62 protein-coding genes and 1 other annotated feature (1 of these 63 only partly in view) are annotated in these 57,180 nt (G+C 50.0%); of the genes, 4 read left to right on the top strand and 58 right to left on the bottom strand.

From position 1 onward, the window contains the following. From rplF to J2T14_RS29875, 44 genes are all read right to left on the bottom strand, one after another. Positions 1–407, bottom strand: the 5' portion of a protein-coding gene (gene rplF / locus J2T14_RS30090; protein WP_307208499.1) for a 50S ribosomal protein L6. The gene continues 136 nt to the left of window position 1, outside the view; the window shows 407 of its 543 coding nt (coding positions 1–407); its start codon is at positions 405–407; the stop codon falls past the left edge of the window. Between the two features lie 31 nt (positions 408–438). After that, a complete protein-coding gene (gene rpsH, locus J2T14_RS30085; protein WP_307208498.1) occupies positions 439–837 on the bottom strand; it encodes a 30S ribosomal protein S8 in 399 nt (132 codons plus the stop codon). A 30-nt stretch (positions 838–867) separates the two neighbouring features. Continuing rightward, the gene (locus tag J2T14_RS30080) at positions 868–1,053 is read right to left on the bottom strand and encodes a type Z 30S ribosomal protein S14 (protein WP_219874746.1); all 186 of its coding nucleotides are present in this window, start codon (positions 1,051–1,053) and stop codon (positions 868–870) included. Between the two features lie 26 nt (positions 1,054–1,079). After that, positions 1,080–1,622 (bottom strand): 50S ribosomal protein L5, encoded by a 543-nt coding sequence (gene rplE / locus J2T14_RS30075; RefSeq protein WP_307208496.1) that lies wholly within the window; start codon positions 1,620–1,622, stop codon positions 1,080–1,082. Between the two features lie 30 nt (positions 1,623–1,652). Further along, the gene (rplX, locus tag J2T14_RS30070) at positions 1,653–2,006 is read right to left on the bottom strand and encodes a 50S ribosomal protein L24 (protein ID WP_307208495.1); all 354 of its coding nucleotides are present in this window, start codon (positions 2,004–2,006) and stop codon (positions 1,653–1,655) included. A gap of 48 nt (positions 2,007–2,054) precedes the next feature. After that, complete coding sequence (gene rplN, locus J2T14_RS30065) at positions 2,055–2,423, bottom strand: 50S ribosomal protein L14 (protein WP_053373907.1); 369 nt, start codon at positions 2,421–2,423, stop codon at positions 2,055–2,057. A 47-nt stretch (positions 2,424–2,470) separates the two neighbouring features. Beyond that, positions 2,471–2,734 carry a 30S ribosomal protein S17 gene (gene rpsQ, locus J2T14_RS30060; RefSeq protein WP_307208494.1) on the bottom strand — a complete coding sequence of 88 codons (264 nt, stop codon included), beginning with the start codon at positions 2,732–2,734 and terminating at the stop codon, positions 2,471–2,473. Positions 2,735–2,786: 52 nt separating this feature from the next. Beyond that, positions 2,787–2,987: a 50S ribosomal protein L29 gene (gene rpmC / locus J2T14_RS30055; RefSeq protein ID WP_307208493.1), complete on the bottom strand. Its 201-nt coding sequence runs from the start codon at positions 2,985–2,987 to the stop codon at positions 2,787–2,789. Next, positions 2,977–3,411: a 50S ribosomal protein L16 gene (rplP, locus tag J2T14_RS30050; protein ID WP_307208491.1), complete on the bottom strand. Its 435-nt coding sequence runs from the start codon at positions 3,409–3,411 to the stop codon at positions 2,977–2,979. The genes rpmC and rplP overlap by 11 nt, the downstream gene beginning before the upstream one ends. Positions 3,412–3,413: 2 nt before the next feature. Continuing rightward, the gene (gene rpsC / locus J2T14_RS30045; protein WP_307208490.1) at positions 3,414–4,079 is read right to left on the bottom strand and encodes a 30S ribosomal protein S3; all 666 of its coding nucleotides are present in this window, start codon (positions 4,077–4,079) and stop codon (positions 3,414–3,416) included. 13 nt (positions 4,080–4,092) lie between these two features. After that, positions 4,093–4,428 carry a 50S ribosomal protein L22 gene (rplV, locus tag J2T14_RS30040; RefSeq protein ID WP_307208489.1) on the bottom strand — a complete coding sequence of 112 codons (336 nt, stop codon included), beginning with the start codon at positions 4,426–4,428 and terminating at the stop codon, positions 4,093–4,095. Between the two features lie 42 nt (positions 4,429–4,470). After that, on the bottom strand, positions 4,471–4,752 hold the full coding sequence (gene rpsS, locus J2T14_RS30035) for a 30S ribosomal protein S19 (RefSeq protein ID WP_056635975.1): 282 nt from the start codon (positions 4,750–4,752) through the stop codon (positions 4,471–4,473). Between the two features lie 55 nt (positions 4,753–4,807). Further along, entirely contained in the window at positions 4,808–5,638 is an 831-nt protein-coding gene (rplB, locus tag J2T14_RS30030; RefSeq protein WP_307208488.1) for a 50S ribosomal protein L2, read from the bottom strand. A 17-nt stretch (positions 5,639–5,655) separates the two neighbouring features. After that, complete coding sequence (rplW, locus tag J2T14_RS30025) at positions 5,656–5,949, bottom strand: 50S ribosomal protein L23 (protein WP_307208487.1); 294 nt, start codon at positions 5,947–5,949, stop codon at positions 5,656–5,658. Further along, positions 5,949–6,572, bottom strand: coding sequence for a 50S ribosomal protein L4 (gene rplD, locus J2T14_RS30020; protein ID WP_307208486.1), 624 nt, complete (start codon positions 6,570–6,572; stop codon positions 5,949–5,951). Before rplD ends, rplW begins: the two co-directional genes overlap by 1 nt. Before the next feature lie 28 nt (positions 6,573–6,600). Further along, positions 6,601–7,224 carry a 50S ribosomal protein L3 gene (rplC, locus tag J2T14_RS30015; RefSeq protein ID WP_307208484.1) on the bottom strand — a complete coding sequence of 208 codons (624 nt, stop codon included), beginning with the start codon at positions 7,222–7,224 and terminating at the stop codon, positions 6,601–6,603. Positions 7,225–7,265: 41 nt separating this feature from the next. After that, positions 7,266–7,574, bottom strand: coding sequence for a 30S ribosomal protein S10 (gene rpsJ, locus J2T14_RS30010; RefSeq protein ID WP_017692074.1), 309 nt, complete (start codon positions 7,572–7,574; stop codon positions 7,266–7,268). A gap of 937 nt (positions 7,575–8,511) precedes the next feature. Then, positions 8,512–9,306 carry an ABC transporter ATP-binding protein gene (locus J2T14_RS30005; RefSeq protein WP_307208483.1) on the bottom strand — a complete coding sequence of 265 codons (795 nt, stop codon included), beginning with the start codon at positions 9,304–9,306 and terminating at the stop codon, positions 8,512–8,514. Next, a complete protein-coding gene (locus tag J2T14_RS30000; RefSeq protein ID WP_307476836.1) occupies positions 9,306–10,223 on the bottom strand; it encodes an ABC transporter permease in 918 nt (305 codons plus the stop codon). Before J2T14_RS30000 ends, J2T14_RS30005 begins: the two co-directional genes overlap by 1 nt. Before the next feature lie 96 nt (positions 10,224–10,319). Continuing rightward, positions 10,320–11,369, bottom strand: a complete 1,050-nt coding sequence (locus J2T14_RS29995; protein ID WP_307476834.1) for an ABC transporter substrate-binding protein — start codon at positions 11,367–11,369, stop codon at positions 10,320–10,322. Positions 11,370–11,668: 299 nt separating this feature from the next. Continuing rightward, on the bottom strand, positions 11,669–12,859 hold the full coding sequence (tuf, locus tag J2T14_RS29990) for an elongation factor Tu (RefSeq protein WP_307208480.1): 1,191 nt from the start codon (positions 12,857–12,859) through the stop codon (positions 11,669–11,671). A gap of 114 nt (positions 12,860–12,973) precedes the next feature. Further along, positions 12,974–15,052 (bottom strand): elongation factor G, encoded by a 2,079-nt coding sequence (fusA, locus tag J2T14_RS29985; protein WP_307208478.1) that lies wholly within the window; start codon positions 15,050–15,052, stop codon positions 12,974–12,976. Between the two features lie 29 nt (positions 15,053–15,081). Beyond that, entirely contained in the window at positions 15,082–15,552 is a 471-nt protein-coding gene (gene rpsG / locus J2T14_RS29980; protein WP_307208477.1) for a 30S ribosomal protein S7, read from the bottom strand. Between the two features lie 65 nt (positions 15,553–15,617). After that, a complete protein-coding gene (gene rpsL, locus J2T14_RS29975) occupies positions 15,618–16,040 on the bottom strand; it encodes a 30S ribosomal protein S12 (RefSeq protein WP_307208476.1) in 423 nt (140 codons plus the stop codon). Between the two features lie 419 nt (positions 16,041–16,459). Beyond that, complete coding sequence (gene rpoC, locus J2T14_RS29970; protein ID WP_307476832.1) at positions 16,460–20,086, bottom strand: DNA-directed RNA polymerase subunit beta'; 3,627 nt, start codon at positions 20,084–20,086, stop codon at positions 16,460–16,462. Between the two features lie 96 nt (positions 20,087–20,182). Continuing rightward, positions 20,183–23,749 carry a DNA-directed RNA polymerase subunit beta gene (gene rpoB / locus J2T14_RS29965; protein WP_307208474.1) on the bottom strand — a complete coding sequence of 1,189 codons (3,567 nt, stop codon included), beginning with the start codon at positions 23,747–23,749 and terminating at the stop codon, positions 20,183–20,185. A 369-nt stretch (positions 23,750–24,118) separates the two neighbouring features. Next, positions 24,119–24,724: a class I SAM-dependent methyltransferase gene (locus tag J2T14_RS29960; protein ID WP_307476830.1), complete on the bottom strand. Its 606-nt coding sequence runs from the start codon at positions 24,722–24,724 to the stop codon at positions 24,119–24,121. A gap of 140 nt (positions 24,725–24,864) precedes the next feature. Then, positions 24,865–25,224: a 50S ribosomal protein L7/L12 gene (rplL, locus tag J2T14_RS29955; protein ID WP_137186567.1), complete on the bottom strand. Its 360-nt coding sequence runs from the start codon at positions 25,222–25,224 to the stop codon at positions 24,865–24,867. Between the two features lie 102 nt (positions 25,225–25,326). Next, a complete protein-coding gene (gene rplJ / locus J2T14_RS29950) occupies positions 25,327–25,830 on the bottom strand; it encodes a 50S ribosomal protein L10 (protein ID WP_307208471.1) in 504 nt (167 codons plus the stop codon). A gap of 55 nt (positions 25,831–25,885) precedes the next feature. Beyond that, positions 25,886–26,049: a sequence feature (ribosomal protein L10 leader region), on the bottom strand. 11 nt (positions 26,050–26,060) lie between these two features. After that, positions 26,061–26,753: a 50S ribosomal protein L1 gene (rplA, locus tag J2T14_RS29945; RefSeq protein ID WP_307208470.1), complete on the bottom strand. Its 693-nt coding sequence runs from the start codon at positions 26,751–26,753 to the stop codon at positions 26,061–26,063. A gap of 128 nt (positions 26,754–26,881) precedes the next feature. After that, positions 26,882–27,307, bottom strand: coding sequence for a 50S ribosomal protein L11 (gene rplK / locus J2T14_RS29940; protein ID WP_307208469.1), 426 nt, complete (start codon positions 27,305–27,307; stop codon positions 26,882–26,884). A gap of 89 nt (positions 27,308–27,396) precedes the next feature. Continuing rightward, positions 27,397–27,930: a transcription termination/antitermination protein NusG gene (gene nusG, locus J2T14_RS29935; protein WP_307208468.1), complete on the bottom strand. Its 534-nt coding sequence runs from the start codon at positions 27,928–27,930 to the stop codon at positions 27,397–27,399. 24 nt (positions 27,931–27,954) lie between these two features. After that, complete coding sequence (gene secE / locus J2T14_RS29930) at positions 27,955–28,164, bottom strand: preprotein translocase subunit SecE (protein WP_307208467.1); 210 nt, start codon at positions 28,162–28,164, stop codon at positions 27,955–27,957. An 18-nt stretch (positions 28,165–28,182) separates the two neighbouring features. Next, positions 28,183–28,332: a 50S ribosomal protein L33 gene (gene rpmG / locus J2T14_RS29925; RefSeq protein WP_015847242.1), complete on the bottom strand. Its 150-nt coding sequence runs from the start codon at positions 28,330–28,332 to the stop codon at positions 28,183–28,185. Between the two features lie 341 nt (positions 28,333–28,673). Beyond that, positions 28,674–29,324, bottom strand: a complete 651-nt coding sequence (gene sigH / locus J2T14_RS29920; RefSeq protein WP_307208465.1) for an RNA polymerase sporulation sigma factor SigH — start codon at positions 29,322–29,324, stop codon at positions 28,674–28,676. 199 nt (positions 29,325–29,523) lie between these two features. Continuing rightward, positions 29,524–30,045, bottom strand: a complete 522-nt coding sequence (locus J2T14_RS29915; RefSeq protein ID WP_307208464.1) for an NYN domain-containing protein — start codon at positions 30,043–30,045, stop codon at positions 29,524–29,526. Positions 30,046–30,048: 3 nt separating this feature from the next. Then, positions 30,049–30,807 (bottom strand): 23S rRNA (guanosine(2251)-2'-O)-methyltransferase RlmB, encoded by a 759-nt coding sequence (rlmB, locus tag J2T14_RS29910; RefSeq protein WP_307208463.1) that lies wholly within the window; start codon positions 30,805–30,807, stop codon positions 30,049–30,051. 19 nt (positions 30,808–30,826) lie between these two features. Further along, entirely contained in the window at positions 30,827–31,246 is a 420-nt protein-coding gene (locus tag J2T14_RS29905) for a Mini-ribonuclease 3 (RefSeq protein ID WP_307476827.1), read from the bottom strand. Next, positions 31,243–32,652, bottom strand: a complete 1,410-nt coding sequence (gene cysS, locus J2T14_RS29900; protein WP_307476824.1) for a cysteine--tRNA ligase — start codon at positions 32,650–32,652, stop codon at positions 31,243–31,245. The genes J2T14_RS29905 and cysS overlap by 4 nt, the downstream gene beginning before the upstream one ends. Then, a complete protein-coding gene (cysE, locus tag J2T14_RS29895; protein ID WP_307476822.1) occupies positions 32,633–33,313 on the bottom strand; it encodes a serine O-acetyltransferase in 681 nt (226 codons plus the stop codon). Before cysE ends, cysS begins: the two co-directional genes overlap by 20 nt. Positions 33,314–34,073: 760 nt before the next feature. Then, on the bottom strand, positions 34,074–35,540 hold the full coding sequence (gene gltX / locus J2T14_RS29890; RefSeq protein ID WP_307476820.1) for a glutamate--tRNA ligase: 1,467 nt from the start codon (positions 35,538–35,540) through the stop codon (positions 34,074–34,076). Between the two features lie 32 nt (positions 35,541–35,572). Continuing rightward, positions 35,573–36,052, bottom strand: coding sequence for a 2-C-methyl-D-erythritol 2,4-cyclodiphosphate synthase (gene ispF / locus J2T14_RS29885; RefSeq protein WP_307208457.1), 480 nt, complete (start codon positions 36,050–36,052; stop codon positions 35,573–35,575). Further along, positions 36,049–36,768, bottom strand: coding sequence for a 2-C-methyl-D-erythritol 4-phosphate cytidylyltransferase (ispD, locus tag J2T14_RS29880; protein ID WP_307476818.1), 720 nt, complete (start codon positions 36,766–36,768; stop codon positions 36,049–36,051). The genes ispF and ispD overlap by 4 nt, the downstream gene beginning before the upstream one ends. Positions 36,769–36,812: 44 nt before the next feature. Beyond that, a complete protein-coding gene (locus J2T14_RS29875; RefSeq protein WP_307476816.1) occupies positions 36,813–37,910 on the bottom strand; it encodes a PIN/TRAM domain-containing protein in 1,098 nt (365 codons plus the stop codon). A 362-nt stretch (positions 37,911–38,272) separates the two neighbouring features. Here J2T14_RS29875 and J2T14_RS29870 point away from each other — a divergent pair, with 362 nt between their 5' ends. Continuing rightward, positions 38,273–38,668, top strand: a complete 396-nt coding sequence (locus J2T14_RS29870; protein ID WP_307208453.1) for a DUF1573 domain-containing protein — start codon at positions 38,273–38,275, stop codon at positions 38,666–38,668. A 65-nt stretch (positions 38,669–38,733) separates the two neighbouring features. Here J2T14_RS29870 and pssA read toward each other — a convergent pair whose 3' ends face one another. The 4 genes from pssA to J2T14_RS29850 all read right to left on the bottom strand — a co-directional run bounded on the left by pssA (position 38,734) and on the right by J2T14_RS29850 (position 42,902). After that, a complete protein-coding gene (gene pssA / locus J2T14_RS29865; protein WP_307208452.1) occupies positions 38,734–39,480 on the bottom strand; it encodes a CDP-diacylglycerol--serine O-phosphatidyltransferase in 747 nt (248 codons plus the stop codon). 88 nt (positions 39,481–39,568) lie between these two features. Next, the gene (gene disA / locus J2T14_RS29860; RefSeq protein ID WP_307208451.1) at positions 39,569–40,645 is read right to left on the bottom strand and encodes a DNA integrity scanning diadenylate cyclase DisA; all 1,077 of its coding nucleotides are present in this window, start codon (positions 40,643–40,645) and stop codon (positions 39,569–39,571) included. 10 nt (positions 40,646–40,655) lie between these two features. Continuing rightward, positions 40,656–42,023, bottom strand: a complete 1,368-nt coding sequence (radA, locus tag J2T14_RS29855; RefSeq protein WP_307476814.1) for a DNA repair protein RadA — start codon at positions 42,021–42,023, stop codon at positions 40,656–40,658. Positions 42,024–42,551: 528 nt separating this feature from the next. Further along, positions 42,552–42,902 (bottom strand): antibiotic biosynthesis monooxygenase, encoded by a 351-nt coding sequence (locus J2T14_RS29850; protein WP_307476812.1) that lies wholly within the window; start codon positions 42,900–42,902, stop codon positions 42,552–42,554. 251 nt (positions 42,903–43,153) lie between these two features. Between J2T14_RS29850 and J2T14_RS29845 the strand changes: the two genes are divergently transcribed. Together J2T14_RS29845 and J2T14_RS29840 are read left to right on the top strand one after the other, a co-directional pair. Then, positions 43,154–43,675: a sigma-70 family RNA polymerase sigma factor gene (locus J2T14_RS29845; protein ID WP_307476810.1), complete on the top strand. Its 522-nt coding sequence runs from the start codon at positions 43,154–43,156 to the stop codon at positions 43,673–43,675. Next, complete coding sequence (locus tag J2T14_RS29840; protein ID WP_307476808.1) at positions 43,668–45,026, top strand: DUF4179 domain-containing protein; 1,359 nt, start codon at positions 43,668–43,670, stop codon at positions 45,024–45,026. The genes J2T14_RS29845 and J2T14_RS29840 overlap by 8 nt, the downstream gene beginning before the upstream one ends. Positions 45,027–45,249: 223 nt before the next feature. Here the strand turns inward: J2T14_RS29840 and clpC are convergent, their stop codons facing one another. The 10 genes from clpC to J2T14_RS29790 all read right to left on the bottom strand — a co-directional run bounded on the left by clpC (position 45,250) and on the right by J2T14_RS29790 (position 55,588). Then, positions 45,250–47,709 carry an ATP-dependent protease ATP-binding subunit ClpC gene (clpC, locus tag J2T14_RS29835; protein ID WP_307476806.1) on the bottom strand — a complete coding sequence of 820 codons (2,460 nt, stop codon included), beginning with the start codon at positions 47,707–47,709 and terminating at the stop codon, positions 45,250–45,252. Beyond that, positions 47,706–48,791, bottom strand: coding sequence for a protein arginine kinase (locus J2T14_RS29830; protein ID WP_307208445.1), 1,086 nt, complete (start codon positions 48,789–48,791; stop codon positions 47,706–47,708). The genes clpC and J2T14_RS29830 overlap by 4 nt, the downstream gene beginning before the upstream one ends. Positions 48,792–48,826: 35 nt before the next feature. Then, complete coding sequence (locus tag J2T14_RS29825; protein WP_307476804.1) at positions 48,827–49,348, bottom strand: UvrB/UvrC motif-containing protein; 522 nt, start codon at positions 49,346–49,348, stop codon at positions 48,827–48,829. A gap of 25 nt (positions 49,349–49,373) precedes the next feature. After that, positions 49,374–49,835, bottom strand: a complete 462-nt coding sequence (locus tag J2T14_RS29820; protein WP_307208443.1) for a CtsR family transcriptional regulator — start codon at positions 49,833–49,835, stop codon at positions 49,374–49,376. A 387-nt stretch (positions 49,836–50,222) separates the two neighbouring features. Beyond that, positions 50,223–51,101 (bottom strand): metallophosphoesterase family protein, encoded by an 879-nt coding sequence (locus tag J2T14_RS29815; RefSeq protein WP_307476802.1) that lies wholly within the window; start codon positions 51,099–51,101, stop codon positions 50,223–50,225. A 58-nt stretch (positions 51,102–51,159) separates the two neighbouring features. Next, entirely contained in the window at positions 51,160–51,501 is a 342-nt protein-coding gene (locus J2T14_RS29810) for a DMT family transporter (RefSeq protein WP_307476851.1), read from the bottom strand. Positions 51,502–51,515: 14 nt separating this feature from the next. Continuing rightward, positions 51,516–52,280, bottom strand: coding sequence for an HAD family hydrolase (locus J2T14_RS29805; RefSeq protein ID WP_307476800.1), 765 nt, complete (start codon positions 52,278–52,280; stop codon positions 51,516–51,518). Between the two features lie 143 nt (positions 52,281–52,423). After that, complete coding sequence (locus J2T14_RS29800) at positions 52,424–53,785, bottom strand: ABC transporter substrate-binding protein (RefSeq protein ID WP_307476798.1); 1,362 nt, start codon at positions 53,783–53,785, stop codon at positions 52,424–52,426. A gap of 43 nt (positions 53,786–53,828) precedes the next feature. Next, complete coding sequence (locus tag J2T14_RS29795) at positions 53,829–54,638, bottom strand: carbohydrate ABC transporter permease (protein WP_373458237.1); 810 nt, start codon at positions 54,636–54,638, stop codon at positions 53,829–53,831. A 71-nt stretch (positions 54,639–54,709) separates the two neighbouring features. Next, positions 54,710–55,588 carry a carbohydrate ABC transporter permease gene (locus J2T14_RS29790; protein ID WP_307208438.1) on the bottom strand — a complete coding sequence of 293 codons (879 nt, stop codon included), beginning with the start codon at positions 55,586–55,588 and terminating at the stop codon, positions 54,710–54,712. Positions 55,589–55,820: 232 nt separating this feature from the next. Here J2T14_RS29790 and J2T14_RS29785 point away from each other — a divergent pair, with 232 nt between their 5' ends. Further along, positions 55,821–56,414: a GbsR/MarR family transcriptional regulator gene (locus tag J2T14_RS29785; RefSeq protein ID WP_307208437.1), complete on the top strand. Its 594-nt coding sequence runs from the start codon at positions 55,821–55,823 to the stop codon at positions 56,412–56,414. The last annotated feature ends 766 nt before the right edge of the window (positions 56,415–57,180 follow it).

Here is a 57,180-nt window from a genome sequence, read left to right as displayed (position 1 = left end):
ATACCGCGAACCGTGATTTTCGTGTTCGCAGGAACGTCAAACTCAATACCAGCCTCGGGAACAATCTCCACCGGGTGGGAGTAACCAACGTTAAGAACGATCTTATCGCCAGCTTTATTCGCACGGTAACCTACTCCTACCAGCTCAAGATTTCTCGAGAAGCCTTCAGTAACGCCGCTCACCATGTTAGCGATGATGCTGCGAGTCGTTCCGTGCAAAGAACGATGCAATTTATTGTCGGAAGGACGTTCGATAAGGATTTCTGTTTCCGATACGTTCACTTTCATATCTTTGTGAACTTCGCGGGAAAGCGAGCCTTTCGGTCCTTTTACAGTAATAACTGTGTTGTCCAAGTTAACAGTAACGCCGTTAGGCACTTGGATCGGTTTACGACCAATACGGGACATTGTTACACCTCCTGTCTTTGTGACTTGTTACTTACCAAACGTAGCAGACTACTTCGCCGCCGGATTTAACCTGACGAGCTTCTTTATCCGTCATAACCCCTTTGGACGTGGAAATGATAGCAATTCCAAGGCCGCCCAAAACGCGTGGGATTTCAGTTGATTGTGTGTAAACGCGAAGGCCAGGTTTCGAAATACGTTTCAGGCCTGTAATAACGCGCTCTTGGTTAGGGCCGTATTTCAGGAAAATACGGATCATACCTTGTTTGTTGTCTTCGATATATTCAGCATCGCGGATAAAACCCTCACGCTTCAAAATTTCAGCAATTTGCTTCTTCATTTTCGAAGCGGGCATTTCCACGGTCTCATGACGAACGACATTCGCGTTACGAATACGCGTCAACATATCTGCAACCGGATCAGACATAACCATTGTGTTAACCTCCTTCCCGAACTAGGCATTTTACCAGCTTGCTTTTTTAACGCCAGGAATCTGGCCCTTATGTGCTAACTCACGGAAACAAATCCGGCAAATTTTAAACTTTTGCAAAACAGAATGCGGACGGCCGCAACGCTCACAGCGCGTATATGCACGCACTTGAAATTTCGGTGTGCGTTGTTGCTTCACTTTCATCGAAGTTTTTGCCACTGGGTATTACACCTCCTAAAAGTGGATTACTTCGTGAACGGCATGCCCAATTGGGTCAGCAATTCACGAGATTCTTCGTCCGTTTTTGCCGTCGTGACGATGACGATGTCCATACCGCGCACTTTATCGACTTTATCGTATTCAATCTCCGGGAAAATCAATTGCTCTTTCAAACCGAGCGTGTAGTTTCCGCGACCATCAAATGCCTTGTTCGAAACACCTCGGAAGTCACGTACGCGTGGAAGCGAGATGTTGAACAGCTTGTCAAGGAAATGGTACATGCGCTCGCCGCGCAATGTCACTTTAACCCCGATTGGCATGTTCTCACGAAGTTTGAAGCCGGCGATCGACTTCTTCGCGCGAGTCACGACTGGTTTTTGACCGGAAATGATACGTAGTTCTTCAACAGCTACATCGAGGATTTTTGAATTGGAAACCGCTTCGCCTACCCCCATGTTGATAACAACCTTCTCAATTTTCGGCACTTGCATTACAGACGTATAGTTAAACTTCTGCATAAGAGCAGGTGTGATGTCATTGAGAAAACGATCTTTCATTCTTGCTGCCATTTTCATGGACCTCCTTTCCTACTGTAACGATTAGTCGATTACTTCTCCGGAACGTTTAGCGATTCGTACTTTTTTACCGTTGTCGAGCACTTTGTATCCGATACGTGTTACTTTACCGCTTTTCGGATCGATATGCATGACGTTCGATACGTGTACTGGCGCTTCTTGTTCAATGATACCGCCCTGCGGGTTTGCTTGCGATGGACGAGTATGCTTCTTCACCATGTTAACGCCCTCTACGAGCACGCGATTTTCACGCGGGTACGCAGCGATTACACGGCCTTTCTTACCTTTGTCTTTACCGGTAATGACGATGACCGTATCGTCTTTTTTAACGTGCAATTTATTGTTATGGGATTCAAGTATTTTTTTCAGCCTTGGCATGAGTTACACCTCCTGCACGCTTGTGCTTTCAAGCTTATATAGGGTTGATTAGATTACTTCTGGTGCCAGCGATACGATTTTCATGAAATCTTTATCGCGAAGCTCACGAGCAACAGGTCCAAAGATACGTGTGCCACGCGGGCTCTTATCTTCTTTAACGATTACCGCTGCATTCTCATCGAATGCGATGTAGGAACCGTCTTTACGACGAACCGAACGCTTTGTGCGAACGATAACGGCTTTTACAACGTCACCCTTTTTGACAACGCCGCCTGGTGTTGCTTGTTTGACGGAGCAAACGATCAAGTCGCCAATGTGCCCAACGCGGCGTCCTGTACCGCCCAGTACACGGATACACATCAATTCTTTAGCGCCGGAGTTGTCAGCAACTGCTAAGCGCGAAAATGGTTGAATCATTTCAACGTCCTCCTTTCGGAAAAATGCTCAGGTACTGCTATCGCTCGTTAAATAACAACCGCTACTTCAACAACGTCTACAAGTCTGAAGCGCTTGTCTTTGGAAAGTGGACGAGTCTCCATGATTTTCACGATATCGCCAATTTTCGCTTGGTTGTTTTCATCGTGCGCTTTAAACTTTTTCGTAACTTTAATGCGTTTATGGTACAAATTGTGTTTTTTGTAAGTCTCAATAGCAACAACAATTGTTTTATCCATTTTGTCGCTTACGACTTTGCCAATTAGCACTTTGCGGGCATTGCGTTCGCTCATGTTCTTCCTCCTTCCTACAGCCGTGATGATTCATAACTGCAAGAAAATATTTTTAGCTGCTGATGCCGAGTTCTCTTTCACGCAAGATCGTTTTAGCGCGAGCAATTCCTTTTCGCACGTCACGAATGCGTGTCGGGTTATCCAGTTGGCCAGTAGCCAATTGGAAACGAAGGTTGAAAAGCTCTTCTTTAAAACCAGTGATCTGTTGTTCAAGCTCGGCAGAGGTTAGGTTGCGAAATTCATTAGCTTTCATTTGCTTCACCACCCACTTCTTCGCGTTTCACGAACTTCGTTTTGATCGGCAGTTTGTGAGCAGCAAGGCGCATTGCTTCACGAGCAATCTCTTCGGATACACCAGCAAGTTCAAACATGATCTTACCTGGTTTAACGACTGCAACCCACTTCTCAACGTTACCTTTACCGCTACCCATACGAACCTCGAGAGGCTTTTGAGTTATCGGCTTATCCGGGAAAATTTTGATCCAAACTTTACCGCCACGTTTGATATAACGAGTCATCGCGATACGAGCTGCCTCGATCTGACGGTTCGTGATCCATGTAGGCTCAAGTGCTTGAAGACCATATTCGCCGAATGCTACTGTTGTGCCGCCTTTAGCGCGACCCTTCATATGACCGCGTTGTTGTTTGCGGTGTTTGACACGTTTAGGTACCAACATGATTAGTTGCCTCCTTCCACTGGAGCTGCTTTCTTCTTGGTCGGAAGGACTTCGCCGCGATAGATCCATACTTTTACGCCGATACGGCCGTAAGTCGTATGTGCTTCTGCTGTACCGTAATCAATATCTGCGCGCAGTGTATGAAGAGGTACTGTACCTTCGCTGTAGCCTTCCGAACGTGCGATTTCCGCGCCGCCGAGACGTCCGCTAACTGCGGTTTTGATCCCTTTAGCACCCGAACGCATGGAGCGTTGAATTGCTTGCTTCAATGCGCGACGGAAAGAAACACGACGCTCAAGTTGTTGTGCGATGCTTTCTGCTACAAGAATAGCGTCAAGATCCGCGTGTTTGATTTCAGAGATGTTGATGTGAACCTTTTTGCCTTTAGTGATCTTGCCAAGCTCCGTACGCAGGTTTTCCACTTCGGAACCGCCCTTACCGATAACCATACCCGGTTTTGCAGTTTGGATCGTTACGTTTACGCGATTAGCTGCACGTTCGATCTCAATATGGGAAACAGCTGCATCTTTCAGCTTGTTTTTCAAATATTCACGAATTTTAACGTCTTCCATTAGAAGATCGCCAAAATCTTTGCCTGCGAACCATTTCGACTCCCAATCACGGATAACTCCGACACGGAAGCCAACTGGATTTACCTTTTGACCCACACGTAATCCCTCCTTATTTTTCAGATACCACTAAGGTGATGTGGCTGGTTCTTTTATTGATCCGGCTTGCACGTCCCATAGCACGAGGACGGAAACGTTTCATCGTTGGTCCTTGGTTAACGAAAGCTTGCGATATAACCAATTTGTTTACGTCTAGCTGGTAGTTGTGCTCAGCATTCGCTATAGCAGAGTTCAGCAACTTCTCCAGAATCGGGGAAGCCGATCTCGGCGTGTGACGCAAAATTGCAATCGCTTCGCCAACTTGCTTACCACGGATCAAATCTGCAACGAGCATCGCTTTGCGCGGAGCAATACGAACGAATTTAACGTGCGCTTTAGCTTCTTGCATGTAGGAACCTCCTCTCGTTCATTAAAGGTGATAAAGGGCAAATTAACGTCTGCCCGTTTTTTTGTCTTCGCCGGCATGGCCTTTGTACGTACGAGTTGGTGCAAATTCACCAAGCTTGTGTCCAACCATATCTTCCGTTACATAAACCGGCACATGCTTACGACCATCATAAACTGCAAACGTGTGACCAATGAATTGCGGGAAAATGGTCGAGCGGCGGGACCAGGTTTTGATAACGACTTTTTTCTCGGTTTCGTTCAAGACCTCGACTTTTTTAAGCAGGTACCCGTCAATAAACGGACCTTTCTTTAAACTGCGACCCATTTGTGTTCCTCCCTTCACATAACGTTCGTGTTAAGCGATTTGTATCAAGCGGTTATTACTTCGTGCGACGACGAATAATATATTGGCTCGATGCTTTTTTCTTCTTGCGAGTTTTGTAACCAAGCGTCGGTTTGCCCCATGGAGACATTGGGGATTTACGTCCGATTGGAGCACGGCCTTCACCACCACCGTGTGGGTGATCGTTAGGGTTCATAACTACGCCGCGGACTTCAGGACGTTTGCCCAACCAACGGGAACGGCCGGCTTTACCGATTTTCACGAGTTCGTGATCTTCGTTGCCAACGGAACCAACTGTTGCACGGCAAGTATTCAGAATGCGACGAACTTCGCCGGAGCTAAGACGAATCGATACGTAGTTTTCTTCTTTACCAAGAAGTTGAGCTTCCGTACCAGCAGCACGAACGAGTTGTCCGCCTTTACCTGGTTTCAATTCGATGTTGTGGATAATTGTACCGACTGGGATATTCACAAGCGGCAAAGCATTGCCGATCTTGATATCAGCCGTAGGACCGGACATAACTTGATCGCCGACTTTCAATCCCTTAGGGGCGATGATGTAAGCTTTCGCACCATCCACGTAGTGGATCAAAGCGATATTGGAAGTACGGTTCGGATCGTATTCGATCGTCGCTACGTTACCAACGATACCGTCCTTAGTACGTTTGAAATCGATGATACGGTATTTACGTTTGTGTCCGCCGCCATGGTGACGAACCGTAATTTTACCTTGGTTATTACGACCAGCTTTTTTGAAAAGCGGTGCAAGCAACGATTTCTCCGGTGTGCTTGTCGTAATTTCTTCGAAAGTCGAGACGGACATACCACGACGAGCTGGCGATGTCGGTTTGTACTTTTTAATTGGCACTTGTATTCCCTCCTTTTCTAAACAGACGTTTCAAAGAACTCAAGTTCTTTGCTGTCAGCGCTCAGTTGAACGATCGCTTTTTTCCAATCAGGTCTGTATCCGCTATGTTTACCATAACGTTTTGGTTTACCCGCTACACGCATAGTGTTAACGCCGGTTACTTTTACTTTGAAGATTTGTTCAATAGCTTGTTTGATTTCGGTTTTGTTCGCACGAAGATCGACTTCAAACACATAACGTTTTGTAGCCATGTAATCGCTCGTACGTTCCGTAATAACCGGGCGCTTGATAATATCGCGTGGATTTTTCATTACGCAAGCACCTCCTGTACTTTCTCTACTGCTTCTTTAGTGATGATCAGCTTATCATACACTAGTACGTCACGAACATTGATGCCGTCAGCTACAACGAATTTTACGCCCGGAATGTTGCGAGCGGACAATGCTACGTTATCCTCATAGTTAGCCGTTACAACAAGCGCTTTACGGTCTACCTTAAGGTTGTTCAAGATATTAGCGAATTCCTTCGTCTTAGGAGCCGCGAATGTCAGTTGATCAAGAACGATAATTTCGTTCGCGATAACTTTCGAAGACAATGCGGATTTGATCGCAAGACGACGAACTTTCTTAGGAAGCTTGAATCCGTAAGTGCGTGGAGTCGGTCCGAATACAGTACCGCCGCCAACCCACTGCGGGGAGCGAATGCTACCTTGACGAGCACGGCCAGTACCTTTTTGTTTCCAAGGTTTACGACCGCCGCCGCGTACTTCGGAGCGTCCTTTAGTTTTGTGTGTACCAAGGCGTTCAGCAGCTTGTTGCAGGACAACGGCGCTGTGCATAACCGGTACGTTTGGCGTAACACCAAATACGTTTTCAGCAAGCTCAAGCTCGCCAACGGATGCGCCACTCACGTTCAATACTTTAACTGTAGGCATTTCTTGTTCCTCCTTTCTTCAAGAGCAATTATTTCTTAACGGTTTGTTTTACTTTAACGAATCCGTTTTTAGGGCCCGGTATGGAACCTTTTACAAGAAGAACGTTACGTTCTGCATCTACACGGATAATTTCAAGCTTTTGGATTGTGATCGTTTCGTTACCCATGTGACCTGGAAGGCGTTTGCCTTTCGGTACGCGGTTAGCTTGGATCGAACCCATCGAACCTGGACCACGGTGGTAACGCGAACCGTGTGCCATCGGTCCAGTGCTTTGTCCCCAACGTTTGATAACGCCGGCAAAGCCTTTACCTTTCGAAATACCTGTTACGTCAACGAATTCGCCCTCTGCGAACAAGTCTGCCTTAACTTCCTGGCCAACTTCGTAATCACCAAGGATAATGCCGCGAATCTCACGAACGTAGCGCTTAGGAGTCGCGCCAGCTTTCTTAGCGTGGCCGATCTCTGGCTTATTCGTTCTGCTTTCTTTCTTATCGGAGAAACCGAATTGAACGGCTTCATAGCCATCGTTCTCTTGGTCTTTCTTCTGAAGAACGACGCAAGGTCCAGCTTCGATTACCGTTACTGGAATGACGTTTCCTTCAGGAGTAAACACTTGAGTCATTCCAAGTTTTTTCCCTAAGATACCTTTCATGTTGACACCTCATTTCCTTTCTATGATCGCATATACTGATATTACAGTTTGATTTCGATATCTACACCGGATGGTAAATCCAGGCGCATCAACGCATCAACCGTTTGCGGCGTTGGGTTAACAATATCGATCAAACGCTTATGAGTGCGTTGTTCGAATTGCTCCCTCGAATCCTTGTACTTGTGTACCGCACGGAGAATGGTGATGATTTGCTTTTCCGTTGGTAACGGAATCGGCCCGGATACGCCTGCACCGGAACGTTTTGCAGTTTCCACGATTTTCTCTGCGGATTGATCAAGAATTCTGTGATCGTATGCTTTCAAACGAATACGAATCTTTTGCTTTGCCATATAAGTCCCTCCTTCTATCGCCCAATTTATTATCGGACATACTCCGCGAGAAAAACCCTTCACGCGCTCCATGGCAAAGGAGCGGGGTGTGTCGGCAACCTCTCGCATCAACGCAACGTCAGACCAACAGTCAATATTATACCGAATCTAATAGGCAATTGCAACAAAATAAATACTGCTCGCACTATGGGAATGATTATGAGGAAAATAATCGCTACGCAACGCTGCACTCGGCCTTCGTCAACCATTGAAACTGTGATGCTATAATTAGAGTTTAAGGATGCATCACAGTATCGAAAACGGAACGTAAACTCTCCGGCTCGAGCCCAGCTTTGCTACGTTCCAATTCCCTCTAACACTTCCAACTCAGCTCGCTCTAGGAAGAAGTGCATGCTCGTTCGAAGATAATTGAACGAGCATACGTAGCAAGTGTCGTTCTTTGTATCCGATATGAGATGTCCTCACTCATTATTGACCCGAAACACATTATATAACGACACTAGCAGCAATTCATTAGTAAAAATAAGGAGGGAAGATTTAATTGCCGATCAATGCTGCTACTACTTTGCTGCTAGTGAATGTTGAGTTGCCTGCTACTGGTCGCTGCGAGCGGTAATGTCATTTCGGGAAATTAATTCAATGGTTTTAGTTTTTTGAGCTATTTACGGTAAATTAGTTTGATGAAATGCCACTATCGAGCACAATGGAGCCCATTAGTCAAAATTAGTTCGACGAAATCGAACTATCGTTTCAGTCGCAACAAAAAACACGTGCGACTCAATATCGCACGCGTTTCTTCTATTATATATAAGGTTTGATGAGGACGGTGCTTTTGAAATCCGTATTGTATCCGCGTTGTAATCTAACCCTAACAATACGGTTACAACACAGACGCAAACCCCCGCTTTCCACGCAGTGCGGCTCCCTCATTAATACCCTACCCCAGCACGATGCGATCGTCAGCCAGTTTCTTGCCGCTGATCTGCTCGAACTCGCCGAGCAACTGCTCCACGGTGAGGTTATGCTTACGATCCTCATTGACGTTCAGAATAATGCGGCCCTTATCCATCATAATAAGACGGTTGCCTAGGCGGATCGCCTGCTCCATGTTATGGGTAACCATAAGCGTCGTGAGCTTCATCTCGCGAACGATGCTTTCCGTCAGCGTCGTGATTAACTCAGCTCGAGCCGGATCCAGCGCTGCCGTATGCTCGTCCAGCAATAGGATCTGCGGACGGGTGAACGTCGCCATAAGTAAGCTTAGCGCTTGACGCTCGCCGCCTGACAACAAGCCTACCTTTGCGCTTAGACGATTCTCAAGCCCAATGCCAAGACGCGACAATTCTTCTTTGAAAATTTTCTTCCTAGCTTTATTCACGCCGAAGGAGAAGCCACGCGACTTGCCGCGGGTATAGGCCATCGCCATATTCTCCTCGATCGTCATGCGCGGTGCCGTGCCGGCCATCGGATCCTGGAAGACACGTCCGATCCAACGGCTCCGCTGATGCTCGGATATTGGGGAGATGACGCGACCGTCGATCTTCACATCGCCGGCATCCGGTCTCATCACGCCGGAGATAATGTTCATAAGCGTCGACTTGCCGGCACCGTTACTTCCGATAACGGTAACAAAATCTCCTGGCTTCATTACGAGATTGGCGCCTACGAGCGCTGTCTTCTCATCTACCGTGCCTGGATTGAAAAGCTTGGATACGTTAGCAATCTCAAGCATTAACGCTCACCTCCTGCTTCTGGGGCGTTGCCGACCTTCGCCAGCATCTCTGCCGTACGCTTGCGAGCGACGCTCTTCATCTTCACCGCGCGCCTTGCCGAAGGTACAACGAGAGCGAAAATAATGATAACCGCCGTAATAAGCTTCATATCTGACGCTTCAAGCCACTCGACGCGCAACGCGAGCGCAAAAATAATCCGATAAATTATCGCTCCTAGAATAACAGCGAGCGTTGCGCGGAATATCGACCTCGATCCGAAAATCGCCTCGCCAATGATAACGGAAGCTAGTCCGATTACGATCATCCCGATACCCATGCTGTTGTCCGCAAACTTTTGCTGCTGTGCGATAAGCGCTCCAGAAGTAGCCACTAACGCATTAGACAGTGCAATACCGAAAATCGTTGTAATGTCAGTATTCGCGCCGAAGCTGCGAATCATCCGCGAGTTATCCCCAGTTGCACGCAAGCTTAACCCCATATCGGTTTTGAAGAATAGGTCCAGCAATACTTTAACTGCAATAGCCAGTATTACAGCAAGCACTAGCACCGAAGCCCCGTCAAAGACATTGTCCATATTGCGCAACGAAACGTTTGGCTTGCCAAGAATACGCAAGTTAATCGAATATAAGGCAATCATCATAATGATTCCGGACAACAGGCCATTGATCTTGCCTTTCGTATGAAGCAATCCGGTGCAAGTGCCCGCAATCGCTCCGCCAATAAAGGCACAAATAACTGCAATCCACGGAGGCGTACCGTTTACGGACATCACTGCGCCAATCGCGGCTCCCGTTGTGAAGCTGCCGTCTACCGTTAAATCCGGAAAGTCGAGAATTCGAAACGTAATATAGACGCCAAGCGCCATCAACGCATATAACAGGCCGCTCTCTATAGCACCCTGTAACGATGTGAGCATCGTTATGCAACTCCTTTATCGCAACAAGGGGATGAACAGAATTACCGCTCACCCCGCATGTTTTCATTTTCTTATTCTATTCCGATCTAGCAAGACTTACTCGATGATGTTGTTCTCAGGGTCTTTCACATAGCTTTTCATTTTATCCGTAACCGTAATGTCTTGCTCTGCAGCAGCCTTAAGGTTCATGATGAAATCAAGCTTTTGCGGAACCGTGACATCCATCTCGCCTGGTTTTTTACCGTTTTTCAAAATCTCAACTGCCATTTGTCCAACTTCATAACCGTGATCAAAGTATTTGAATCCAACAGCTAGGAAAGCTCCTTTTTCTACCGAATCACGGTCAGCGGAGAAGAACGGAATGTCGTTTTGGTTAGCCACTTCAATAATGGAATCCACGCCGCTGACAACGTTGTTGTCGAGCGTAATGTAGATGGCATCTACACGACCTACCAAAGACTCGGCTGCTTGTTGAACGTCGGAAATGTTGACAATCGGCGCTTTGACAAGCTCGATGCCATGCGTTTTAAGCGCTTCTTCCGCATATTTCGCCATAACAACCGCATTTGGCTCGCCCTCGTTAATGACTAGGCCTATTTTCTTCACTTCTGGAAGTTCGGCAGCAATGAAGTCCATCGTTTGCTTAACCGCATCAGGATTCGTATCGGACGCGCCTGTGATGTTGCCGCCTGGAGCTTCTAGCTGTTTAACGATCCCCGCATCGATCGGATCCGTTACGGCTGCGAACAACACCGGAATGTTCGTAACGTCTTCAGCCAAGTTCTGCGCTGTCATCGTTGCGATACCAAGTGCAAGATCAGCTTTTCCAGAAGCGATTTTCTGCGAAATCGTTTTGCTGTTAGCCGTATCCGCTTGTGCGTTGTTCATATCGATCTTAAGATTTTTACCTTCTTCAATGCCTGCATCCTTCAATGCTGCAATGAAACCGTCTTTTGTTGCATCGAGTGATGGATGCTCAACCACTTGCGAGATAGCTATCGTATACGTTTTCTCCGCATCGCCGCCCGTGTTGCCGGCATTGTTATTGGAGCCTGTATTCGTATTGCTTGAACTGTTTGCGCCACACGCTGCCGTTACAACCATAACAGTTGCGAGCGTAATACCTAACCAAAACTTTTTCTTCATTCGATAAACCCCTCTCATCGTGTGTACCTTTACTTTAAAGTTGTTGTGCTCGTGCAGGTCCATCCAGACAATACAAAAAAGGCTATACCTTTCTCTTCGGAAAATGACTGATTTGTAGGGACTGAATGCCTTCGGAGCGTGGACAACCTTTTTACATTACATTTAATATTAAAGGCCGAACCTGCATACCGTCAATGATTAGTTACATGAAAAATATCCAAATTCCCTTCTAAAAACAAAAAAAGCTCCCACGAACGTGGGAGCTTTTTTCCATAAACTTCGGCCTAAGGCCGCGTTTATTATTTTTGGATAGTTGCTACTGCGCCAGCGCCTACAGTACGGCCGCCTTCACGAATGGAGAAACGAGTTCCCTCTTCAACAGCGATTGGAGCGATTAGCTCAACCGTTACAGTGATGTTGTCGCCAGGCATAACCATCTCAGTGCCTTCTGGCAGGTTGATGATACCTGTTACGTCAGTCGTACGGAAGTAGAACTGTGGACGGTAGCCTGTGAAGAAAGGCTTGTGACGGCCACCCTCTTCTTTAGTAAGAACGTAGATTTGAGCAGTGAAGTTCGTGTGTGGTTTAACCGAACCTGGTTTAGCCAATACTTGACCACGCTCAATGTTGCTGCGGTCTACACCACGAAGCAATGCGCCTACGTTGTCCCCAGCTTGAGCGGAGTCAAGCAATTTACGGAACATTTCAACGCCAGTTACTACGGATTTACGGGACTCTTCAGCAAGACCGATAATTTCTACCTCGTCGCCTACTTTGATAACGCCACGCTCTACGCGACCTGTAGCAACTGTACCACGGCCAGTGATTGTGAATACGTCCTCGACAGGCATAAGGAAAGGCTTAGCTGTGTCGCGCTCAGGAGTTGGGATGTAAGTATCAACTTGCTCGAAGAGCTCGATGATTTTTTCAGCCCAAGGGCCTTCTGGATTAGCAAGAGCTTCACGAGCAGCACCGCGAATGATCGGAGTGTCGTCGCCTGGGAACTCATACTCGGAAAGAAGATCGCGAACTTCCATTTCAACAAGCTCAAGAAGCTCTTCATCTTCAACCATGTCGCATTTGTTAAGGAATACAACGATGTAAGGTACGCCTACTTGTTTCGAAAGCAAGATATGCTCACGAGTTTGCGGCATTGGACCGTCAGTAGCGGAAACTACAAGAATAGCTCCGTCCATTTGAGCAGCACCAGTGATCATGTTTTTAACATAGTCGGCGTGACCAGGGCAGTCAACGTGAGCGTAGTGACGAGCTGGCGTCTCATACTCAACGTGAGCTGTCGAGATCGTGATACCGCGCTCACGCTCTTCTGGAGCTTTGTCGATTTGGTCGAATGCAATTGCTGCACCGCCGTATTTTTTGGAAAGTACAGTTGTGATCGCAGCTGTCAATGTCGTTTTACCATGATCGACGTGACCGATAGTACCAATGTTAACGTGCGGTTTATTACGTTCAAATTTTGCCTTAGCCATTGAACTTAATCCTCCTCATATACCATCATATTTTTTTATGTGTGGGCCGACACCTAGAGTGCAAGCAAACCTAATGCCGGCCTAAAACAAACTTTCGTTAGCCAAACGCGGGGATTACTCTCCGCCTTTGTGTTTGGAAATGATTTCTTCAGCGATCGACTTAGGAACTTCTTCATAGTGAGAAAGCTCCATCGAGAATACGCCGCGTCCTTGTGTACCGGAACGAAGTGTTGTGGAGTAACCAAACATCTCGGAGAGAGGCACCTTAGCACGGATGATTTGCGCGCCTGCGCGCGAATCCATACCTTCGATACGACCGCGACGGGAGTTAAGCATACCCATAACATCGCCCATGTACTCTTCAGGAACAGTAACTTCAACCTTCATGATTGGCTCGAGCAATACTGGCTTACATTTTTCTTTGGCAGCTTTAAGCGCCATCGAACCTGCAATTTTAAACGCCATCTCGGAGGAATCGACATCATGATAGGATCCGTCAACAACAACAGCTTTGACATCTACGAGCGGGAAGCCGGCTACTACGCCGTTCTTCATCGACTCTTCAATACCAGCCTGGATAGGAGCGATAAATTCACGTGGAATCGAACCGCCGACTGTTTTGTTTTCGAATATAAAGCCTGTACCTGGCTCAAGTGGTGAAAACTCAACCCAACAATGTCCGAATTGACCTTTACCACCGGATTGACGAACGAACTTGCCTTCAACCTTCGCAGCCTGACGGAACGTCTCACGGTAAGCAACTTGTGGTTTACCAACGTTTGTCTCGACTTTGAATTCGCGGAACATACGGTCAACGAGAATTTCAAGGTGAAGCTCACCCATACCGGAAATAATCGTTTGGTTTGTTTCTTCGTCCGTATGTGCGCGGAAAGTAGGATCTTCCTCAGCAAGCTTGGAAATCGCAATACCGAGTTTATCTTGGTCGGCTTTCGTTTTTGGTTCGATAGCAACCGAGATAACTGGTTCTGGGAAGTTCATCGACTCAAGAACGATGATGCTCTTCTCATCGCAAAGTGTGTCGCCAGTCGTTGTGTCTTTAAGACCAACGGCTGCGGCGATATCGCCGGAATACACTTCCGAAATCTCTTGACGAGAGTTCGCATGCATTTGAAGAATACGTCCAATCCGTTCACGTTTGCCCTTAGTTGAATTAAGAACATACGAACCGGATTTCAGTACGCCCGAATACACACGGAAGAACGTCAATCTACCAACATAAGGGTCCGTCATGATCTTGAATGCCAAAGCCGAGAACGGCTCTGTATCAGACGACGGTCGCGAACCTTCTTCTCCATCCTCGAGCGTACCTTTGATTGCTGGTACATCGAGTGGGGATGGAAGATAGTCAACAACTGCATCCAACATCAATTGAACGCCTTTATTGCGGTATGAAGATCCAACGATTACTGGGAAGATTTTAACCTCGCATACGCCTTTACGGAGCGCTGCTTTAATTTCTGGAATAGTGAGTTCTTCACCTTCCAAATATTTCATTGTTAATTCTTCGTCCAGTTCCGCAACCTTTTCAATCAATTCCGTACGAAGCTCTTCGACTTGGTCGCCGTACTCAGCAGGAATCTCAACTTGAATAGGATCTTTACCTGTATCATCCTTGTACTTATATGCTACGCGTTCAATAATATCGATAACGCCAACAAAATCATTCTCGGCGCCGATCGGTATTTGAATCGCAACCGCATTAGCTTGCAGACGCTCACGCATGTCTTTAATAACATTCAGGAAGTCTGCGCCAATGATGTCCATCTTATTGACGTAAGCGATACGTGGTACATGGTAACGGTCAGCCTGACGCCATACGGTTTCAGACTGTGGCTCAACGCCCTCTTTCGCACTGAAAACCCCAACAGCCCCGTCCAATACGCGCAGGGAACGTTCAACTTCAACTGTGAAGTCAACGTGTCCCGGGGTGTCGATAATATTGATGCGGTGACCGTTCCATTGAGCGGTTGTCGCGGCAGACGTAATCGTAATACCGCGTTCTTGTTCTTGTTCCATCCAGTCCATCGTAGCTGCACCTTCGTGCACCTCACCGATTTTGTGAGTACGGCCCGTGAAGAACAAGATCCGTTCTGTAGTAGTCGTTTTACCAGCATCAATATGCGCCATGATCCCGATATTGCGCGTATTATTCAAGGAGAACTCTCTTGACATAAAATGGTCTCCTCTCGATTGTTAAGATTCTACCAGCGGTAGTGAGCAAACGCTTTGTTTGCTTCAGCCATTTTGTGCGTATCTTCGCGTTTCTTAACAGAAGCGCCAGTGTTGTTCGAAGCATCCAGGATTTCAGCAGCTAGACGCTCTTCCATCGTTTTCTCGCCGCGGTTACGTGAGTAGTTCACGAGCCAACGGAGACCAAGTGCCGTACGGCGCTCTGGTTTAACTTCGATAGGCACTTGATAGTTAGCGCCGCCTACACGGCGAGCTTTAACCTCAAGAACCGGCATAATGTTTTTCAAAGCTGTTTCAAAAACCTCCATCGGATCTTTACCCGAGCGTTCTTGAATCAATTTGAAAGCATCGTATAGCAGCGTTGCTGCTACGCCTCTTTTACCGTCAAGCATAATACGGTTGATTAGGCGCGTTACCAGCTTGCTGTTATAAATCGGATCTGGAAGCACATCGCGCTTCGTTACAGGACCTTTGCGTGGCATGTAAAGTCCCCCTTTCTTCTTATAGTCGCTTGTTCTAGCTTGTTATTAACTCAATAGAGTTATTCTTACGATTTTTTAACTTTAGGACGTTTTGTTCCGTATTTCGAACGGGATTGATTCCGGTTGTTAACGCCTGCAGTATCAAGAGCGCCACGAACGATATGGTAACGTACACCTGGAAGGTCTTTTACCCGTCCGCCACGAATCAATACAACGCTGTGCTCTTGCAGGTTATGTCCGATACCCGGAATGTACGCCGTAACCTCTACACGGTTCGTCAGACGAACACGGGCATATTTACGAAGTGCGGAGTTCGGTTTCTTCGGAGTCATTGTACCTACACGAGTGCACACACCGCGTTTTTGAGGAGCGCTGATGTCAGTAGCTTCACGTTTCAAAGCGTTGAAACCTTTTTGCAATGCTGGCGATTTCGATTTAACGACTTTCGCTTGGCGTCCTTTACGGACTAGCTGGTTAATTGTTGGCATGTTGCCACCCCCTTCCCTATATCAATGTCTTTAGTACGGTAGACATTTTACCTCATTTAAGCCCACAGATCCAGGCGGATCATTAATGAACATGCGGATTACTAATTCCTAGTCATTAGGCACACTTCGACATATTAGCATCTATACTATGCACATGTCAAGTGATATCCTCTGAAAATAAAAATCCCTATAAGATTATCTCGTCTACCGTACAAATAGAGCACTCAGCATCATCCAACACCTTCCTCTAGATCAAGGATTATCCATGAACGCTACCGAAATATTGATTAACCCTATACAACATTTACTACATTAGTTCAAAAGAAAAAGCGATCCACGCAGCCCGCTAGCATTATGCTAACGGGTGCATGTATCACTTCTTTCAAGGTCTACTGACTGCTAGACCAATAGACGGTCATCTATTCGATAGCTACGGCTTCCGTAGCTTCTTCCTGAACTATTGCATTGCCTTCTTCATCTTCCATGCCTACGAAATGGATATTTCGGTAACGCTGCATACCGGTACCAGCCGGGATCAGCTTGCCGATAATAACGTTTTCCTTCAACCCGAGCAATTGGTCGACTTTGCCTTTAATGGCAGCGTCGGTCAATACGCGTGTCGTTTCTTGGAAAGATGCGGCCGACAAGAACGAATCCGTCTCAAGCGAAGCCTTCGTAATACCGAGCAATACCGGTTTAGCGACAGCAGGCTCGTTACCAGCGAAGATCGCGTCGCGGTTCTGCGATTCATATTCATGAATGTCGACGAACGCACCTGGCAGAAGAGTTGTATTCCCAGCGTCTACGATACGGATTTTACGGAGCATTTGCTTAATCATGACTTCAACGTGCTTGTCATTAATTTCTACCCCTTGGTTCCGGTAAACGCGTTGTACTTCTTGCAAAATGTAGTTCTGAACGCCACGGATGCCTTTGATGCGCAGCATGTCTTTAGGGTCGATGGAACCGTCTGTCAGTTCATCTCCCGCCTCGATATGCTGGCCTTCCGTTACGCGGATACGCGATCCGTAAGTAACAGCGTATACCTTCGTTTCCGCTTCGCCTTGAACCTCGATTTCGCGACGATCCTTCGCTTCACGGATTTCCTTGATGACTCCGTCAAGTTCCGAAATGATCGCTTGACCTTTCGGATTACGCGCTTCAAACAACTCTTGAATACGCGGCAAACCTTGCGTGATGTCATCGCCGGCAACACCGCCCGTATGGAACGTACGCATTGTGAGCTGTGTTCCTGGTTCGCCGATCGATTGCGCTGCGATAATACCTACCGCCTCACCAATCTCTACATGCTTACCAGTTGCCAGGTTACGGCCGTAGCACACTTTACATACGCCATGACGCGCACGGCAGCTGAGCACAGAACGAATCTGCAGTTTCTCGACACCTGCATCGATGATCGCATCCGCTTTGTTCGAATCGATCAGCTCGCTGCGGTTAACGATAATCTCGCCAGTCTTCGGATGACGAACAGTCTCGAAGGAGTAGCGTCCTTCAATACGGTCGTACAGATCCTCGATAACCTCTTTACCGTCTTGAATCTTGCTGACGGTGAAGCCTTTATCCGTACCGCAATCATCCTCGCGAACGATAACGTCTTGCGCAACGTCAACCAGACGGCGGGTCAAGTACCCCGAGTCGGCCGTACGAAGCGCTGTATCCGCCAGACCTTTACGCGCACCATGCGTCGAGATGAAGTACTCGAGGACGGTAAGGCCTTCACGGAAGTTCGATTTGATTGGCAACTCGATGATACGACCGGATGGGTTGGCCATCAGACCTCGCATACCGCCAAGCTGAGTAATCTGCGATTTGTTGCCCCGTGCTTTCGAATCCACCATGAGCATGATGTTGTTGTAACGATCCATCGATTTCATGAGAACTTCGGTAATTTCGTCTTTACACGCGCTCCAAATGGTGATGATACGGTCATAACGCTCTTCGTTCGTAATCAAACCGCGACGGTATTGATTCATGACGGTTGCGACCTTCTCGTCGGAACGTTTCATGATTTCTATTTTTTCTTGCGGGATGATAACGTCGGATACGCCGATCGTAATACCAGCCTTCGTCGAATAAGTGAAACCGAGCTGCTTAATGCGGTCGAGAATGACAGCCGTAAGCGTTGTGTGGTATTGACGGAAGCATTCCGCGATAACAAGCGCAAGATAGTCTTTGCCTACCGCACCCGGCGTGGTCAATTCTTCGGCAAACTTAACAAGGTCGGCGCCTTTTTCGTATACGAAATATTTATCCGGCGTGCCTTGAAGCAGGTTCGTCTTCGTCGCTTCGTTGATGTAAGGGAAATCTTCAGGGAAAATCTCGTTGAAGATAACCTTACCAACCGTCGTGACTAGCAACGAATTTTGCTGTTGCTCGGTGAAATTAACTTTCTTCAAAACGCGAACCGGAATGAAGATACGCGCATGCAACGATACAATACCGCGCTGATAAGCGGAAATTGCCTCGTTAATCGTGCCGAATACCGAACCGCTGCCTTTGGACTCTTTGTTGTCCATAGTCAGATAGTAGCTGCCGAGAACCATATCCTGCGATGGCGTAACGACTGGCTTACCGTCCTTAGGGTTCAAGATGTTGCCCGATGCAAGCATAAGAAGGCGAGCTTCCGCTTGCGCTTCAGCGGACAACGGCACGTGAACGGCCATTTGGTCGCCGTCGAAGTCAGCGTTGTAAGCCGTACATACGAGCGGGTGCAGTTTAATGGCTTTACCTTCAACCAAGATAGGCTCGAACGCTTGAATACCGAGACGGTGAAGCGTCGGGGCACGGTTAAGCAATACCGGATGCTCCTTGATGACTTCTTCAAGAACGTCCCATACTTCAGGGCTTACGCGTTCAACTTTGCGCTTCGCGCTCTTAATGTTATGAGCGAGCCCTTTGTTGACGAGCTCCTTCATGACGAACGGCTTGAATAGCTCAAGCGCCATTTCCTTCGGAAGGCCGCACTGGAACATCTTCAGGTTAGGACCTACGACGATAACGGAACGACCGGAATAGTCAACCCGTTTACCGAGCAAGTTCTGGCGGAAACGTCCTTGCTTACCTTTGAGCATGTGGCTGAGCGATTTTAAAGGACGGTTGCCCGGTCCTGTAACCGGACGGCCGCGACGACCGTTATCGATCAAGGCGTCAACGGCTTCTTGAAGCATACGCTTCTCGTTTTGTACGATAATGTCCGGTGCGCCAAGATCAAGCAGACGCTTCAGACGGTTGTTCCGGTTAATCACACGGCGATACAGATCGTTAAGGTCGGACGTTGCGAAACGGCCGCCGTCGAGCTGTACCATTGGGCGAAGCTCGGGAGGAATGACCGGAAGCACATCCAGGATCATCCACTCCGGCTCATTGCCGGAATTGCGGAATGCTTCTACAACTTCAAGACGCTTGATCGCACGGTTACGGCGTTGCCCTTGAGCCGTACGCAGCTCTTCCCTCAATTGCTCAAGCTCTTTATCAATGTCGATATCTTGAAGAAGTTTCTTAACCGCCTCAGCGCCCATCCCTGCATGGAAGCCAAAACCGTACTTCTCGCGATAGCTGCGGTATTCTTTCTCGGACAACAGTTGTTTCTTCTCAAGCGGTGTTTCGCCTGGGTCGGTAACAACGTAAGACGCGAAATAAATGATCTCCTCAAGGGAACGAGGGGACATATCAAGCGCAAGGCCCATACGGCTTGGAATACCTTTGAAATACCAGATATGGGATACAGGAGCTGCAAGCTCGATATGTCCCATACGCTCACGGCGAACTTTCGCGCGAGTAACTTCGACGCCGCAGCGGTCGCAGACAACGCCTTTGTAACGAACGCGTTTGTATTTGCCGCAATGACATTCCCAGTCCTTAGTAGGTCCAAAGATTTTTTCGCAGAAGAGTCCTTCCTTCTCCGGTTTTAAAGTCCTATAGTTGATTGTCTCCGGTTTCTTAACTTCTCCGCGGGACCACGAGCGAATTTTGTCAGGCGATGCCAGACCGATTTTCATATACTCGAAGTTGTTCACGTCCAACAAGGAGCAACCCTCCTTCGTCATCTATAACTATGTCTTAATGCGTAAACTGCCGAATTCCGAGGAGCGCGTGACGCTTCCCGGAATTCCGCCGATTGCTTATTCTGCTGCGCCGACTTCTGTGCCTTCTAGATTAAGATTGAGCTTATCGCCCGTGTTCTCGTCCTCGTCGTCCATTTCCTTCATTTCGATCTCTTCTTCATTCTCGCTCAGGATCTTAACGTCCATACCCAAGCTTTGAAGCTCTTTGATCAAAACTTTGAACGATTCAGGTACGCCCGGTTCAGGAACATTCTCGCCTTTGACGATCGATTCGTACGTTTTCACACGGCCGACCACGTCATCGGATTTGACGGTAAGAATTTCTTGGAGCGTGTATGCTGCGCCGTATGCCTCAAGCGCCCATACTTCCATCTCCCCGAAACGTTGTCCGCCGAATTGCGCTTTACCGCCGAGAGGCTGTTGCGTAACGAGCGAGTATGGACCCGTCGAACGGGCATGGATTTTGTCGTCGACCATATGCGCCAGCTTGATCATGTACATGACGCCAACGGTAACTTCACGCTCGAAGTTCTCGCCTGTACGTCCGTCATAAAGTACAGTCTTACCGTTACGCTGCATGCCTGCTTCTTCCATCGTATCGAAGACGTCATTCTCGCGCGCGCCGTCGAATACCGGCGTTGCGGCATGAATGCCGAGATGCTTACAAGCCATGCCAAGGTGAACCTCAAGCGCCTGACCGATGTTCATCCGCGACGGTACGCCGAGCGGATTGAGCACGACTTCTACAGGCGTGCCGTCCGGAAGGAACGGCATATCCTCTTCCGGCATGATACGGGCGATAACCCCTTTGTTACCATGACGTCCGGCCATTTTATCGCCCTCGGAAATTTTACGCTTCTGAGCGATATAAGCACGAACCAATTGGTTAACGCCTGGAGGCAGTTCGTCGCCGTTCTCGCGCGTGAACACTTTCACGTCTACAACGATACCGTCCGTACCATGCGGTACGCGGAGCGATGTATCGCGAACCTCGCGCGCTTTTTCACCGAAGATCGCGTGAAGCAATCTTTCCTCGGCCGTCAACTCCGTTACGCCCTTAGGCGTTACTTTACCGACAAGTATGTCTCCTGCGTTAATCTCAGCGCCAACACGGATAATACCGCGCTCGTCAAGGTTGCGGAGCGCATCTTCGCCGACATTCGGAATGTCGCGTGTAATCTCTTCCGGTCCCAGCTTCGTATCACGGGCTTCGGACTCATATTCTTCAATGTGAATGGACGTATACACGTCTTCCTTCACAAGCTTCTCGCTAAGCAAGATGGCATCCTCGTAGTTGTAGCCTTCCCACGTCATGAACGCGACGACTACGTTACGTCCAAGCGCCAATTCGCCTTGCTCCGTAGAAGGTCCGTCAGCGAGAATATCGCCTTTCTTGATAACGTCGCCCTTGCGTACGAGCGGACGTTGATTGATGCACGTACCTTGGTTGGAACGCATAAACTTATGAAGCTTGTGCTTAACCAAGTCTCCTGTTACCGGTTTGCCGTCAATCATCTCTACGCGGCGCAGCCAAATTTCGTTAGCCGACGAACGCTCGATAATTCCGTCATATTTGGCAACAATACAAACACCCGAATCTTTCGCTGCCTTATGCTCCATACCCGTACCGACGAACGGTGCTTTCGGGATAAGAAGAGGTACGGCTTGACGTTGCATGTTCGATCCCATCAGGGCGCGGTTGGAGTCATCGTTCTCCAGGAACGGAATGAGCGCAGTAGCAACCGACACTACCTGCTTAGGCGATACGTCCATATAGTCAACGCGTTCGCTAGGCATCGTAAGGATGTTGTCGGCCTGTTTGTTGTAACGAACAATTGTATTCGTTTCAGCAAATTGACCTTCATCCGTCAGCTTCGCGTTCGCTTGCGCGATAACGTAGTTATCTTCCTCATCGGCAGTCATATATGAAATTTGTTCGGTTACAACGCCGGTCTTCGGATCCACCCAACGATACGGAGCTTCGATGAAGCCGTACTCGTTAATGCGGGCGAACGAGGACAAGGAGTTGATCAAACCGATGTTCGGTCCCTCAGGCGTCTCAATCGGGCACATACGGCCATAATGAGAGTGATGGACGTCACGCACTTCGAAGCCTGCGCGTTCCCGCGTCAAACCGCCCGGTCCGAGTGCCGACAGACGGCGCTTATGCGTCAATTCAGCAAGCGGATTCGTTTGGTCCATGAACTGTGAAAGCTGCGAGGAACCGAAGAACTCTTTGATCGACGCGATTACCGGACGAATGTTGATCAGCGCCTGAGGCGTAATCGCATTCGCATCCTGAATCGACATTCTTTCGCGCACAACGCGCTCCATACGGGATAGACCGATACGGAACTGGTTCTGCAGCAATTCGCCTACGGAACGCAGACGGCGGTTACCGAGATGATCGATATCGTCCGTGCTGCCAACCCCGTGAAGCAGGTTAATGAAATAGTTAATGGAGGAAATGATGTCCGCAGGCGTAATATGCTTAACGGATTTATCAATTACGCCATTCGCGATTACTTTAATGACTTTGTTCTCGTCAATCGGTGAGAATACGCTGATCGTTTGCAGCGGAATACTATCAGCATCAAGCACACCGTTAGCGACGTGATACGTTTTGAAGCCTACATCGGTCTCAAGCTTCTCAAGGATCTCGTCAAGCAAGCGGCGGTCGATCATTTGTCCCGATTCAGCGATAATCTCGCCAGTTGTCGGATCAACCAAATTCTCGGCGAGCTTCTGGTTGAACAAACGATTTTTGATGTGAAGCTTCTTGTTTATTTTGTAACGGCCGACATTGGCCAGGTCATATCGTTTTGGATCAAAGAAACGAGCTACAAGCAAGCTCTTCGCATTATCCAAAGTCGGCGGCTCACCCGGACGAAGACGCTCGTAAATCTCGATCAGCGCTTTCTCCGTGGAATCCGTATTGTCCTTGTCTAGCGTATTGCGAATATACTCATCATGGCCTAGCAGCTCGAGAATCTCAGCGTCTGTGCCAAAACCAAGTGCGCGCAAAAGCACCGTTACCGGAATTTTCCGGGTCCGGTCAATACGAACGTAAACAATATCCTTGGCATCTGTTTCGAGCTCCAGCCAAGCGCCACGGTTCGGAATAACCGTTGCCGTGTAGTTCTTCTTCCCGTTCTTATCAACCTTCGTGCTGAAGTACACACTCGGGGAGCGAACCAATTGGCTGACTATAACCCGCTCGGCCCCGTTAATAATAAACGTGCCTGTCTCAGTCATAAGCGGGAAATCACCCATGAACACTTCTTGTTCCTTTACTTCGCCGGTCTCCTTATTGAAAAGCCGTACCTTAACGCGTAAAGGAGCTGCATACGTCACGTCGCGCTCTTTTGATTCATCGACCGAATATTTCGGTTCGCCTAAGCTATAGTCGATAAACTCAAGCGATAGATTGCCCGTAAAGTCCGAAATCGGAGAAATATCCTGAAACAATTCAATCAAATCGCTGTCCAAGAACTTCTCATACGATTTTTGTTGGATTTCAATCAGGTTCGGGACTTCCAGCACCTCGTTGATTCGGGCGTAGCTTCTGCGCGCTCGCCGACCATACTGAACAAGTTGTCCTGCCAACTTAACCTCACCCCTCATGTCTGTCTCACAGCATCGATACTTACTGCGTCACTCATAGCCGACACCAGCCGCCTATATAGTTAAATAAAGAAAAGCCCTTATCGAATAGTTCGAAAAAAGAGCGTGTTTCCGGCAGCTAACCATTCGCAGCGCGGCGCGATGGTCACATATCAAGTAATTTTGCCCAAAATGTAAACATTATACGTCAAACTTGCATATCTTATGCAATCCGCGCCCAAAAAATCACACTTGACATTTTAGTTGACTAAAGAGATTGAGCCCAATTTAATGCTGACATTTTATAATACTACCATATCCAAAAAGTCAAGTCAAACTATTTTGCAATTCATTTGAAAACAATCTTTGAAAATAGATTTCATTGTGCCCTTATGTCCTAGTTGCTTTGAAAATCCGATAGCCTTTATCCTTCGTTACTTCCTCAACTTCATGCTCTCCGAATAACGCCTTAAGCTTGGCTTCCGCCGACGGAGCACCCTGCTTCTTCTGAATGACAACCCACATCGTTCCGCCCGGCTCCAGCAGCTCATAGCCCTCTTCGAAAATCCGATGGACAACCGCCTTGCCCGCGCGTATCGGGGGATTCGTCACAATAGCATTGAACCGTTGTCCCTTCACGGCGGCATATATATCGCTTTGCAGAACAGTTACGTTCGCTATGCCGTTAATTCGTGCATTCTCGCGAGACAGCTCGACTGCTCTTTCATTAATATCAATCATCGTCACGTGGCCGCGATCCGCCAACTTGGCCGCGGTCAGTCCGATCGGACCATAGCCGCAGCCGACATCGAGCACCTTCGCATCGCTTCCGATCTCCATCGCATCAATCAACACCCGGCTTCCGTAATCGACGCCGGTCTTCGAGAATACGCCAGCATCCGTCATGAAGCGAAAGGCAAAGCCCCGCAAATCAAAGGTATGCTCCCGCCTATTATGCTTCACATCCGGGCTTTCGGAATAATAATGATTCGACATGTTTCGGCTTCCCTTCCGTCATTCTTGAGCTATTCCCTTATAACATGCAACGAACCCCTTGAAACCAAGCGGTTCCAAGGGGCTCGTCAGCGGGGTCATAGCGAATGCTCTAGACCCTGCTGTATGCAATTTAAGCGATATTACTTAACTTCTACGGAAGCACCAGCTTCAGTAAGTTTAGCTGCAACAGCTTCAGCTTCTTCTTTAGCAACTTTTTCTTTGATTGCTTTAGGAGCGCTGTCAACCAAGTCTTTCGCTTCTTTCAGGCCAAGACCTGTGATTTCGCGAACAACTTTGATTACGTTGATTTTCGATGCGCCAGCGTTGTTAAGGATTACGTCGAATTCGGATTGCTCAGCTTCAACAGCTACTGCTGCGCCGCCAGCAGCTACTGGAGCTGCGGCTGTAACGCCGAATTCTTCTTCGATTGCTTTTACAAGGTCGTTCAGTTCAAGAACGGTCATAACTTTAATGGCTTCCAAGATTTGCTCTTTAGACATGGTTATACCTCCGAAAATTTGGTTTAGTTTTTTTGGTTCTTGCGTTATGCGACCGGCATAAGCCGGATGACAGTTACATCAATTGTTGCAATGCGTTGTTGCTTAAGCTTGTGCTTCTTGCTTCTCGCCGACTGCTTTAACCGCAAGCGCGAAGTTGCGCATAGGGGCTTGCAATACGCTGAGGAGCATGGAGAGCAAACCGTCGCGGGACGGAAGCTCTGCAAGAGCTTTGATTTGTTCCATATCAACGACTTTGCCTTCAACGATACCGCCTTTTAGTTTCAAAGCTTCGTTTTTCTTAGCAAAATCGTTCAAGATTTTCGCTGGAGCAACGGCATCTTCTTTGCCGAATGCGATTGCTGTTGGACCAGTCAGGATCTCGTTCAATCCTGCGAAATCGGTACCTTCAGTTGCACGGCGAACGAGCGAGTTTTTCAAAACTTGGAATTCAATGCCCGCATCGCGGAGTTGTTTCCGAAGTTCAGTAACTTGCGCAACGTTCAATCCGCGATAGTCGGCAACAACCGTAGTCGAGCTTTCAACAAGCTTCGACGCGATTACTGCAACTGCTTCTTGTTTCTCTTGGATGATCTTTGCGTTAGCCAAACTGTACACCTCCCGTAATATTGTACATCCCGATATACGACGGGCTTTCCTCGCCTCGATGCATGAGAAAGGCCTTCGCAGACGTTGCGAAGGCCATGATTTCGTTATCGCGGCAAGGCCGGATGGCCATAGCTCGCTTACAAACGTTTTATCATAACACCTCGGTAGGAAATTAAGCCTAATGGCACCTACTGTCTACGGTATGCGTATTCGAAATTTAGTTCCGTTTCTTAGCGGTAGTTCGCTGTCGATACACGAGCGCCAGGGCCCATAGTCGAGGAAACGGCGATGTTTTTCAGGTAAATACCTTTTGCAGCAGCCGGTTTAGCGCGAACCAAAGCATCAAGCAATGCTTTAAGGTTCTCGTTCAGCTTCTCAGCATCGAACGATACTTTACCGATTGGAGCGTGGATTTGACCTGCTTTATCAAGACGGTATTCAATCTTACCGGCTTTGATTTCTTGAACGGCTTTCGTAACATCGAATGTTACTGTACCAGCTTTCGGGTTAGGCATCAAGCCCTTACCGCCGAGGATACGTCCAAGTTTACCAACTTCAGCCATCATGTCCGGCGTTGCTACGCAAACGTCGAATTCAAACCAGCCTTGTTGGATTTTGTTGATCATGTCTGCGTCGCCAACAAAGTCAGCGCCTGCAGCTTCCGCTTCTTTCGCTTTTTCGCCTTTTGCGAAAACGAGAACGCGTTTTGTTTTACCAGTGCCGTGCGGAAGTACAACGACGCCGCGCACCGCTTGGTCTTGTTTACGAGGGTCAACGCCCAGACGAACGGCTACTTCGACGGATTCGTCGAATTTAGCTGTTGCAGCCTTCTTAACGAGTTCAATCGCTTCAGCCGGCTCGTAAGTTGCTTCGCTGTTGATCAGCTTAGCAGCTTCAACATATTTTTTACCGTGTTTAGCCATTTTGTTTTCCTCCTTATGTGGTATAGCGGGTCATCCTCCTAGGGATAATCCTCCCACCTGCGAAAGCCGATTGCTTTCGCAAGACAGATCGTTCTAATTCCGTTAAAGCTGCAATAGCCTATACGGAATTAGTCGACGATTGTTACGCCCATGCTGCGCGCAGTACCTTCAACCATACGCATAGCCGCTTCAACATTGGCTGCGTTTAGATCCGGCATTTTTTGCTCTGCGATTTCACGAACTTTATCGCGTTTTACAGTAGCAACTTTTTTCTTGTTCGGCTCGCCTGAACCTTTTTCGATACCAGCAGCGACGCGGAGCAATACTGCAGCCGGCGGCGTTTTTGTTTCGAATGTAAAGGAACGGTCTTCGAATACAGTGATCACGACTGGAATAATCAGACCAGCTTGATCCGCAGTACGAGCATTGAACTCTTTACAGAAAGCCATGATGTTAACGCCTGCTTGACCTAGTGCCGGACCGATTGGTGGCGCTGGGTTAGCTTTACCTGCAGGAACCTGCAGTTTGACCATCTTGATGACCTTTTTTGCCATGATTCACACCTCCTTACCCTGAAATCCTAAAGCATAACACCATTCGATGAAATGCGCGGACGCATTCGATCGAACCTGGAAACCGGATATTATATCTTCTCCACTTGAGTATAGTCGAGCTCAAGAGGGGTTTCCCTGCCAAACATGTTGACATGAACCTTCAACTTCGCTTTGTCGAGCAAAATTTCTTCTACCGAACCGACAAAGTCCGCGAAAGGACCTACTTTGACGCGAACCGTTTCCTTCAGCTCGAATTCGATCTTCGGCTTCGGCTCTTCCATACCCATATGCTTGAGGATTTGCTCCACTTCATCGGGCAATAGAGGAGTCGGCTTCGAACCGGAACCAGTTGAGCCTACGAATCCAGTTACGCCTGGCGTATTCCGAACAACGTACCATGAATCGTCGGTTTGAACCATTTCCACAAGAACATAGCCGGGATAGACTTTACGTTGAACGGTCTTCTTCTTACCGTCCTTCTCTACCACTTCATCTTCCATGGGAACGAGCACGCGGAAGATCTTGTCTTCCATGCCCATCGATTCAACACGGCGTTCCAGGTTAACTTTCACCTTGTTCTCATACCCGGAGTAAGTGTGCACGACGTACCATCTTTTTTCCATCACTAATCCACCTTTGGACCCTTCTTAAACAATGAGTTCAACCAGAGTCGAGATCCCGATGTCAAGAAGCCAGAAGTAAATCGTTACAAACGTGATCGTTAAAAGAACGACGATCGAGTAGCTTGTCAACTCTTTACGATTTGGCCAGCGAACTTTCTTGAGTTCTGCCCAGCTGTCGGCAAAAAAACTAAACGTATTACCAAAGCCTTGCTTCAGTTTAGCCAAAAATGCCACGGTCACACCTCCAATTGACTATCTCGTCTCGCGATGAGGAGTCTGCTCGTTACAGAACTTGCAAAACTTCTTCAACTCGATGCGGTCGGGGTGATTGCGTTTGTTCTTGCTGCTCGCATAGTTTCTCTGTTTGCAGTTTGTGCATGCCAACGTGATAATAACCCGCATTGAATTACACCTCCCGAACTGCTACAAAATACGAATCATGAAGCTCTATATGAAACATCATTGATTCCATCGCCAATACAAAAAAAAACCTCGATTTCAGGCCTACCTAAACACTTTATCATATGGCATTTTTCATGTCAACGTAAAAGATAGACGCGCAGCGTGCGAATAATTGCCAGGGCAGCTGACTTAGCATGGGACTCGCATCTACCATTATCGTCTGCTTCTTTCATTTTCATCCCTAGCCTTCTTCAGACAATAAAAAAACCGTCCCGATCCGCCTGGTCGCGCCAGACGGAATAGACAGCCCTAATATTAAGTAACATGTTGCCTAGCGAGACTTACCCGCTTATGTCCCTGATCTCCAAGTAACGCTCAAGCTTCCGCTTCACACGCTGCAAAGCATTATCAATCGACTTCACATGGCGATCCAAATCGACGGCAATTTCCTGGTAAGACCTTCCGTCCAAATACAGCATGAGCACCTTGCGCTCCAGATCGCTTAATATTTCGGACATCTTATCTTCCAGGCCAATGAATTCTTCTTGATTAATAATAAGTTCTTCCGGATCGGATACGCGCGTACCGCAAATCACGTCCAGCAGCGTGCGATCCGAGTCTTCGTCATAAATTGGCTTGTCAAGCGATACATACGAATTGAGTGGGATATGCTTCTGACGCGTGGCTGTTTTGATGGCGGTAATGATCTGCCTCGTTATGCACAATTCGGCAAAGGCTTTGAAGCTTGCCAGCTTGTCCCCTTTGAAATCGCGAATAGACTTATATAGGCCGATCATGCCTTCCTGCACGATATCTTCACGATCCGCGCCGATAAGAAAATAAGAACGCGCCTTGGCTCGCACGAAGTTCTTATACTTATTAATCAAATATTCCAGCGCCATGCTGTCGCCGTTGCGGACCGCCTCGACGATGTCCTCGTCCGTACTGCAGTCGTATTCGAGCGTACTCCATTCTTTGAGGTCGATGCTCACGAACTATCCCTCCGGCCTGCAAGGCGTACACCGCTAGATTCTGAAAATATAGAGTCAGTATACATGATTAAACCTTATACCGTCAACCAATTCAGCCTCGGAAACTATCGATTATCTAGTAAAATTGTAACTTTGTGGAACGGTAAATAATAGGAATGTCGAGTATTTGCATCCGCATCCTCAGGCTGTTTCCATTTTACTACTCTCCGCGCCTTAAACGCTCCAGCTTGCTCCACGTTTCCAAATTCACTCTCGAATCGACCGAATTGCGTTTGATCGGCTTTTCTTCCCGAAGCGTTTGCTCGATCTCTTTGCGATTCTGACCGATATCGATCAGCAGCTCGCGCGCGGATACGCGGAGCGCGCCTTGTCCGAAGGCAACATTCTGCTCAACCATATCCGAGGTTGCCACGTAGATGTTCCGCCGCCTCGAATACAGCTCCGCGCACAAGCGCTCGATACATTCGTCAGCCGTTTCCTTTTCCTTCGTGTAGATGACCGTGAGCTTATGCTGGCGGTAAGTAGCCCCTATGCCGGGGACAAAATAAGCGTCAAACACTACATACACTTTCATGCCGGTGAAGCCCTGATAATCCGCAAGCATGTCCAGAAGCTTATCCCGCGCATCCTCAAGGTCATGCTCCTTGAGCTTCTCGAGCATAGGCCACGCGCCGATCATATTGTATCCATCGACCAACAAAATGTCGTCGCGCCGTTTCATGCTCTAGACGTCCCGGCGTTGCCGCACGACTTCATACATCAATACGCCTGCCGCGACCGAGGCGTTAAGCGAATTCAGACGGCCGAGCATCGGCAATTTAACGAGAAAATCGCATTTTTCTTTAATGAGCCGGCCCATGCCTTTGCTCTCGTTGCCGATAACGACGGCCAGCGGCATATCGAACTTCATCTTGTATACATCCTGCGAGGCGCTTACGTCCGTACCGGCAACCCATACGCCCGCTTCCTTGAGCTTATCGATCGTCTGTGCCAGATTCGTTACTCTCGCTACAGGCACATGCTCTGCCGCTCCGGCCGATGTCTTAAGCACGGTAGCGGTCAGCGAAGCCGAGCGCCGCTTCGGAATAATAACGCCGTGCACGCCCGTGCATTCAGCCGTTCTTAGAATCGAGCCAAGGTTATGCGGGTCCTCAATCTCGTCCAGCACGAGAATGAACGGCGTCTCCCCGCTCTTCGATGCGATCTCCAGCAGTTCCTCAACCTCTACGTAGTCAAAAGCAGCCGCCTGGGCGACGACGCCCTGATGGGCAACGCCTTCAACCATGCTGTCGAGCTTGCGCTTGTCGACGAATTGCACAACGATGCCAAGCTTTTTCGCTTCGGCCACGATCGGCTGCGTGAGCGTCTTCTGCGCGCCGTCGGCAATCCATATTTTATTAATTTCCCGTCCGGAACGAAGCGCTTCAAGCACGGGATGCTTGCCGGCGATCATTTCCTCTTGGTTTTGGTTCTCAACAGACATCATGTTCCCTCCTCTATTTCTATTTACCGGCAAGTCCGATTGCGAACAGCTCGCCGAGCCTTTCATTGCGCCCCTCGTAATACAAGTAGCCGACAAGGCATTCCAGAGCCGTCGCAAGACGGTAATCGGCCGGGTCCGCGTTCTTGGGCGGAGCACCCGACTTGGCATTGCGGCCTCGGCGGACGATGTCCGCCTCCTCCTCCGTCAGATGCGGCTGCCACCGCTCAAGCAATTGCCTCTGAGCCTTAGCCGACACGAAGCCCGTTGCTTCGCGGTGCATATGATGCGACTTGTTGTTGGGCAGCGATACCAAGTATTGGCGCACGAGCAGTTCGAATACGGCATCGCCCACATAAGCAAGCACGACCGGATTAATCAGTTGCGTCTTCTTGGCGGGCGGGTGGAACATGAGCGAACTTGCATCTATATGTTCGCTCATTTGCGTCTCCAGCGAATGCCTTGCGGCGTATCCTCAAGCACAATATTTTTTTCGACCAACAGGTCGCGAATTTCGTCCGCTCTTGCCCAGTTCTTCGCTTTGCGCGCTTCCGTACGCTCTGCGATCAGTTGCTCGATATCCGCGTCGAGCAATTCCGCGTCGGCTTCCTGCGCGGGCAGAAGTCCGAGAACGTTATCCAATTGCTCAAGCAATCCAAGCAGCGCCTGCATTCCTTCAGCAGAAGCATCGTTGCGATTCATATACTGATTCGCCTCGGTCACTAGCTCGAATACAGCCGTAATCGCATCCGGCGTATTGAAATCGTCGCTCATTTTCGCATGGAACTGGCTGCCTATGTCATCCAGCTTCCCTTGAAGCGCCGGATCAATAGCAGCATCGTTTAGTCCTTCGCTGCTAAGCCTATGCTTCAAGTTCGCCGCACAGTTGGCGATCCGATCTACGCTATTCAACGCTTGCGCAATCGTGTCGTCGCTGAAATTAAGCGGGCTGCGGTAGTGAGTTGAGAGCACGAAATAACGAATCGCTTGCGGCTTAATGTGCTTTACGAGCTCAATGACCTTAATGCCGTTGCCGAGCGATTTGGACATTTTCTCGTTATTGATATGAATGTAGCCGTTATGCATCCAGTAATTCGCCAGCGGCTTGCCGCTAAGACTTTCCGACTGTGCAATCTCGCACTCATGATGCGGGAATTGCAGGTCGTGACCGCCGCCGTGAATATCAAGCGTATCGCCGAGATATCTGCGTGCCATCGCCGAGCATTCGATATGCCAACCCGGACGGCCGTCGCCCCATGGGCTCTCCCACTTGATCTCGCCAGGCTTTGCGCCCTTCCACAGAACGAAGTCCTGCTGATTCTCCTTGCGGTCGCCTACCTCCACGCGAATGCCGAATTGCAGCTCGCCTATATTTTGGCCCGACAGCTTGCCATACTCATCGAATTTGGACGTACGGAAGTATACGTCGCCTTCGCTCTCATATGCATAGCCTTTGTCTACAAGCTCTGCAATAAACGCGATAATCTCGGGAATATTGTCCGTCACGCGCGGATTAAGCGTTGCCTTCCGAATGCCAAGCGAATCGATATCCGCATAGAATGCAGCGATGAACGTCTCCGCCACTTCCGGCACGGTCGTACCAAGCTGTTCCGCCTTCTTGATGAGCTTATCGTCCACGTCCGTAAGGTTGACGATATAACGCACCTCGTTGCCTGCTGCTTCCAAATACCGACGCACAACGTCGAAGAAAATAAATGGACGCGCATTGCCAATATGAATATAGTCGTACACCGTCGGGCCGCATACGTACATGTTAACCTTGCCCGGTGTCTGAGGGACGAACAAATCCTTCGCTCTCGTGAGCGTATTATATATCGTAATTGCCATTGTCGAAATCTCCTCCTGCTTCGGGCTCTTGAACTTCCTTGCCTAATTCAGCCTTCAAACTATCAATTTCCTTTTTCAGCGCGCGGAACATTTCGATGATCGGATCTGGCAGCTGTTTATGGTCGAGACGGTCGCCTACCCGCTCCCCGTTCCGCTTCACGACACGGCCCGGATTGCCGACCACGGTGCTGTTATCGGGCACCTCTCGCAGGACTACCGCATTTGAACCTATATTGGAATTATCTCCAACTTGGAAGGATCCGAGAACCTTCGCTCCCGATCCGATGACGACATTATTGCCGATCGTCGGATGGCGTTTGCCCTTTTCCTTGCCTGTGCCGCCCAGCGTGACGCCTTGATAGATAACGACGTCATCTCCGATTTCGCATGTTTCTCCGATAACGACGCCCATGCCATGATCGATAAACAGCCGATTGCCGATTCGCGCGCCGGGGTGGATCTCGATGCCCGTCATGAAACGTCCTACCTGCGAGATTATCCGCGCAAGCGTAAACCAGCCTCTACGGTATAAGGGATGCGCAATGCGATGCGCCCATATGGCATGCAGACCCGAATAGGTGAAGATGACCTCGAAACGGCTTCGGGCCGCCGGATCATTTTCGAATACTGCTTGAACGTCCGATCGAAAATGGCGAAACATACGTTTGCTCCTCTGCTTTCAAAATTGCCCGGCTCTAGCGTCCGCTATTGCCCTCCGTACGGAGCAATGCATACGACTCTTGTGTATTCGCTACTTTCTATATTGGATATTTGCAACATAGAGACGTTATTTCTTGAATCGAGAAATCTTATACTGGATTTTTGCATTATCTTTAGCCTTTGCAGACCTCTTCTCACGAAAACGGTACGATTTTACTGCAATTATCCAATATAGCTCTTCAAACAACGCTCATATGAATGAAGTTGCTGCAGAAACCCAACATAGCAAGAAAAGCACAGACCGTTTGGCATGCCTTGGCTATAATAACGGCGATAATATTAGCCTCGGCCCGTATCCATAAAAAAAAGCCCCTGCAGCATCATGTGCTGCAGAGGCGTGTTGATCGCGCGGTCCCACTCTGCTTGAACAGCCTTTCGGCATTGGATAGCCTAAACTGTTCACCTTTCAAGTCTTTAACGCAGACATACGTTGCCGCCTACCCTGCTTATCGACTCGACGACGCGAATGCGATAACCAGCTCGGAACAAAGCTCCCAGGTGCATATTTCCGTCTAAGCGAACCAGACAACTTTCAGCCACACTCTTCCCGTTGCCGCCTCATACCACTGAAGCAGCGCCGATTCGAATGACGGTTGTCCTCTCTGCGAATCCGCATGCAAACGTACTTTTCCTGTTCATAGCCGATGTATTCATTTAGATATTATCCATAGTATACCGAATCGCCAAATAAGTGACAAGGGTTAGTTAGCCGACAGTCGCGCGCGCAGGCGCGATACGACTTTGTCTTTGCCTAGCAGCGCGATCGACTGGTTCAAGTCCGAACCATGGGTCTGACCCGTCAGCGCGGCGCGAATAGGCATGAACAGCTGCTTCCCTTTGAAGCCCGTATCCTTCTGAACGGCCTTTATCATTTCTTTGATCCCGTCTACCGTGAACGCCGAATCGCCCGCTTCCACTAGTCCAAGGAATGCGCTCAGCACCGTCGGCACTTGCTCCTCGGCAAGCACAATGGCCGCTTCATCCTCGTCCTCCGGCTTTTCAGCGAAGAACATGGCCGTGACCGGCACAATATCAGCCGCGAACCGCAGCTTATCCTGATGCAGCGCTACGAGATCGCTCACCCATGCGCGTCCGTCCGCGTCCAGCTCAGGCGTAATACGGCCTGCCTTCTGCAGGTGTGGAATACACATATCAACAACGCGCGGCAGATCCGCCTTCTTCATGTACTCGTTATTCATCCAGCTCAGCTTCTGCGTATCGAAGACGGCCGGGCTTTTGCTCAGTCGGTCCGCATTGAACACTTCAATTAGCTGCTCGCGCGTAAACATCTCTTGTTCGCCCTCCGGCGACCAGCCGAGCAAAGCGATGAAGTTGAACAACGCCTCCGGCAAGTAGCCGAGGTCGTCGTATTGCGAGATGAATTGAATAATCGATTCATCGCGCTTGCTCAGCTTCTTGCGCTGCTCGTTCACGATTAGCGTCATATGCCCGAACAGCGGCGGCTCCCAGCCGAAAGCTTCATAGATCATAAGTTGGCGCGGCGTATTGGAGATATGGTCCTCTCCGCGAAGCACATGGCTGATCTTCATCAGATGGTCGTCCAGCACGACCGCGAAGTTATACGTCGGAATGCCGTCCTTCTTCACGATAACGAAGTCGCCCATCTCCGCCGTATCGAAGCTGATCGAGCCCTTCACCATGTCGTCGAACTGATAGGTACGGCCTTCCGGTACGCGGAAGCGAATGCTAGGCACGCGGCCTTCCGCTTCGAACGCTGCGCGCTGCTCATCGCTCAGATTGCGATGACGGCCGGAATAACGAGCCGTCTCGCCGCGCTCGATCTGCTCGTTGCGCTCCTGTTCCAGCTCTTCTTCGCTGCAATAGCAGCGGTATGCCAGCCCTTTATCGAGCAGTTCCTGCCAATACTCGCGGTAAATATCGAGTCTTTCCGTCTGGCGGTATGGGCCGTATCCGCCGCCGATGTCCACGCTCTCATCCCAGTCGATGCCGAGCCACTTCATGTATGTAAGCTGGCTTTCTTCCCCGCCTGCTACGTTGCGCTTGACGTCCGTATCTTCAATACGAACGATGAATTTACCGCCAAGATTACGTGCAAACAAATAATTGAATAAGGCCGTTCTAGCGTTGCCGATATGCAGATGGCCCGTCGGCGACGGCGCATACCGAACTCGTACTTCCTGTGTCATAACGATTCTCCTCCAGTATCCAGTAGATTTAATTAGTCCGCTTTAACCAAACAAACGACCGACTGCGCCGCAATGCCTTCGCCGCGTCCCGCGAAGCCTAGCTGCTCCGTCGTCGTTGCCTTCACGTTCACTTGCGATACATCCGCTTCAAGCGCCTTCGCAATAATTTCCGTCATTTGCGGAATGTACGGCAGCATCTTAGGGCGTTGAGCAATAATGGTCGAATCAATATTGCCAAGCTTATAACCTTTTTCCCGAATCAGCTTCCACACATGTTCCAGCAGTTTCAAGCTGTCCGCATCCTTATAAGCAGCATCCGTGTCGGGAAAATGCTTGCCGATGTCGCCCATTCCAAGCGCGCCCAGAATGGCATCCGTAATGGCATGCAGCAGCACATCCGCATCGGAATGCCCAAGCAGTCCCTTCTCGTAAGGAATCGTTACGCCTCCGATAATGCAAGGACGACCCTCCACCAATTGATGCACATCGAATCCCTGTCCCACTCGTATCACTTCTGATCAACCTTCCCCTCTGCCAGTTCGGCACGACGCTTTGCGAGCAGGAACTCCGCCCATGGCAAATCATCGGGCGTCGTAATCTTAATATTCGTATATTCGCCCTCTGCGACAGTGACTTTTGCTCCCGTTCGCTCCACGACCATCGCGTCATCGGTGCCGATGAAGCCTGCAGCCTCCGCCTGCTCATGCGCATCCAGCAGCAATGCATGACGAAAAGCTTGCGGCGTTTGTATCGCCCACAAGCTTCGGCGGTCCGGCGTGGCAGTAATGACGCCCGCTTCATCCACTTGCTTAATCGTGTCCTTCACGGGAACGGCGAGCACGGCAGCCTCGCTGCGCTCAGCCGTTTCGCAGCAGCGTTGTACCGCTTCAGCGGACACAAGCGGGCGAACGCCGTCATGCACCATAACCCACTCGGACGTAATCGCTTTAAGCCCGATATGGACCGAATGCTGACGCTCCTTGCCTCCTGCGAGGACAGCCGTCACTTTCGCAAACCCGTAGTGGGAAACCCATTCTTGGCACCGCTTCACATCGTCCGCTCCGACGACGAGCACCGTTTCCTTCACGGCATCCATCCGCTCGAACAGCTCCAGCGTATGCACCAGAATAGGCTTGTCCGCCAACTGCAAATATTGCTTGCTCTCTTTCGTTCCCATTCGCGTCCCGCGTCCGGCCGCGACGATCACGACTCCCCAATTTGCTACCATGCTCTAACCTGCCTAACGCTCTATGATAGTTCTATCATACCTTGTTAGAGCGCTTTTTCCAACAGCTTCGGCTTCGCGAATATCATCCGGCCCGCCGACGTCTGCAGCACGCTTGTTACGAGCACTTCCATCGTCGTGCCGATATAGTCGCGGCCGCCTTCAACGACGATCATCGTGCCGTCATCCAGGTAGGCTACGCCTTGGCCATGCTCCTTGCCGTCTTTAATCACTTGAACGATAATTTCTTCTCCCGGCAGGACAACCGGCTTCACCGCGTTGGCCAAATCATTGATATTGAGCACCGATACGCCTTGCAGCTCGCATACTTTGTTCAGGTTGAAGTCGTTCGTCACCACTTTGCCGTGCAGCGCCTTGGCAAGCTTCACCAGCTTGCTGTCCACCTCTCCGATCTCCTCGAAGTCTCCCTCGTAGATCAGAACGCGAACGTCGAGCTCCTTCTGAATTTTGTTCAAAATATCCAGGCCGCGGCGTCCTCTGTTGCGCTTCAGCAAATCCGAGGAATCCGCAATATGCTGCAGCTCCTCCAGCACGAATTCCGGAATGACCAGCGTGCCTTCGATAAAACCGGTTTTGCAAATATCCGCAATCCGTCCGTCGATAATGACGCTCGTATCGAGAATTTTATGCTCCTCGTAGCCTCCCGTTTCCTCGGGCTCGGGGGCTGTGCGCCGTTTCTCCAGCATTGCGTTGAAACCGGTAGCCAGCTCTTCTTTCTTGTGCATGCCTATGCTAAGCCCCAAATACCCGAAGATCAGCATCATCGCAGCGGGAATCAGCCTTCCCATACCGCTGAAATCGGATACGGCCGGGTAGAGAAGCACAGCGAGCAGCAAGCCCGACAGCAAACCTCCGGCGCCCGCGATCAAATCCTTCATCGGAAGCGCAGCCGTCTGCTCCGCTCCCTTCTGCATATACCGAATGACCTGTCCTGCCAGCATCGTTGCTGCAATGACTCCAAAAACCGCGCCAACCGCTACATTCATGTAATAAGTGCCCGATCGCTGCAGCATACCGAATGATGAGCTTGACCAAAGCGCCGCTCCGTTCATCCATCCATATACTTCGCCGCCGGCCATTCCGCCAAACAACATACCCATTATTTGAATTATTCGTCTAACCATTACGGTTCACCTCCATTAACAATTATGTTCCAATAATAGGCAGGTTAATCGTAGCAGCCGGATGAATTTGCAAAAATGTTCAAGCTCGCAATGCCGCCTCAGCGAAAATCGATTGTTGCCGTTAAGACATTAGTGAGGCTTATCTCATCCAGAGTGAGGTGAACCTCACATAAATCAGCCGCAAAAACCCGCATTGCCTATGGCCGAACATGACAATACAGAGACCTTTGAATACGGTCGCTCATCATGAATAACCTCGATTGAGATTTTTTTCATAATTCACATTTTGAAAACGACTGTCCTGAGGCTTATAATGGGAATTGAGATTACTTTCGTAGAGGTTGGTGAAAGAGGTGGAATCGATGAGCGCTCCAACACTGAATCAATTTCAGCAGCAGGTATCCGAATTGCTGCTTAGGCACCGAAGCCTGCTAGACGTCATGTCCAAGTTCGGACAATCGGGCGCTTCCGTGAATCGTGCCGTATCCAAAGCCGTAACGGATTGCGGCTGCATTGAGTTGAACGCCAAAAAACAGCAATACTCGGATGAGCTTGATCTCGAAAACTCAAAAACAACGCTGCAAAGCCATCTCTCCGGAGAGGTGTGCGAACATTGCCGGGACGTACTGAAGTCCGAGCTCGGACGCAATTTGTTTTACATGACCGCTTTATGCAATCTACTTAACATTGAACTCGACGAAGTAATCGCAGACGAATACGACAAATGCTCCACGCTCGGCTTATTTAATTTAACGTAAGTGATAAACACAAAAAACCGCCTTGTCTGCTTCGGAGCAGAGGCGGTTTTTTTGGATTTATAAGACTAAGCGGTATGCTCGGATTTTACGGGGTCGTCCGATTGATCCTGTCTGTTGCCGCGCTTGCGGGTCCGTTTCTTGAGACGGCGATCAACGTTTTTTTTTAGTCCGTACAGCGCATAGAGAAGAAGCGGCACGAACAAAATTTTGGACAATTGATGTTTAAATAAAAGACCTAATACGACCGAAACCGCAACGATAATCGGCACTACCCAAACTGCGCTTTTTGGAATGCCGACTTTCTTGAAATTCGGATATTTAATTGTACTAACCATTAGGATGGAGAGCACAAGCGTACTTGCCAGCAAGACCGATACCGCTATATCATCCTTAAATAACGCAAGCGTTGCCAGCACGCCACCGGCCGCAGGAATCGGCAGTCCGATAAAATAACCCGGCGAGCTTGCGATTACGTTAAATCGAGCGAGTCTAAGTGCTCCGCAAATCGGGAACAGGGCCGTTACAATCCAGGCGAATGCCGGACTTAAATCTTGGAAAGCGACCACGTACATAATAAAAGCTGGCGCTACGCCAAACGAAATAACGTCGGATAACGAATCAAGCTCCTTGCCGAACTCGCTTTGGGCATTAAGCGCCCGAGCGACACGTCCGTCTACGCCGTCAAGCAGCATAGCGATAAGCACCATCATTGCTGCCGTTTCCGGTTTTTCGTTGAACACAAGGATGATGGCGATTACTCCTAGGAATAAGTTCCCCACCGTGAGAAGGCTCGGTATCGACTTTGTGATCATCTTTTCCACCTCTTCTCTACTATGCCCCAAAACCTGTTACTGATGTATCTCTACGCGACAGGACCACATTCCATCAATTGTATGAGATTTAAATTTGTCTGTCAATGAACATCTGCTCTTGGATCCGCTTCAGCCCTTCCTTAATGGCGCGGGCGCGAACCTCGCCTATGCCGTCCACCTCATCCAATTCCTCGATTGTCGCCATCAAAATATGAGGCAATCGGCCGAAACGTTCCACCAAATTGTTCATAATGATGATCGGCAACCTTGGAATCTTGTTCAGCAGGCGGAAGCCGCGTGGCGATACGGATTCGTCTGACATATTGTTCGTATGCGAGTAGCCGATCAACCGAACGATAGGCGGCGCGTCCAGTAATTCATCCGAACTGAGCTTCTTAAGGCCGGCCCTTATTTCTCTTATTTTCTCATCGGAATTGTCTTTGGCGTAGTCCTTGAGCAAATACCAAGCATCCTCTTCGACGCCGCCGATCAACTCATCCAGCTGCATGCTGATCAATCGTCCTTCGGTGCCAAGCTCATTGACGTAACGTTTAATTTCCATCTTAACGCGAAGCACCATCTCCACGCGCTGAATAACGTGAGCGACCTCTTGGAGCGTGACCAATTCCTCGAATTCAAGCGCCGACAAATTCGTGAACGATTGACTCAGCACGGCCTTGTATTTCTCCAGCGTCTGAATGGCCTGGTTCGCCTTCGTCAGTATAACGCCCATGTCTTTAAGCGAATAGCGAAGGTTGCCTTGATACAGGGTAATGACGTTACGTCTTTGCGAAATGGAGACGACCAGCTTACCCGTCTGCTTCGCCACCCGCTCCGCCGTCCGGTGTCGGATGCCCGTCTCGATCGATGGAATCGAGCTGTTCGGAATGAGCTGCGTATTCGCATACAGAATGCGCCGCATATCCTCGCTCATAATAATTGCTCCGTCCATCTTGGCGAGCTCATATAAGTAGTTCGACGAGAAATCGCAATTAATCGAGAAGCCCCCGTCTACAACTTCCATCACCTCGGGACTGTAACCGACTACGATTAACGCTCCCGTCTTGGCGCGCAGCACGTTCTCCAGCCCTTCGCGAAATGGGGTGCCTGGCGCGACTAGCTGCAACAATTGATTCATAACTTCGAGCTGCGTAGGTTCTTTCATCGTTTGCCCCCTATCCAAGCGCTGCCTTAAGTGCTTCCGCCACCGTGCTGACGCCGATAATTTCTATACCCTCGGGTGCTTTCCAGCCCTTGAGGCTCTTCTCCGGCATGATGACTCGTTTGAAACCGAGCTTCTCTGCCTCCTTCACCCGCTGTTCCGCTCGCGATACCGCGCGAACCTCGCCTGTTAGGCCTACCTCGCCGAATATGACATCGTAAGGCTTTGTCGGCGCATCGCGGAAGCTCGATGCCAAGCTGACCGCCGCTGCCAGATCGACCGCGGGCTCATCCAGCTTGACGCCCCCCGCTACGTTCAAGTACGCATCCTGCGTCTGGAGGAACATCCCGTTGCGCTTCTCCAATACGGCGATAATTAGCGCCATCCGATGATGGTCGATGCCGGTCGACATCCGCCGCGGCGACGGGAAGTTCGTCGTTGCGACGAGCGCCTGCAGCTCGACGAGCACCGGCCGTGTCCCTTCCATACTAGCCACGACCGTTGAGCCCGAAACGCCAAGCGGCCGTTCGGAGAGGAACAGCTCGGAGGGATTGGATACCTCCCGAAGCCCCTCCTCTCCCATTTCGAAAATACCGATCTCGTTCGTTGATCCGAAGCGGTTCTTCACCGCCCGAAGCAAGCGGTATGTATGATGGCGTTCGCCTTCAAAGTACAAGACGCAGTCAACCATATGCTCCAGCAGCCGCGGGCCTGCGATCGCGCCTTCCTTCGTTACATGGCCTACCAGCACCGTCGCGATACCTCTAACCTTCGCTACTCTCATGAAATGCGCCGTACATTCACGTACTTGCGCAACGCTTCCCGGCGCCGATTGGACGCCTGGATCGTACACCGTCTGAATCGAATCGATGACAAGAAAGTCCGGCTGCAGCGAATCGATGGCATCGTTAATGTGCTCCATATTGGTCTCGCACAATACATACAGCGATTCCGTCAACGCTCCGAGGCGATCCGCCCGCAGCCGCGTCTGGCGCACCGATTCCTCGCCGGAAATGTACAGCACCTTAAGCCCTTTGACGGCCAAGGCGTGAGACGTCTGCAGCAGCAGCGTCGACTTCCCGATACCGGGATCGCCGCCGACGAGTATGAGCGAGCCTGGAACGACGCCGCCACCGAGCACGCGGTTAAGCTCCAGCATCTTCGTCTCAATACGCGGTTCCTGCCCATTTTCTATATGTATGATCGATAGCGGCTTTTCTTTCGTATGAAGCGACGACAATCCGACACCTTGCGTCTTAACCACCGTTTCCTTCTCTTCCACCATGGAATTCCATGCGTGGCAGCCCGGGCATTTGCCGAGCCATTTGGCGGATTCGGTACCGCATTCGGTACAGACGAATTTTGTTTTTATTTTGGCCATTCCGTACTCCTTAAGCTGTTAGTTAAACGCCTTAGCGCCAACATATAAAGTTTACCATTTTATCCCGCTTCAATAAACACACATTATATACGAAAAAAATAATGCACAGGATGCGCAAAGTTGTTTCCTTCTCGCGGGCTTTAGTGTTATTATTTTCAACTTGGCAACAATCCACACCTCATTAAATAAGAACAAGCCAAATGATCCACATGTGGACAAGTACATTGTGATTATTGACATTCACATATGCACATTGCATTTACCGAATAACGAGGCAGGTTGATCGAAACAAGCCAATTATCCACATGCACCCTCGACCTGCATCTCGGAACCCGTATCGATACCTTTTTGAAGTGAGGGAGAGGTTAAATACGATTTGAACGATATATCCTATATATCGGACTTATCCACATGATTATGAACAGCTTGTGCACAATATTTTGTGGATAACATTGTAGAATTCCGGAGGTGTATGCAAAAAAAAGCTCATACCCGCTTAAGGATATGAGCTTGGACCGCGTAGCAATATCAGGAGTGCCGGGATAAGAGAACCCTATGGGTCGATAGCTGCGAACCGAGCATAATATTTTCGGAAGATCTCGGAACTCCGTCGTCCGTGCTTCCCGATTGTTCAAGCATTCCCTTATGGGTCTGCGTCTGTCGGAAGCTTTCGCTGTTCACCCAAGCGTCGAAGTGCTCCTTCTTCTCCCAGGTCGTGCTGACCTTCAATTCATCATGGCCTTCGATATGCTCGGTCATCAGCACTTCCATCCGGACGAAGCCCGGCGACCGATCGATGCCTTTCGATTGATGAAGTCGCTGTGCAATCGATTCTCCGTGCCCTTTCTTCACCTTTATCGTATTCGTAACGACGATCATGTCCGTGCCTCCTCATATGGAAAGAGAATGTTTCTTCGTTCTCAAACTGCGTCGCAGATTATTCATTCATTATACGATAATGATTCTCATTGTCAATATTAGTGCAATCGCGACTTCTTCTGCTTTATAAATGGGCTTGCGAGTGTATAGGGTTACTTAACGATAGTTGATTTCTTATTTTCCATGCGTGAACCTTTTGTCCCCGCCATTCATCTAATCTATATATTTTATACGAAAGGAGTAAGCCGCCTATGAGCCAGCAAGATGATATCCTTCAAGCGAAGCGCGGCAATCACGACGCCTTTGTCCGTATTATTAAAGCGTGCGAGCCATCGATGTACCGTCTAGCCAAGTCGTATTTGAAGACGGATACGGAATGCGCCGATGCGATGCAAGAAACGATACTCAAAGCATTCCAGTCGATCCGCACGCTGCGGGAGCCTCAATATTTTAAAACCTGGCTGCTGCGTATCTTGATCAATGAATGCAATCGGCTGCTGAAGCATCGAAGCCAAGTCATACCGATTGCCGACATCGCCGAACGCAGCTCCCATAGCCATGAACCTCAGCATTATGGGCTTAACGAAGCAGTACAAGCACTTGAGGAGGATCTTCGTGTCACGATTACGTTATTCTACATGGAGGATTTGCCGCTTAAGGAAATTGCACAGCTGCTCGAATTGCCCGAAGGCACGGTCAAATCCCGCTTATACCGCGCTCGTGAGAAGCTATCTCGTTATATACGACAGGAAAGGAGCATGACCAATGAATGATCATGAACCGGATATGGAATTAAATCGAATGCTGAGGCAGTCTTATTCGCCCGTGCCGGAGCTGGTTAGCTCGCGTGTGGATGAAACCTTACTATCACTCAAGAAACGGAATCGGCTTCCGAGAAAAGCCGCCGTTGGCGTTACAGCAGCCGTTGCATCGCTTGCCTTGCTCGTCGGCTCCTCCTTCGTATCTCCGACGATCGCCGGAGCATTAACGAATACACCGCTGATTGGATCGGTCTTCGAGATGGTCGGCGATGCCGGCTTGCAGCTATCCGGACAGAAGGGCATTGCAACCAAGCTGAATCAAGCAGCAGAAGATAAAGGGATTCGCATGACGGTTACCGATGTGTTATATGACGGCATTCGGCTAGCGATTGGCTATACGATTGAGGCAGAGCATTTTGTAACGCCTTCGAATGCTGAAATGCTCATTAACGGCGAACCGGTGGAAACGCTCCTCGGCGGCGGCGGTTCTTCCGAAGTGGGAAATAATCAATACACCGGATATCTGGATTATGAAGCTGACGGCACTCTCCCCGACCAATTCGAGCTTACGTTGAAGCTGAAAGGCATACAGCACTACTCGAACGATACGGGATGGCAGACAACGAAAGGCTCTTGGAATTTCCGCCTTCCTGTCAGCAAGCTGACAGAGGGAATAACGGTACGCTCATTTGATGAAACGCCGCCTAGCGCTACATCAGGAGAAACGACATTATCGGTCAAAAAAGTGACAATGACGCCTGCCATCACGGCGATCAACGTGGAATTGGCAGAGAAAAGCACCGTAGTGGAACGAGGCTTCTTCGTATACGACGATAAAGGACAACAGCTTCAATACTCCGGTTACAGAGGCTATAGCGACTATTCCAAAGAACTAGATCTGTACAAAACGGAGTACCGGATTCACTTTTCCCCAATCGAAGCCCTGCCGGAATTTTTGGTTATTAAGCCTTATAAACTAGATACTTCAGGCAAAACTTTAGTAAAAAATCAAACTGCGTTCGATCCGGAACTGCTGCCTATCGCCCTAACGCAAGGGGGGACCGGTACGGTAACGATAACGGAAGCGGAGCTTTTGCCCGATAAAACGGTGTTGCATTTCAAGGTAGAAGGCTTAGATCCGTTCAATCAGGCTAACTCCTTCTGGCTCGAGGACGGTAACGGAGAACTGCTTACAAAGCTTGGAGCCCCAAAGCTTGCAGACCGCAGTACGTATTCGTTTACGCAAGAGTACGCACCGCTGCAGCTGGAGGATTCGAGTGGCAAGTCCATGTATTTGGCTGGTTGGAAATTGCCTGCTCCAGCTATCTGGGATGAACTGGCCGTTAAAATTCCAGTCAAATAAGGATTCATCCACAGGCTGGCCGATTGTGAATAAGTCCGACTCGGAAGCTTGACCTGCGATATATCCACATGTGGATGAAGGTTTGGCGGCGCAAAACCAGAATCAAATGCTCCCGGCAGAAGTGGATGATCGGGTTGATGAGGAAAGCAAATCGCCGAAATCCCGCATGAATTAGAAATCAAAAAGAGGTTGAAGGGCTTATGCCCCTCAACCTCTTCGTGCTTTATTTGGTAGCCGGCTCTTCGGGAGCAGGCGCTACGGCTGCTTTCGTAACGGTCAGCGCGCCGTCCTTTTCGTCGATCGTGAACGCGTCGCCCTTCTGGATATTGCCTATAAGCAGATCCTCGGAAAGACGGTCCTCGATATGCTTCTGAATCGCGCGGCGCAGCGGACGCGCGCCGTATTGCGGATCGTAGCCTTCCTTCGCAAGGAATGCCTTCGCGGCATCGGTCAATATGAAGTCTACCTCTTGCTCGCGCAGACGCTTGCGCAGTTCGTCGGACATGAGCGTCACGATCTGAGCGATATGCTCCTCGCCAAGCGAGTGGAACACGATGCTCTCGTCGATCCGGTTCAAGAACTCCGGACGGAAGCTTTTCTTAAGCTCAGCCATCACTTTGTCTTTCATTATCGTGAAGTCTCTTCCCGCATCTTGCACGGCCGTGAAGCCGAGCGATGAATTGCGTTTGATTTGATCAGCGCCGACGTTGGACGTCATGATGATGAGCGTGTTGCGGAAGTCAACGACACGGCCTTTGGAATCGGTCAGACGACCGTCCTCAAGCACTTGAAGCAAGATATTGAATACTTCCGGATGTGCTTTCTCGATCTCGTCAAGCAGGACAACCGAGTACGGCTTGCGGCGAACCTTTTCTGTAAGCTGGCCGCCCTCTTCGTAGCCGACATAACCTGGAGGCGCTCCGACGAGACGCGAAGTCGAATGCTTCTCCATATATTCCGACATATCGATGCGGATGACCGCATTCTCGTCGCCGAACATCGCTTCCGCAAGCGCGCGCGCCAGCTCCGTCTTACCTACCCCAGTAGGGCCAAGGAAGATGAACGAGCCGATCGGGCGCTTCGGATCCTTCAGACCTGCGCGGGCGCGGCGGATCGCGCGGGATACCGACTTGACGGCTTCCTCTTGACCGATAACGCGGCCATGCAGGATCGATTCCATCTTCAGCAGACGCTCCGTTTCTTCTTCAGCCAGCTTGCTGACCGGAATGCCGGTCCAGCTTGCAACCACTTGAGCGATATCTTCCGGCGTAACTTCGGAATCGGTGCGGCCTTGTTTTTCTTTCCATTGGTTCTTCGTTACGTCAAGCTCTTCGCGAATCTTCTGTTCGGTATCGCGAAGCGCCGCCGCCTTCTCGAACTCTTGGCTTTGAACGGCTGCGTCCTTCTCCTTGCGTATATCTTCAAGACGGTTCTCGAGCTGCTTCAAGTTCGGCGGTACCGTGTAGGAGTTCAGTCTTACTTTGGAGCTTGCTTCGTCGATCAGGTCAATGGCTTTGTCCGGCAGGAAGCGGTCCGTAATGTAACGGTCCGACAGCTTAACCGCTTGAACGATCGCATCGTCCGTAATTTTCACGCGGTGATGCGCCTCGTAACGATCGCGCAAACCGTGCAATATTTGAATCGCTTCTTCCGGCGATGGCTGATCGACCGTGATCGGTTGGAAGCGGCGTTCAAGAGCTGCATCCTTCTCGATGTACTTGCGATATTCATCCAGCGTCGTAGCCCCTATGCACTGCAGCTCGCCGCGGGCAAGCGCCGGCTTCAAGATGTTGGAGGCGTCAATTGCGCCTTCCGCGCCGCCTGCTCCGATCAGCGTATGAAGCTCATCGATGAACAGAATGATATTTCCGGCTTGGCGAATTTCATCCATGATTTTTTTCAAACGATCCTCGAACTCGCCGCGGTACTTCGTTCCAGCGACAACGGAGCCCATATCAAGCGTCATAACCCGCTTGTCGCGGAGCGTCTCCGGAATTTCGTTGGCGATAATTTTCTGGGCAAGCCCTTCGGCGATAGCCGTCTTACCAACGCCAGGTTCGCCGATCAATACAGGATTATTTTTCGTACGGCGGCTGAGCACTTGAATAACGCGCTCGATTTCCTTGCTCCGTCCGATAACCGGATCAAGGTTGTTTTCTTTGGCGTATGCCGTAAGGTCTCTAGCCAGCCCATCGAGCGTTGGAGTGCTCACGTTCGCCTGAGATCCGTGACTGCTCGATACAGCTTCGCTGCTGCCAAGCAGCTGCAGCACTTGTTGACGCGCTTTGTTCAGGCTAATACCCAGGTTGTTAAGCACGCGGGCAGCCACGCCTTCGCCTTCGCGAATGAGACCAAGCAGAATATGCTCCGTGCCTACGTACGTATGGCCGAGCTTTCTCGCTTCGTCCATCGACAGTTCAATGACTTTCTTAGCTCGCGGCGTGTAAGCAATATTGTTCGGCTGCTCTTGGCCGCGCCCGATGAGCGCTTCCACCTCGTCTTGAATTTTCTCAAGGCCAAGTCCTAATCCAATAAGCGCCTTAGCCGCAATGCCTTCCCCTTCGCGGATAAGACCGAGCAAAATATGCTCCGTGCCGATATTGTTATGTCCAAGCCGCACCGCTTCCTCTTGCGCCAATGCGAGCACCTTCTGAGCTCGTTCCGTAAACCGTCCAAACATCATATCCACGCACCCCCATGCTCGGTTTCCCCACGCAATTGCTTGCGTATGAGTTCTGCTCTCCTGTAATCCCTTTGCTCCGGACTCATCTTCTCATTAAAAGTTTGTTGAAGAAATCCGGGCTGCGTCATTACCAATAATTCATTCAGTACTTGCGGCGCCACATTCGGTAATAGACCGAGGTCTGCGCCAAGCCTCACATCCGACAACCGCTGTGCAGCTTCCTTGGAATCCATAATCGCCGCATGGGACAAGATGCCGTATGAACGGCTCACCCGATCCTCGATGCGAAGCCGCGATTCCTCCAGAAGCCGCCTGCGTGCCGCCTTCTCATGCTCGATGATCTGCTTGGCTACGCCATGCAAGTTATCAATAATTTCGTTCTCCGATTGCCCGAGCGTAATTTGATTCGAAATTTGAAACAAATTACCGAGCGCTTCGCTGCCCTCGCCGTACAATCCTCTAACGGCCAGCCCGACTTGCGTTACCGCCGATAAAATGCGGTTGATTTGCTGGGTCAGCACCAGCGCCGGCAAATGCATCATCACCGACGCCCGTATGCCCGTTCCGACGTTCGTCGGACAAGACGTTAAGTAGCCGCGTTTCTCGTCGAAAGCGTAATCCGCCTCCGCTTCAAAAATATCGTCAATTCCGCTGGCCAATGTCCAAGCCTCTTGGATCTGAAAACCCGGATATAAACATTGGATGCGCAAATGATCTTCTTCGTTAATCATAATGCTGACGGATTCGTCATGATTGAGAATAACAGCTCCGCCTCGCGACTCATTGGCCAAGTTGGGACTAATGAGATGCTTCTCCACAAGCACTCGCTTATCGAGCTCGCTCAGTTCGGATAACAGCACCGTCTCGAATTGCCCGATTTCGCTTAACCTGCCTGCTTTGCCAACCTTAGTGAGCTGCTCCATCACTTCCTTGGATTGCTGGTTCGTGGCCAGCATCGGGAATGGATGATGGCGCAAGTTGCGAGCGATTCGGACTCGGCTGCTAATGACGACCTCGGTATCGGGTCCTCCGCTCTTCATCCAATCGCTTAGCGCTTCTTGCGTAAATCGATGCTTCGTCAAGAGAGACTTCCTCCTTCCATGCCAGCTTACAGCGTCTACAGATCCGCTATCTTGCGTTCCAACTCGCGAATGCGGTCACGCAGTTTAGCTGCGCTTTCGAACTCCTCTTGCTCGATCTGCGCTTGCAAATCGCGCCGAAGCTGTTCGATCTCCCGCTTGCACTGAATTTGTCCGCCTGAACGCTTCGGAATTTTTCCCATATGGACCGTACTGCCATGAACCCGCTTCAGCAATGGATCAAGTTTATCGGCAAACTGCTGGTAGCAAGCGCTGCAGCCGAATCTCCCGATCTTGCTGAATTGCGTATACGTTAAACCGCATTCCTCGCAACGTATCGCTTGCTGCTGCTGATTCGCGAAGCTGGGTCCGCCAGTCGATTCGAAGTCAAGAAGTCCCGACAGCAAGCTATGAATAGAAAAACTATTCGGTGCCCCCGGTATGCCCTCGCCCTTCTCTCTGGCGCAGCCTTCACAAATGTGAAACTCCGTTTTCTCGCCGTTAATAATTTTCGTAAAATGAAGCGTTGCCGGCCTCTTACCGCATTCCTGGCAAATCAAGCCTGATCCCTCCTCCCGGTACGCGCTACTTGACTAATAATGAAATGAGCATCGACTTGAGCAGCCTTGCCCGAATTTCATCCCTCTGCGGCAGCTTAAGCGCGATGGTTTCCCTATGCACCGCTGCCCGAAGCAAATTAGCCTCGCGCCTCGTCACCAGTCTTGCTTCCTCAAGCTGATAAATAATGCCTTCCGCCGCACTCTGATCGACACAATCGCCAATCGTTTGTTCGAAATGGAGTTGGATCGAATTAAGCGCCGGAAGATCAACCCGTTGGATACGGATATAGCCTCCGCCTCCGCGCTTACTTTCAACCATGTATCCTTTCTCCAGCGTGAACCGGGTACTAATGACATAGTTGATCTGCGAAGGAACGCAAGAAAACTTGTCAGCGAGGTCGTTCCGTTGAATCTCGACAGCGCCGCCGGCGCTATCATCCAGCATATGCTTCAAATACTGTTCGATGAGATCGGAAATATTTCTCAAATGACCAACCTCCTTACCGGTAAAGCATTGGCCAAAGGAGCTTCATCGCAGCCGCCAAAGCGGCTTATTGACTTTGACTTTCTTTGACTTTAACTTCATTATACTCAAAATATTCCTCGGGTCAAGTCACAAAGATTAAATTTTCTGACGATTCCAATCTGGTGGCGTTCTTGCCAATCCCTATCCTCCAAAATGCCAAAAAAACCGCGGCACACCTCTAATACTTAGCTTTGTGCGCTCCGGCTTTTTTTATACCTGCATCCGTTCAACTACTTGTGTCTATAAACAGACGATGAACTTTAGATTACACTTTGCAGTGCAACATAACGACAAAAAAACCTATCGCATCGTATGCAATAGGTTCGTCGAGCTTGACGTTTTGATTTGCTATAACCCCTTCAGGTTCGTTCCCACTTCAAAATCGGCGGCGGCCAACCAACTGCCTTCCGCGAAATTCCGGCCGCGCACGCGCACCCTGTCCCCGTAGATTTCGACATAATAACCTTGACTGCCTTGTACGTAGGCATCATCGTCATTCCACAGGTAGGCGACCGATGCGGTGTTGAACATGACCGGCCCCCGCTCGTCCGCTCGATGCATCGTGTGCGGAGAATCCAGATGCCAATGCGTGTGCCCGGTGAACAACAGCGTCTGCGGATGCTTAAGCAGCACCGAACGCAGCGCCTCGTCCTCTTCCACGCCGAACCAGGCTTGGTGCTCCAGAGAGCCGGCTACCGTGTTTTTCAAAGGTTGATGGAGAAATACGAATGTCGGCTTGCCCGTCGCCGCGTCTTCCCCCAGCTTCTCGTCCAGCCAGGCAAGCTGGGTTTCCGACAGACTTGCGAACCGCTCCAGCCCTCGCTCCGTCCCGAGAAAAATAAAATGATAACCGCCGATCCAGTGATCGTGATAGGTGTCTCTTCTGCCGCTGACCGATTCGAAACCTTCCATCCGGTACGCCCAATCTCCCAGCGCGACATCGTGATTGCCCACCGTATAGATAAGGGTTGGCACACGCTCCCGATAGTCAGACAAAATACGCTTCAGCGCTTCGTACTCTTCGATCAGCCCATGATCGGTAATATCCCCGACGTGCATGATACCGCAGCTTTCGGATGCATATTCGCTTGATGCGATATCCTCCAGCGCCAGCCGAAGATGACGGTTGTACAAATGATTATCGTCGGATCTAATATGCGTATCCGATAGAATCTGGAAGCATGCAACCATCTCCGTCTGCTCCATCTCATCGGCTCTATTTTCCATAACAATTCCCCCTCCGCTAATGGGCAAGCCAAAGCTTGCCGTACCTAATGACAGCCCGTCAGGAATGCGCTTTGGAGCTCATGTTCAGCCCCACCACCCCCACGACGATAACAAGCATCCATAGCATCGAAACCATTGACAATCGCTCGTGAAACAGCCAGACTCCCGCCGCCGAAATGAGTACAATGCCGATACCCGACCATGTTGCGTAAGCGATGCTCATATCCATATAACGCAATGCATAATTCAAACAAGTGAAGCTGATTGCGTAAAATAAAAACATGAGTACCGACGGCCACAGCCGCGAAAAGCCTTCCGACATTTTCATGGACAACGTGCCGCTTAGTTCGAGCACGATGGCAAGACCAAGAAACAGCCAGCCAAGATCGATTCCATTCATTCCTTTCAAATTAGCTAGCCCCCCAACCGCAATTCCTCGTAGCCTGAAATGATATGGCTTGCATCGGGGTAGGCAGCAGTGCCGCCAGCAAGCGCAATTCGCAGAGCAGCGCCTGCCGCACGTCCCATCAGCATATCGCCGTTCGTATCGCCGATGACGGCCGTTCTTGCCGGCTGAACGCCTAGTCTCGAGCAAGCGAGCTCCGCCATATCGCCGAACGGCTTGCCGCGCTCCACCTGGTCCGTACCGATTATCATCCCAAAGTAAGGACGAATGCCAAGCCACTCCAAATGACGTAGCGCCGCATCGGTTTCGTCGGCCGTTACGACGGCAATCGGCAGTCCCTGCTGCCTGCAAGCGTCAAGAAATGACTTTACGCCTGCCAGCAGCCGTGCAGGCCGCTTTATTTCCAGCATGGCGCTGGCCTCCTCGCCGCACCGGATAGCCGCCGACCTCGATTCTGCCCAGGACATGCCGGCAAGGTAGCCTTGCCAGGCGAGCACGGCGTACAAGTCGGCCATCGTGCCCATAGCCAGCGGTCCATTGCGGTCGTATCCGATAATTCGGCCGCTTTCATGATGCTGCGCACCCCATAGCGACGGAATCGCTGCCGCATCAAGCGCCTTCAAACCGCGAACGGTCAGTTCTGTGCCAAACGCGGTTATAACACATTCGCTCCAAAAGCCCCACATCGATACAAAATCAAGCAAAGTGCCGTCCTTATCAAATAAAATCGCATCAATCTCATGCATATCGCCGCAAACGGCTAGCTGTGCCATTGTTTTCACCTCTCTCTCGGCCCGTAACCGTTCTATGCTGCCTCTTCCATTCTAAGGCGTTGCTTAGCCGCAGTTGCTCCCGAAAAAAGCCCGCGCGTCGCCCGCGTCAGACGCCCCGTTGCCGCTGCGGCTGCAACTTGATCCTATTTCGTTACCGCATCCAGCGCCTTCTGCGCTACTTCCTTCGCTTCCTTAAGCGCTTCTGCCGCCGGCTTGTTGCCGATCTGCACCTTATCCGCCGCAATCGTTAATGCATCCGTAATTTTGCCGCCTGTCGGATCAATGAACGGCTTGCTCGCATGGGAGGCTTGCATGAGCGGAATACGGCTTTGCGGATTCGCCTCGCCGTAAGCTTTGAACTCGGGATCATCGAGCGCGGATTGACGAACCGCAATATACCCTGTGTTCATTGACCAGAAAGCCGTATTCTCGGTGTTGCTGAAGTACGTCAGCCATTTGAACGCCGCTTCTTGCTGCTCCTTGCTTGCTTTGGCCGGAATGCCCGCCATGATTCCGTTTGCTACCGGTTTGCCTTTGCCGTCGACGACGCCTTCCCAGCCTGGCTGCTCCATAGCTGCAAGCTGCGTGAAGTCGAGGTCGCCTTGGTCGCCGCTGGAGCCTGTATACCCTGCCGCATTGCCTTTCATCACGTCGTCGATCGTTTTGTACCAATACTCCCAGCCTTGGCCTCCGGAGTGAATGCGCATAATTTGATCCTCGTGAATCCATTTGCGGAACAGCTCCCATGTTTCCACCCATTCCGGTGAATCAATCAGAACGGTTTTACCGTCCTCGCTAAGCACCGATCCGCCTTTGCTGAACACCGCGTCCATCATATTGTCGCGTCCCCACATCGGCTCCCAGCCGTAGAACGTCGTTTTACCGTTTTCCTTCACGGTCATCTTCGCCGCGGCATCCGCTAGCGCTTCCCAAGTCGTCAGGTTTTCGGCTTTCAGTCCGTGCTTCTCGAGTGCGTCCTTGCGGTAATACATCACTTGGGTCGTGCCGTACATCGGGAGGAAATATTGCTTGCCATCCACTTGTCCCTGCTCGATAAAAGTAGGCACGAAGTCGTCCGCGTTCAAATCCGTTGCCGCAGCCATCAATCCGTCCAGCTCGGCATAGTAGCCTTTGCGCGCCCAGTCGTTGTTGGACGACAGCACAGCAGCCGGAACCTTGTCCGCGGCAATCGCAGCCTGCAGCTTTTGCTCCGTTTCGGAGTAGTCTGCCTGGACGACCCCTTGAACGATTACTTCCGATTGCGATGCGTTGAATTTGTCGATAATCTTCTTCATATTGTCGCCGAGATTGCCGCCAAGACCGTACCAGAACTCGATCTTCACCGGCTCGGCAGCCGCCGTTTGTTCGGGAGCGGCGTTCGTTGCTGAGTTAGCCGCCGTATTGGATCCTTCCTGCGAGTTCGCTCCCATGTTGGAGCCGCAAGCCGTTAGCAGCGCAAAGCTTGAAATAAGCGTAAAAGCAACACCTTTATTTAACCAGTTCATCGTTATGCCTCCATTAGCAATAATATGATTTCTCTTTTATCTCCTACCCTTTGTTGACGCCAGCCGAAAAATTGACGCTTTGCATAATCGTTTTTTGCGTGAAAAGAAACAGCAGCAGCAGCGGAGCGATAGTGAAGGCGCTGGCGGCCATAATGAGCGGCCACTTCAGCCCGTATGCACCTCCCTCCACAAAAAAGCTGCGCAGCCCCGCCGATACAAGCTGCAAATCCGGATTTTTCGTAATGAGCATCGGCCAGAAGTAGTTGTTGTATTGTTCAATGAACGTAATGAGCACCAGCACGGCGAAGGAAGCCCTCGTTAGCGGAACGATTATCGTCCATAGAATACGCAGATGGGAAGCGCCGTCGATCCGGCCCGCCTCCACAAGCTCGTGGGAAACCTGCAAGAACGCTTGTCGAATGAGAAAAATCGAAAAGACGCTGACCGAGTTGGATAAAATGAGCCCCGCATAGCTATCGAGCAAATGAAGCTTGGACAAGACGACGTAACCCGGCAAATATACGGCTGTCGTCGGCACCATGTAACTCACGAGTACGATCGCGGTAAGCGGCCCCTTCAAGCGAAACGGCATATGAGTCAGCGCGTACGCCATCATACCCGAATTGACGACCTGGATTAGAGCAATAGCGCAGGCGACCGTCACGCTGTTCAATATATACCTTTCGAAATTAGCGCTCTGCCAAGCATCGACAAAGTTGCTCCATAGCGGAACGGCCGGCCACAGCGCCGGCGGCGTCTGCCAAATTTCATCGTTGGTTTTCAATCCGCTGGTTACCATCCAGTAAAACGGGAAGGCCATAACCGCGCACAAAACAATTAGCAGCACATGCATCAAAACTCGCTTAATTCCGTAACTTTGGGACATTCATCGCATTCCTTCCTATACGGGCCAGCCGGCCGTCATTAATAATGAACCGACTTACGGCTCAAGGTGAATGAAACGAGCGACAGCAACGCGCAGCCCGCAACCAGCGTCACCGCTACGGCCGAAGCCTCGCCGATATTAAACGCTTCGAATGCCGACTGGTAATATAGATACAGCAAAGTGCGCGTCGAGCCGGCCGGACCTCCTTGCGTCATAATGTTGATCTGATCGTAAGCCTGCAGCGAGGAAATCACGAGCACGACCGTCAGGAAAAACGTTGTCGGCGAAATCAGAGGCAGCGTAATTTGCCAAAACTTACGCGATGCTCCCGCCCCATCGATGCTTGCAGCTTCCAAAATATCGCCCGGCACATTGCGCAGCGCCACCAGATAGAATACCATCGCCCAGCCGATTCCCTTCCAGATAGTAACGAGCAGAATACCGACTAACGCCCAGTCCGGATCGCTCAGCCAGCCTACGCCTTCCGCGCCGAACAATCTTAGCACCGCATTCGCAAGTCCCGCCTCCGGCTCGAAAATCCACGACCATACGATCGATACCGCAACGGTTGGCGTAACCCACGGCGAGAACAGCAGCGCCCGGTACGCGCCGCCCACCCGCATCTTTCGGTTCAACAGCACCGCCAGGGCGAGACCGCCCGCAAGCGTCGGCAGCACATTGCCTAACACAAACAGAAGCGTCACCTTGAGCGAGTCGTATAATGCCGGGTTTTGCAGCAACGCGATATAATTGTCCAGACCGACAAACGGCTTGTCCTCGCTCATGAAGTCCCAGCTCGTCAGACTTAAATAGAACACATAGCCGATCGGGAACAACCAGAACACGGTGAGCGGCACCATAGCGGGCAACGTGAACAGCAGCGCCTGCAACTCCCGGCCTAATCTCAACCCGTTCATATTGATTACCTCCGTTCAAATTATATTTAATAACAAGGAAATAAATCGATAAACAACCCGTCTATATCTATCGTACAAAAAAAATTGTACAATTGATTTGATAGAGGATGGTTATCGCTACGTAAACTTTACCTAAATAAAATGTAAAGAAAACGCATCGTATTATGCTTTAGGTCGGCAAAGGCATCTAGTATAATGAAGGAAACATGCATACGAGATTGGCGGTGACGGCATGACGGATGGAAATAGTCAAAGCACCAAGGAGAGCGGCAATTTGAACGAAAGTGAAAACGCCCCTGCCGGACGGCGGAGCGAGCTGCGGAGAACGGTAATTAACGCCATCGCCGATACGATGGATTTATATGGGGCGACTTATTCTTTTGGCCAGCTTTATGGCATTATGTATTTCGAGGACAAGCCCATGACGCTTGAAGATATGAAAACCCATATGAACATGAGCAAAAGCAATATGAGCTACGCCGTGAGATCGTTGATGGAATCGAAAATGGTGACCAAGCTGGAGGAGAAGCAGGAGCGCAAGGATTTGTATGTAGCCGAAACGGACTTCTTCCTCGCTTTCCGAAATTTCTTCACGATGAAACTGCAACGGGAAATCGATGTGATGAAATCGGCTATCGAAGAGGTTATTCCGGAGCTGTCCGACATTATTCTTTCTATCGATACACCCGATGACGAACGCAAAAGCTGTCTGCAGGATCTGCACAAGCTGCGTCAGGCGCTTGATTACTACGGGTGGCTGCAGCAATTCGTAAAGCAGCTTGAGAACGGCTCATTTTTCAATCTTCCGCAAAATAGAGAAGGATAGGCTCCGTATATCAGGATGGATATTTGATCTTTGGGTACCTTACGCACCTCTGAATTCGTCAGCTAACGAACCTAAGGAGCACTAATCGGCTACTATTACGAAATCATTGCTGTTATGGAACTCAGTTGTGCTTATTACGCTAATAAGGAGCACTTTTCGGAGCGTCCGAGGTTCGTAAGATACGCTCATTGCTAACAATTCGACCAATAAGATGCTGGGGATTCGTAAGGAGAAGAGTATAGAGAGTGTACGTGAAAAAAATCACCAACCGCAAATCGATGCGCTTGGTCCCTCTTCCTTGGCGTCGGGCATAGCGCACCGGATGAGTTGGATTCGTGTTGTTACTTCGAGGTCGGCATCTGAAATTTCCTCTAACGCCGGGCTTGCTCCCTCGCCTATTCATCGACTGAAGGTTCAGTTACTCTCCAGGGCTGGGAGAGGTAAGTCCCCTGCTTCTGCAAACAACAAAAAACCTACCGCATCTACATGCGGTAGGTTCCTCATGCTTGGCGTCGGGCATACCGCACCGGATGAGTTGGCTTTCGTGTTGTTACTTCGAGGTCGGCATCTGAACCTTCCTCTCCTCTAACGCCGGGCTTGCTTCCTCGCCTATCGACTGAAGGTTCAGTTACTCGCCCGGGCCGGGAGAGGTAAGCCCCCTACTTCTGCATACAACAAAAAACCTACCGCATCTACATGCGGTAGGTTCCTCGTGCTTGGCGACGTCCTACTCTCCCAGGACCCTGCGGTCCAAGTACCATTGGCG

The organism is Paenibacillus harenae (assembly GCF_030812415.1).
GTDB lineage: Bacteria > Bacillota > Bacilli > Paenibacillales > Paenibacillaceae > Pristimantibacillus > Pristimantibacillus harenae_A.
This window is presented reverse-complemented; position numbering and strand designations above follow the sequence as displayed.

Excerpts from the sequence above, each read along its gene's own strand:
- rpsH (WP_307208498.1), bottom strand. The coding sequence starts at position 837 with ATGGTTATGTCTGATCCGGTTGCAGATATGTTGACGCGTATTCGTAAC.
- rplE (WP_307208496.1), bottom strand. The coding sequence starts at position 1,622 with ATGGCAGCAAGAATGAAAGATCGTTTTCTCAATGACATCACACCTGCT.
- rplX (WP_307208495.1), bottom strand. The coding sequence starts at position 2,006 with ATGCCAAGGCTGAAAAAAATACTTGAATCCCATAACAATAAATTGCAC.
- rplN (WP_053373907.1), bottom strand. The coding sequence starts at position 2,423 with ATGATTCAACCATTTTCGCGCTTAGCAGTTGCTGACAACTCCGGCGCT.
- rpsQ (WP_307208494.1), bottom strand. The coding sequence starts at position 2,734 with ATGAGCGAACGCAATGCCCGCAAAGTGCTAATTGGCAAAGTCGTAAGC.
- rpmC (WP_307208493.1), bottom strand. The coding sequence starts at position 2,987 with ATGAAAGCTAATGAATTTCGCAACCTAACCTCTGCCGAGCTTGAACAA.
- rplP (WP_307208491.1), bottom strand. The coding sequence starts at position 3,411 with ATGTTGGTACCTAAACGTGTCAAACACCGCAAACAACAACGCGGTCAT.
- rplV (WP_307208489.1), bottom strand. The coding sequence starts at position 4,428 with ATGCAAGAAGCTAAAGCGCACGTTAAATTCGTTCGTATTGCTCCGCGC.
- rpsS (WP_056635975.1), bottom strand. The coding sequence starts at position 4,752 with ATGGGTCGCAGTTTAAAGAAAGGTCCGTTTATTGACGGGTACCTGCTT.
- rplW (WP_307208487.1), bottom strand. The coding sequence starts at position 5,949 with ATGAAAAATCCACGCGATATTATCAAGCGCCCGGTTATTACGGAACGT.
- rplD (WP_307208486.1), bottom strand. The coding sequence starts at position 6,572 with ATGCCTACAGTTAAAGTATTGAACGTGAGTGGCGCATCCGTTGGCGAG.
- rplC (WP_307208484.1), bottom strand. The coding sequence starts at position 7,224 with ATGAAAGGTATCTTAGGGAAAAAACTTGGAATGACTCAAGTGTTTACT.
- rpsJ (WP_017692074.1), bottom strand. The coding sequence starts at position 7,574 with ATGGCAAAGCAAAAGATTCGTATTCGTTTGAAAGCATACGATCACAGA.
- J2T14_RS30005 (WP_307208483.1), bottom strand. The coding sequence starts at position 9,306 with ATGCTTGAGATTGCTAACGTATCCAAGCTTTTCAATCCAGGCACGGTA.
- J2T14_RS30000 (WP_307476836.1), bottom strand. The coding sequence starts at position 10,223 with ATGCTCACATCGTTACAGGGTGCTATAGAGAGCGGCCTGTTATATGCG.
- J2T14_RS29995 (WP_307476834.1), bottom strand. The coding sequence starts at position 11,369 with ATGAAGAAAAAGTTTTGGTTAGGTATTACGCTCGCAACTGTTATGGTT.
- tuf (WP_307208480.1), bottom strand. The coding sequence starts at position 12,859 with ATGGCTAAGGCAAAATTTGAACGTAATAAACCGCACGTTAACATTGGT.
- fusA (WP_307208478.1), bottom strand. The coding sequence starts at position 15,052 with ATGTCAAGAGAGTTCTCCTTGAATAATACGCGCAATATCGGGATCATG.
- rpsG (WP_307208477.1), bottom strand. The coding sequence starts at position 15,552 with ATGCCACGCAAAGGTCCTGTAACGAAGCGCGATGTGCTTCCAGATCCG.
- rpsL (WP_307208476.1), bottom strand. The coding sequence starts at position 16,040 with ATGCCAACAATTAACCAGCTAGTCCGTAAAGGACGCCAAGCGAAAGTC.
- rpoB (WP_307208474.1), bottom strand. The coding sequence starts at position 23,749 with ATGAGGGGTGAGGTTAAGTTGGCAGGACAACTTGTTCAGTATGGTCGG.
- J2T14_RS29960 (WP_307476830.1), bottom strand. The coding sequence starts at position 24,724 with ATGTCGAATCATTATTATTCCGAAAGCCCGGATGTGAAGCATAATAGG.
- rplL (WP_137186567.1), bottom strand. The coding sequence starts at position 25,224 with ATGTCTAAAGAGCAAATCTTGGAAGCCATTAAAGTTATGACCGTTCTT.
- rplA (WP_307208470.1), bottom strand. The coding sequence starts at position 26,753 with ATGGCTAAACACGGTAAAAAATATGTTGAAGCTGCTAAGCTGATCAAC.
- rplK (WP_307208469.1), bottom strand. The coding sequence starts at position 27,307 with ATGGCAAAAAAGGTCATCAAGATGGTCAAACTGCAGGTTCCTGCAGGT.
- nusG (WP_307208468.1), bottom strand. The coding sequence starts at position 27,930 with ATGGAAAAAAGATGGTACGTCGTGCACACTTACTCCGGGTATGAGAAC.
- rpmG (WP_015847242.1), bottom strand. The coding sequence starts at position 28,332 with ATGCGGGTTATTATCACGTTGGCATGCACAAACTGCAAACAGAGAAAC.
- J2T14_RS29915 (WP_307208464.1), bottom strand. The coding sequence starts at position 30,045 with ATGAAACGGCGCGACGACATTTTGTTGGTCGATGGATACAATATGATC.
- rlmB (WP_307208463.1), bottom strand. The coding sequence starts at position 30,807 with ATGTCTGTTGAGAACCAAAACCAAGAGGAAATGATCGCCGGCAAGCAT.
- J2T14_RS29905 (WP_307476827.1), bottom strand. The coding sequence starts at position 31,246 with ATGAGCGAACATATAGATGCAAGTTCGCTCATGTTCCACCCGCCCGCC.
- cysS (WP_307476824.1), bottom strand. The coding sequence starts at position 32,652 with ATGGCAATTACGATATATAATACGCTCACGAGAGCGAAGGATTTGTTC.
- cysE (WP_307476822.1), bottom strand. The coding sequence starts at position 33,313 with ATGTTTCGCCATTTTCGATCGGACGTTCAAGCAGTATTCGAAAATGAT.
- gltX (WP_307476820.1), bottom strand. The coding sequence starts at position 35,540 with ATGACACAGGAAGTACGAGTTCGGTATGCGCCGTCGCCGACGGGCCAT.
- ispD (WP_307476818.1), bottom strand. The coding sequence starts at position 36,768 with ATGGTAGCAAATTGGGGAGTCGTGATCGTCGCGGCCGGACGCGGGACG.
- J2T14_RS29875 (WP_307476816.1), bottom strand. The coding sequence starts at position 37,910 with ATGGTTAGACGAATAATTCAAATAATGGGTATGTTGTTTGGCGGAATG.
- J2T14_RS29870 (WP_307208453.1), top strand. The coding sequence starts at position 38,273 with ATGAGCGCTCCAACACTGAATCAATTTCAGCAGCAGGTATCCGAATTG.
- pssA (WP_307208452.1), bottom strand. The coding sequence starts at position 39,480 with ATGATCACAAAGTCGATACCGAGCCTTCTCACGGTGGGGAACTTATTC.
- disA (WP_307208451.1), bottom strand. The coding sequence starts at position 40,645 with ATGAAAGAACCTACGCAGCTCGAAGTTATGAATCAATTGTTGCAGCTA.
- radA (WP_307476814.1), bottom strand. The coding sequence starts at position 42,023 with ATGGCCAAAATAAAAACAAAATTCGTCTGTACCGAATGCGGTACCGAA.
- J2T14_RS29850 (WP_307476812.1), bottom strand. The coding sequence starts at position 42,902 with ATGATCGTCGTTACGAATACGATAAAGGTGAAGAAAGGGCACGGAGAA.
- J2T14_RS29845 (WP_307476810.1), top strand. The coding sequence starts at position 43,154 with ATGAGCCAGCAAGATGATATCCTTCAAGCGAAGCGCGGCAATCACGAC.
- J2T14_RS29840 (WP_307476808.1), top strand. The coding sequence starts at position 43,668 with ATGAATGATCATGAACCGGATATGGAATTAAATCGAATGCTGAGGCAG.
- clpC (WP_307476806.1), bottom strand. The coding sequence starts at position 47,709 with ATGATGTTTGGACGGTTTACGGAACGAGCTCAGAAGGTGCTCGCATTG.
- J2T14_RS29815 (WP_307476802.1), bottom strand. The coding sequence starts at position 51,101 with ATGGAAAATAGAGCCGATGAGATGGAGCAGACGGAGATGGTTGCATGC.
- J2T14_RS29810 (WP_307476851.1), bottom strand. The coding sequence starts at position 51,501 with ATGAATGGAATCGATCTTGGCTGGCTGTTTCTTGGTCTTGCCATCGTG.
- J2T14_RS29805 (WP_307476800.1), bottom strand. The coding sequence starts at position 52,280 with ATGGCACAGCTAGCCGTTTGCGGCGATATGCATGAGATTGATGCGATT.
- J2T14_RS29800 (WP_307476798.1), bottom strand. The coding sequence starts at position 53,785 with ATGAACTGGTTAAATAAAGGTGTTGCTTTTACGCTTATTTCAAGCTTT.
- J2T14_RS29795 (WP_373458237.1), bottom strand. The coding sequence starts at position 54,638 with ATGCATGTGCTGCTAATTGTTTTGTGCGCGGTTATGGCCTTCCCGTTT.
- J2T14_RS29790 (WP_307208438.1), bottom strand. The coding sequence starts at position 55,588 with ATGAACGGGTTGAGATTAGGCCGGGAGTTGCAGGCGCTGCTGTTCACG.
- J2T14_RS29785 (WP_307208437.1), top strand. The coding sequence starts at position 55,821 with ATGACGGATGGAAATAGTCAAAGCACCAAGGAGAGCGGCAATTTGAAC.